This window comes from Arthrobacter sp. UYCu512, assembly GCF_040547075.1.
Classification (GTDB): Bacteria; Actinomycetota; Actinomycetes; order Actinomycetales; family Micrococcaceae; genus Arthrobacter.
Map to the genome: position 1 here is coordinate 56,740 of NZ_JBEPPA010000014.1, position 52,731 is coordinate 109,470.

The 52,731-nt window shown below is 64.4% G+C and carries 49 protein-coding genes, 1 pseudogene and 1 riboswitch; of the genes and pseudogenes, 27 read left to right on the forward strand and 23 right to left on the reverse strand.

What is annotated here, in order from left to right; translation table 11 throughout:
• Nucleotides 1–41 precede the first annotated feature (41 nt).
• The 11 genes and pseudogenes from ABIB49_RS15090 to ABIB49_RS15140 form a co-directional block, all read right to left on the reverse strand.
• Entirely contained in the window at nucleotides 42–950 is a 909-nt protein-coding gene (locus ABIB49_RS15090; protein ID WP_354157257.1) for a cytochrome c oxidase assembly protein, read from the reverse strand.
• 2 nt (nucleotides 951–952) lie between these two features.
• Entirely contained in the window at nucleotides 953–1,210 is a 258-nt protein-coding gene (locus tag ABIB49_RS15095; RefSeq protein WP_354157258.1) for a hypothetical protein, read from the reverse strand.
• A gap of 30 nt (nucleotides 1,211–1,240) precedes the next feature.
• Entirely contained in the window at nucleotides 1,241–1,876 is a 636-nt protein-coding gene (locus ABIB49_RS15100; protein ID WP_354157259.1) for a thioredoxin-like domain-containing protein, read from the reverse strand.
• The gene (lgt, locus tag ABIB49_RS15105; protein ID WP_354157260.1) at nucleotides 1,873–2,778 is read right to left on the reverse strand and encodes a prolipoprotein diacylglyceryl transferase; all 906 of its coding nucleotides are present in this window, start codon (nucleotides 2,776–2,778) and stop codon (nucleotides 1,873–1,875) included. Before lgt ends, ABIB49_RS15100 begins: the two co-directional genes overlap by 4 nt.
• Before the next feature lie 12 nt (nucleotides 2,779–2,790).
• A complete protein-coding gene (locus ABIB49_RS15110) occupies nucleotides 2,791–4,383 on the reverse strand; it encodes a multicopper oxidase family protein (protein ID WP_354157261.1) in 1,593 nt (530 codons plus the stop codon).
• A gap of 41 nt (nucleotides 4,384–4,424) precedes the next feature.
• Complete coding sequence (locus ABIB49_RS15115; protein WP_354157262.1) at nucleotides 4,425–5,174, reverse strand: cytochrome c biogenesis CcdA family protein; 750 nt, start codon at nucleotides 5,172–5,174, stop codon at nucleotides 4,425–4,427.
• A gap of 4 nt (nucleotides 5,175–5,178) precedes the next feature.
• Nucleotides 5,179–6,069, reverse strand: coding sequence for a F510_1955 family glycosylhydrolase (locus ABIB49_RS15120; protein WP_354157263.1), 891 nt, complete (start codon nucleotides 6,067–6,069; stop codon nucleotides 5,179–5,181).
• A gap of 67 nt (nucleotides 6,070–6,136) precedes the next feature.
• Nucleotides 6,137–6,733, reverse strand: a complete 597-nt coding sequence (locus ABIB49_RS15125; RefSeq protein ID WP_354157264.1) for a DUF305 domain-containing protein — start codon at nucleotides 6,731–6,733, stop codon at nucleotides 6,137–6,139.
• A 142-nt stretch (nucleotides 6,734–6,875) separates the two neighbouring features.
• Complete coding sequence (locus ABIB49_RS15130; protein ID WP_354157265.1) at nucleotides 6,876–7,340, reverse strand: hypothetical protein; 465 nt, start codon at nucleotides 7,338–7,340, stop codon at nucleotides 6,876–6,878.
• A gap of 74 nt (nucleotides 7,341–7,414) precedes the next feature.
• Nucleotides 7,415–7,643 (reverse strand): annotated as a pseudogene (locus tag ABIB49_RS15135) (heavy metal translocating P-type ATPase); the annotation flags it as partial.
• A gap of 138 nt (nucleotides 7,644–7,781) precedes the next feature.
• Nucleotides 7,782–8,099: a heavy-metal-associated domain-containing protein gene (locus ABIB49_RS15140; RefSeq protein ID WP_354157266.1), complete on the reverse strand. Its 318-nt coding sequence runs from the start codon at nucleotides 8,097–8,099 to the stop codon at nucleotides 7,782–7,784.
• Between the two features lie 369 nt (nucleotides 8,100–8,468).
• A riboswitch (cyclic di-AMP (ydaO/yuaA leader) is annotated at nucleotides 8,469–8,631 on the forward strand.
• 6 nt (nucleotides 8,632–8,637) lie between these two features.
• On the opposite strand from ABIB49_RS15140, the gene ABIB49_RS15145 reads away from it, so the two are divergent.
• Nucleotides 8,638–9,414 carry an NlpC/P60 family protein gene (locus ABIB49_RS15145; protein ID WP_354157267.1) on the forward strand — a complete coding sequence of 259 codons (777 nt, stop codon included), beginning with the start codon at nucleotides 8,638–8,640 and terminating at the stop codon, nucleotides 9,412–9,414.
• Between the two features lie 163 nt (nucleotides 9,415–9,577).
• Here the strand turns inward: ABIB49_RS15145 and ABIB49_RS15150 are convergent, their stop codons facing one another.
• The 3 genes from ABIB49_RS15150 to ABIB49_RS15160 are packed head-to-tail and all read right to left on the reverse strand — an operon-like array spanning nucleotide 9,578 to nucleotide 12,461.
• On the reverse strand, nucleotides 9,578–11,887 hold the full coding sequence (locus ABIB49_RS15150) for a heavy metal translocating P-type ATPase (protein WP_354157268.1): 2,310 nt from the start codon (nucleotides 11,885–11,887) through the stop codon (nucleotides 9,578–9,580).
• Nucleotides 11,888–11,889: 2 nt separating this feature from the next.
• Nucleotides 11,890–12,117, reverse strand: coding sequence for a heavy-metal-associated domain-containing protein (locus ABIB49_RS15155; RefSeq protein ID WP_354157269.1), 228 nt, complete (start codon nucleotides 12,115–12,117; stop codon nucleotides 11,890–11,892).
• Nucleotides 12,118–12,137: 20 nt separating this feature from the next.
• Complete coding sequence (locus tag ABIB49_RS15160; RefSeq protein ID WP_354157270.1) at nucleotides 12,138–12,461, reverse strand: metal-sensitive transcriptional regulator; 324 nt, start codon at nucleotides 12,459–12,461, stop codon at nucleotides 12,138–12,140.
• A 346-nt stretch (nucleotides 12,462–12,807) separates the two neighbouring features.
• Here ABIB49_RS15160 and ABIB49_RS15165 point away from each other — a divergent pair, with 346 nt between their 5' ends.
• Complete coding sequence (locus ABIB49_RS15165; protein ID WP_354157271.1) at nucleotides 12,808–13,260, forward strand: hypothetical protein; 453 nt, start codon at nucleotides 12,808–12,810, stop codon at nucleotides 13,258–13,260.
• Nucleotides 13,261–13,661: 401 nt separating this feature from the next.
• Here the strand turns inward: ABIB49_RS15165 and ABIB49_RS15170 are convergent, their stop codons facing one another.
• On the reverse strand, nucleotides 13,662–14,339 hold the full coding sequence (locus ABIB49_RS15170; RefSeq protein ID WP_354157272.1) for a class I SAM-dependent methyltransferase: 678 nt from the start codon (nucleotides 14,337–14,339) through the stop codon (nucleotides 13,662–13,664).
• 2,283 nt (nucleotides 14,340–16,622) lie between these two features.
• Here ABIB49_RS15170 and ABIB49_RS15175 point away from each other — a divergent pair.
• The 16 genes from ABIB49_RS15175 (at nucleotide 16,623) to ABIB49_RS15250 (ending at nucleotide 37,411) form a co-directional block, all read left to right on the forward strand.
• On the forward strand, nucleotides 16,623–19,130 hold the full coding sequence (locus ABIB49_RS15175) for a heavy metal translocating P-type ATPase (RefSeq protein ID WP_354157273.1): 2,508 nt from the start codon (nucleotides 16,623–16,625) through the stop codon (nucleotides 19,128–19,130).
• A 53-nt stretch (nucleotides 19,131–19,183) separates the two neighbouring features.
• Complete coding sequence (locus ABIB49_RS15180; protein ID WP_354157274.1) at nucleotides 19,184–21,613, forward strand: phosphoketolase family protein; 2,430 nt, start codon at nucleotides 19,184–19,186, stop codon at nucleotides 21,611–21,613.
• 61 nt (nucleotides 21,614–21,674) lie between these two features.
• Nucleotides 21,675–24,878 carry a beta-phosphoglucomutase family hydrolase gene (locus tag ABIB49_RS15185; RefSeq protein WP_354157275.1) on the forward strand — a complete coding sequence of 1,068 codons (3,204 nt, stop codon included), beginning with the start codon at nucleotides 21,675–21,677 and terminating at the stop codon, nucleotides 24,876–24,878.
• Nucleotides 24,871–25,935: a type II glyceraldehyde-3-phosphate dehydrogenase gene (locus ABIB49_RS15190; protein ID WP_354157276.1), complete on the forward strand. Its 1,065-nt coding sequence runs from the start codon at nucleotides 24,871–24,873 to the stop codon at nucleotides 25,933–25,935. The genes ABIB49_RS15185 and ABIB49_RS15190 overlap by 8 nt, the downstream gene beginning before the upstream one ends.
• The gene (locus ABIB49_RS15195) at nucleotides 25,932–26,216 is read left to right on the forward strand and encodes a DUF2933 domain-containing protein (protein ID WP_354157277.1); all 285 of its coding nucleotides are present in this window, start codon (nucleotides 25,932–25,934) and stop codon (nucleotides 26,214–26,216) included. Before ABIB49_RS15190 ends, ABIB49_RS15195 begins: the two co-directional genes overlap by 4 nt.
• A complete protein-coding gene (locus ABIB49_RS15200; protein ID WP_354157278.1) occupies nucleotides 26,206–26,883 on the forward strand; it encodes a methyltransferase family protein in 678 nt (225 codons plus the stop codon). The genes ABIB49_RS15195 and ABIB49_RS15200 overlap by 11 nt, the downstream gene beginning before the upstream one ends.
• A 289-nt stretch (nucleotides 26,884–27,172) precedes the next feature.
• A complete protein-coding gene (locus ABIB49_RS15205) occupies nucleotides 27,173–27,637 on the forward strand; it encodes a hypothetical protein (protein ID WP_354157279.1) in 465 nt (154 codons plus the stop codon).
• A gap of 1 nt (nucleotide 27,638) precedes the next feature.
• Nucleotides 27,639–28,748 carry a cytochrome b N-terminal domain-containing protein gene (locus ABIB49_RS15210; protein WP_354157280.1) on the forward strand — a complete coding sequence of 370 codons (1,110 nt, stop codon included), beginning with the start codon at nucleotides 27,639–27,641 and terminating at the stop codon, nucleotides 28,746–28,748.
• Between the two features lie 855 nt (nucleotides 28,749–29,603).
• Nucleotides 29,604–30,464 carry a DMT family transporter gene (locus tag ABIB49_RS15215; protein WP_354157281.1) on the forward strand — a complete coding sequence of 287 codons (861 nt, stop codon included), beginning with the start codon at nucleotides 29,604–29,606 and terminating at the stop codon, nucleotides 30,462–30,464.
• A gap of 78 nt (nucleotides 30,465–30,542) precedes the next feature.
• Complete coding sequence (locus ABIB49_RS15220; protein ID WP_354157282.1) at nucleotides 30,543–31,853, forward strand: ABC1 kinase family protein; 1,311 nt, start codon at nucleotides 30,543–30,545, stop codon at nucleotides 31,851–31,853.
• Nucleotides 31,853–32,227 carry a hypothetical protein gene (locus ABIB49_RS15225; protein WP_354157283.1) on the forward strand — a complete coding sequence of 125 codons (375 nt, stop codon included), beginning with the start codon at nucleotides 31,853–31,855 and terminating at the stop codon, nucleotides 32,225–32,227. The genes ABIB49_RS15220 and ABIB49_RS15225 overlap by 1 nt, the downstream gene beginning before the upstream one ends.
• A gap of 255 nt (nucleotides 32,228–32,482) precedes the next feature.
• The gene (locus ABIB49_RS15230) at nucleotides 32,483–34,480 is read left to right on the forward strand and encodes an NUDIX domain-containing protein (RefSeq protein ID WP_354157284.1); all 1,998 of its coding nucleotides are present in this window, start codon (nucleotides 32,483–32,485) and stop codon (nucleotides 34,478–34,480) included.
• Between the two features lie 160 nt (nucleotides 34,481–34,640).
• Nucleotides 34,641–34,862 carry a universal stress protein gene (locus ABIB49_RS15235; protein WP_354157285.1) on the forward strand — a complete coding sequence of 74 codons (222 nt, stop codon included), beginning with the start codon at nucleotides 34,641–34,643 and terminating at the stop codon, nucleotides 34,860–34,862.
• On the forward strand, nucleotides 34,844–35,113 hold the full coding sequence (locus tag ABIB49_RS15240; protein ID WP_354157286.1) for a universal stress protein: 270 nt from the start codon (nucleotides 34,844–34,846) through the stop codon (nucleotides 35,111–35,113). Before ABIB49_RS15235 ends, ABIB49_RS15240 begins: the two co-directional genes overlap by 19 nt.
• Nucleotides 35,103–35,549: a hypothetical protein gene (locus ABIB49_RS15245; RefSeq protein ID WP_354157287.1), complete on the forward strand. Its 447-nt coding sequence runs from the start codon at nucleotides 35,103–35,105 to the stop codon at nucleotides 35,547–35,549. Before ABIB49_RS15240 ends, ABIB49_RS15245 begins: the two co-directional genes overlap by 11 nt.
• 536 nt (nucleotides 35,550–36,085) lie before the next feature.
• Complete coding sequence (locus tag ABIB49_RS15250; RefSeq protein ID WP_354157288.1) at nucleotides 36,086–37,411, forward strand: APC family permease; 1,326 nt, start codon at nucleotides 36,086–36,088, stop codon at nucleotides 37,409–37,411.
• Between the two features lie 206 nt (nucleotides 37,412–37,617).
• On the opposite strand, the gene ABIB49_RS15255 is transcribed toward ABIB49_RS15250, so the two are convergent.
• The gene (locus ABIB49_RS15255; RefSeq protein WP_354157289.1) at nucleotides 37,618–37,911 is read right to left on the reverse strand and encodes a multicopper oxidase domain-containing protein; all 294 of its coding nucleotides are present in this window, start codon (nucleotides 37,909–37,911) and stop codon (nucleotides 37,618–37,620) included.
• 245 nt (nucleotides 37,912–38,156) lie between these two features.
• Nucleotides 38,157–39,059 (reverse strand): potassium channel family protein, encoded by a 903-nt coding sequence (locus ABIB49_RS15260; RefSeq protein ID WP_354157290.1) that lies wholly within the window; start codon nucleotides 39,057–39,059, stop codon nucleotides 38,157–38,159.
• A gap of 436 nt (nucleotides 39,060–39,495) precedes the next feature.
• On the opposite strand from ABIB49_RS15260, the gene ABIB49_RS15265 reads away from it, so the two are divergent.
• Complete coding sequence (locus ABIB49_RS15265) at nucleotides 39,496–39,888, forward strand: hypothetical protein (protein WP_354157291.1); 393 nt, start codon at nucleotides 39,496–39,498, stop codon at nucleotides 39,886–39,888.
• Nucleotides 39,889–39,891: 3 nt separating this feature from the next.
• Nucleotides 39,892–40,599 (forward strand): RES domain-containing protein, encoded by a 708-nt coding sequence (locus tag ABIB49_RS15270; RefSeq protein WP_354157292.1) that lies wholly within the window; start codon nucleotides 39,892–39,894, stop codon nucleotides 40,597–40,599.
• 203 nt (nucleotides 40,600–40,802) lie between these two features.
• On the opposite strand, the gene ABIB49_RS15275 is transcribed toward ABIB49_RS15270, so the two are convergent.
• Nucleotides 40,803–41,003, reverse strand: a complete 201-nt coding sequence (locus tag ABIB49_RS15275; protein WP_354157293.1) for a VOC family protein — start codon at nucleotides 41,001–41,003, stop codon at nucleotides 40,803–40,805.
• Nucleotides 41,004–41,368: 365 nt separating this feature from the next.
• The gene (locus ABIB49_RS15280; RefSeq protein WP_354157294.1) at nucleotides 41,369–42,454 is read right to left on the reverse strand and encodes an ATP-binding protein; all 1,086 of its coding nucleotides are present in this window, start codon (nucleotides 42,452–42,454) and stop codon (nucleotides 41,369–41,371) included.
• Nucleotides 42,455–42,951: 497 nt separating this feature from the next.
• On the opposite strand from ABIB49_RS15280, the gene ABIB49_RS15285 reads away from it, so the two are divergent.
• Both ABIB49_RS15285 and ABIB49_RS15290 read left to right on the forward strand, forming a co-directional pair.
• Complete coding sequence (locus ABIB49_RS15285; protein ID WP_354157295.1) at nucleotides 42,952–43,209, forward strand: hypothetical protein; 258 nt, start codon at nucleotides 42,952–42,954, stop codon at nucleotides 43,207–43,209.
• 273 nt (nucleotides 43,210–43,482) lie between these two features.
• Nucleotides 43,483–43,668 (forward strand): hypothetical protein, encoded by a 186-nt coding sequence (locus tag ABIB49_RS15290; protein WP_354157296.1) that lies wholly within the window; start codon nucleotides 43,483–43,485, stop codon nucleotides 43,666–43,668.
• A gap of 389 nt (nucleotides 43,669–44,057) precedes the next feature.
• Here the strand turns inward: ABIB49_RS15290 and ABIB49_RS15295 are convergent, their stop codons facing one another.
• A complete protein-coding gene (locus ABIB49_RS15295; RefSeq protein ID WP_354157297.1) occupies nucleotides 44,058–44,657 on the reverse strand; it encodes a TetR/AcrR family transcriptional regulator in 600 nt (199 codons plus the stop codon).
• Between the two features lie 147 nt (nucleotides 44,658–44,804).
• On the opposite strand from ABIB49_RS15295, the gene ABIB49_RS15300 reads away from it, so the two are divergent.
• The 3 genes from ABIB49_RS15300 (at nucleotide 44,805) to ABIB49_RS15310 (ending at nucleotide 46,564) form a co-directional block, all read left to right on the forward strand.
• On the forward strand, nucleotides 44,805–45,605 hold the full coding sequence (locus tag ABIB49_RS15300) for an SDR family NAD(P)-dependent oxidoreductase (protein WP_354157298.1): 801 nt from the start codon (nucleotides 44,805–44,807) through the stop codon (nucleotides 45,603–45,605).
• 82 nt (nucleotides 45,606–45,687) lie between these two features.
• Nucleotides 45,688–46,251, forward strand: a complete 564-nt coding sequence (locus tag ABIB49_RS15305) for a carboxymuconolactone decarboxylase family protein (protein ID WP_354157299.1) — start codon at nucleotides 45,688–45,690, stop codon at nucleotides 46,249–46,251.
• A gap of 163 nt (nucleotides 46,252–46,414) precedes the next feature.
• Nucleotides 46,415–46,564: an IS3 family transposase gene (locus ABIB49_RS15310; RefSeq protein WP_354157304.1), complete on the forward strand. Its 150-nt coding sequence runs from the start codon at nucleotides 46,415–46,417 to the stop codon at nucleotides 46,562–46,564.
• 153 nt (nucleotides 46,565–46,717) lie between these two features.
• Here ABIB49_RS15310 and ABIB49_RS15315 read toward each other — a convergent pair whose 3' ends face one another.
• The gene (locus ABIB49_RS15315; RefSeq protein ID WP_354157300.1) at nucleotides 46,718–47,950 is read right to left on the reverse strand and encodes a GGDEF domain-containing protein; all 1,233 of its coding nucleotides are present in this window, start codon (nucleotides 47,948–47,950) and stop codon (nucleotides 46,718–46,720) included.
• A gap of 1,188 nt (nucleotides 47,951–49,138) precedes the next feature.
• Between ABIB49_RS15315 and ABIB49_RS15320 the strand changes: the two genes are divergently transcribed.
• Both ABIB49_RS15320 and ABIB49_RS15325 read left to right on the forward strand, forming a co-directional pair.
• Nucleotides 49,139–50,335: a sensor domain-containing phosphodiesterase gene (locus ABIB49_RS15320; RefSeq protein ID WP_354157301.1), complete on the forward strand. Its 1,197-nt coding sequence runs from the start codon at nucleotides 49,139–49,141 to the stop codon at nucleotides 50,333–50,335.
• 248 nt (nucleotides 50,336–50,583) lie between these two features.
• Nucleotides 50,584–51,261: a hypothetical protein gene (locus ABIB49_RS15325; protein WP_354157302.1), complete on the forward strand. Its 678-nt coding sequence runs from the start codon at nucleotides 50,584–50,586 to the stop codon at nucleotides 51,259–51,261.
• Between the two features lie 402 nt (nucleotides 51,262–51,663).
• On the opposite strand, the gene ABIB49_RS15330 is transcribed toward ABIB49_RS15325, so the two are convergent.
• Together ABIB49_RS15330 and ABIB49_RS15335 are read right to left on the reverse strand one after the other, a co-directional pair.
• A complete protein-coding gene (locus ABIB49_RS15330; RefSeq protein WP_282360972.1) occupies nucleotides 51,664–51,840 on the reverse strand; it encodes a CsbD family protein in 177 nt (58 codons plus the stop codon).
• Nucleotides 51,841–51,923: 83 nt separating this feature from the next.
• Nucleotides 51,924–52,103 (reverse strand): YegP family protein, encoded by a 180-nt coding sequence (locus ABIB49_RS15335; RefSeq protein WP_354157303.1) that lies wholly within the window; start codon nucleotides 52,101–52,103, stop codon nucleotides 51,924–51,926.
• Nucleotides 52,104–52,731 lie beyond the last annotated feature (628 nt).

Below are 52,731 nucleotides of genomic sequence, written 5' to 3' on the forward strand. Positions count from 1 at the left end.
GGCTTTCCGCGGTTCCCCGGACAATCGGGGCGCAGAGGGCCCTACGCATCGCGCCAGCTGCGGGGTGCGTGCGGACCACTGAGGTGTTCGCGGTTCAGCGCCTCGAGTTGTTCGTTGGTGAGGCTGTCGAAGGAGGTCGCCTCGTTCCGGTCGCTGCGGGCGAACCTGACGAACATCAGGATGATCAGGGGCACATCGACGATTTCGGCCAGGAACCACAGCAGGTCTCCGGCGAGCTGCTGGTCCCGCAGCGGTCCGGGAAGCCAGCCCTGATGCCCGGTGAGGGCCTGGGTTGCCCCGTCCAGGATTTGTGGACTGATCCGCATCAGGATCCCGGGCACGGCATCGGCGACGAGTTCGATGAACACGTAGATGAATTCGACGATGATCAGCGCGCTGACGGCCTTGGCCGACTGGTCTTCGATGATCGGCACCACCATCAGCATCCCTGTTAGGGGCACCAGAACAGTCAGGACGAGGTCCCAGAGGGGTTCGGTTCTTAGGGGATGGAACAGGGGGGTCAGGAAGAGGGTGAACATTCCCAGACCCAGCAGCGCGGCCACGACGGTGTTGCTCAGCGAACGCATCACCGGGTGTCTCAGGAATATCCGAAGCCGTTGCGCCCCGGCCGGTCCCAGCGTTTCCCTGGCAAGGGTCAGTGGTTTGCCCGCGGTGACCAGGAGCGGGACGATGAACAGGTATGAGGTGATCTTAAGGGTGAAGACCCAGCGCAGGTCGTGGCTGTAGACGCCGGTGAACCCGAAACTGAGCGCCGCGAAGCTGCCCAGGCCCAGGACGTAGAAGGTCAGTGTCCGCCGCTTCGGCCAGTGGATCCCGCGGCGCCTGGCTGCGCGGAGGCCGCGGGCATACAGTCCGGCGGCGGGGACCAGGAGTGCCAGGGCCGGCCAGTTCAGGGTCCACGATGACAGGACAACGTCCCAGGGCGGCATGCTCAGCGCTTCTTGGGTTCGGTGCGTCCGGCGATGACGGCGCCGATGAGGATCAACACGCCGCCGGTGGGGTAGCCAATGAATATGTCCTCGGTGATGCCCGGTCCCTGCCCTGTGGGTGCGAGGTGGGCGATCCAGTGGCTGATGGCGACCAGTGCACCGGCGGCCATGAGGACCTGTCCGATCCGGACGAGCCGCCGGTGCCGGCGATAGCAGGACGCGGGGTCCGCCGCGGGTTTGGGCTTGTGGAATTTCTTCATGGAGATTCCTTTGCTTGAGACATGGTGTGCTTAGCCGTTGGTTCCGCCGGTACAGGCGGCGCCGGGTTCCGGTGCTTTCGGGGATTGGGCGTACGCGCCGATGAACGCGGGGATGCGCGGGTCCCCGGCGTCCTGGACCGCCACCTGGGTGCCCCAGGCGGTCGCGGTGACCGGGGCGCTCTGGGCTTTGTCCGGGCTGAGCAGGACATACGGCTTGGCCTTGGCAAGGTCGGTGAGTATCGCGACGTCGGCCGCCGGCAGCCCGGGCTTATAGGTGATCCAGACGGCCCCGTGTTCCAGGGAATGGACGGCGCGCTGTTCGTTGACCGGATTGGTGTAGATGCCGCAGTTCGTCCAGACGGAGGAGTGGTCTCCTCCGACGCCGGGCTGCTGCGGGTAGTCGACGGCCTCCTGGACGTGGTTACGGGACAGATCGGCGAACGTCTGGATCCCGTCGATGGGTCTTTTGGCCGCTTCGGCGGCCGCGTTCCGCTGCTGCACTGACCCGGCAACAACGAAGGCGACCGCGGTGATGATGGCGGCGAGGACCAGGCCGAAACCGAAGTAGACGAGGATATTGAACCGACGCTGTTTAGCCTGCTGCCGGCCGCGGATGGCCGCGACGATGGCCTGGTGTTCTGAGGGCCGTTTGCTGGCGTTACTCATGCAGGGATTCCTTTGCCGGGCGCCTCAGAGTCCTGCCTGAGGACGGGGACGGGTGGGACGGCGGAGCGGGGACGGGGCCTGAGCCTCTGGAAGAGCGCCACGCCGGCGAGGAAGAGCAGCCCGGAGACCCACGTGTTCACGCGCAGGCCCAGGATCAGATTGGCAGGGTCGGAGCGCATAAGTTCGAAGGCGAAACGACCGGCGGTGTAGAGCACGATGTAGAGAGCGAACACGGACCCGGCACCGAGTGTGTAGCGCCGGTCCAGGAACATCAGCAGCGACGCCGCGGCTAGGCACCACAGCGATTCGTAAAGAAACGTCGGCTCAAAAAATCCCAAGACCTGCGGAGCGCCGTCGGCGCCGGTCAGCGCCTGGCCGGTGGCCTGGTCCATGGCGTGGATCTGGAGTTTCCACGGCAGGTCCGTGGGCCCGCCGTAGAGTTCGTTGTTGAACCAATTGCCCCACCTGCCCAGACCCTGGGCCAGGAGCAGCCCCGGGGCGGCCGCGTCCGCGAACGCGGCGAATGGCACCCCGGCACGGCGGGCGCCTATCCCGGCGCCGACGAGCCCGAGGGCGACGGCTCCCCAGATCCCGAGGCCGCCTTCCCAGATCCGCAGCGCACCCCAGGGGTCTTTACCGGGCCCGAAGTAGAGCTGGTTGTCGGTGATGACGTGGTACAGCCTGCCGCCGACGATGCCGAAGGGCACCGCCCAGGCCACGATGTCCAGGGTCTGGGCGGTGGTGCCGCCCCGGGCCCGGAACCGGCGGGCGGTGAGCCAGACACCGGCCACGATGCCGGCCAGGATGGCGAGGGCGTAGAAGCGGATGGTCAGCGGCCCGAGCGCGAAGGCGCTCACGGTCGGGGAGGGGAAGAACAGTTCTGTCGCGGCAGGGGTGTTCATGGTCGGTGTCCCTTATTTGATGTACGAGAAGACGCCCATCATGCCGCGTTCGGCATGATAGGCGTTGTGGCAGTGGGTGAGCCACTGGCCGGGGTTGTCGGCGTCGAAGATCACTGTGACGCTCTGTTTGGCACGGACGATGACGGTGTCTTTTCGTGCCCCGCCGTCCCCGACTTGGAACGTGTGGCCGTGCAGGTGCATGGGGTGCCACATGTCGGTGTCGTTGATGAATTTCACCGCGACGCGTTCGCCGGCTTTGATCTCAAAAGCGTTCTCGAACGGCTTGTCCATGTTGAAGCGGGCCCCGTTGATGCCCCAGTCGTACTTGGCCATGCCGCCGGTGAGGTGTAGTTCGTGGGTGCGGTCCGGGGTTTTAGCCGCCAGGGTGACGGCGGGGTCAGCTTTGAGCTGCCCGCCGTCCACGACGGTGCCCTCCAACGTGCCCGGCAGGGTGGCGGGAAGTGGCTGTTTGCCGGTGCCGGTGCTGATGAAGCCCAGTCCCTGCCCGGCTTTGCCTTCGGGGAGCGCCATCACGGGGGTGAATCCTTCTTTGACGGTGAGGAGGGCGTCGATGCGTTCACCCATGCCGAGCACGACGGCGTCGACGTCCTGGTGTAGGACCGGGAACCCGTCGGTGTGGGTGAGGGTGATTTTCTGGCCGGGGATGCCGACGCGGTAGGCGGTGTCTCCTGCGGCGTTGATGATCCGCAGCCGGATGACCTGCCCCGCCGTGGCCGTCAGGATCTCCGCTTCGTCCGGGGCTTTTGCGTTGAAGAGGTGGTACGGGTAGCTGACGTCCCCGGCGTCGCCGCCGAGGAAGTCGCTGCGGGAGCCCATCAGCATGTGCTTCATCCCCGTCCCCATCGATCCGCCGGAGGGGGAGGGAGACGCTGAGCCCGCGGACCCGGACATGGACCCGTTGTCCATCCCTGGCATGGACGTCCCGGACATCGACATGCCGCCGGAGAGTTCCTTCAGGACTTCATCCGGGGTGCCGGTGATGCCGTCCATCCAGTCGTCGAGCACGATGACCCAGTCCCTGTCGTAGACGATTTTTTCTGCCGGGTCCTCGATGATCAGTGCCCCGTAGAGGGCACGTTCGCGCTGCATTTCCACGTGGGAGTGGTACCAGTAGGTGCCGGGGTGGGGGAGACGGAAATCGTAACTGAACCCGGCGCCGGCCGCGACGGCGTCCTGGGTAACGCCCGGGACGCCGTCCTGATCGTTGCGCAGCGCGAGTCCGTGCCAGTGGATACTCGTCGGGTCCTTGAGCTCGTTGGCCAGCGCAACCTGGAGCCGGTCACCTGCGGTGGCACGGATGGTGGGTGCGCTGATTCCTCCGTTGTAACCCCATGTGGAGACGGGCTTCCCGGCGACAGTTGCCTCCAAGGATCCGGCGGTCAGGGCCTGGGAGACGGTTTTTCCGGTGAACGCCCTGCCGGCTTCGTGCTCGGCGACGAGCGGGTCGGTGGGCATGATCCTGTCGGGCATGCCGGGGGCGCTCTGGGTGTTCGAACACGCGGCGAGGCCCGCAGCGGCGGCCGTGGCCAAGGACAGTCCTAAGAAGCTGCGACGGCCAAGGTGGTGGCGGGTGTAGGTGGTCATGTTGGATTCCTTAATGAGTGGCCGTGAGCCGGCTGAAGTTTTCAGATGGGGGTGAGGAAGGTGCCGGAGAGGTTCTGGAGCTGATAAATCCACTTCACCCAGAGCCCGGTCACCATGAGTACGCCCAGGATGATGAGCATGGTGGCACCGGCTATATTGACGACCCGGATGTGCCGGCGGACGAAGGCCAAGGCGGTACTGACCCAGTTCAGGCCCAGGGCGGCAAGTGCGAAAGGTATACCCAGGCCCAGGCAGTAGGCAAAGGCCAGCAGCGCCCCGCGGCCGGCGCTGGCGGTCGTGACGCTCAGGGACAGAACAGCACTAAGCGTTGGACCCATGCAGGGGGTCCAGCCGAGTCCGAAGACGACGCCCAACAGGGGGGCGCCGGCCAGCCCCGTCCTGCGGCCGAGGGTGAGCTTGCGGGTCTGCTGCAGCCAAGGGACCATACCCAAGAGAGCCAGTCCCATCACGATCACCACGACACCGAGGCCGCGCATCAGCACATCCTGGAAACGCAGCAGCCAAGAACCGATCGCGCCGAACGCGGCCCCGTAGAGGGTGAACACGACCGCGAAGCCGAGCACAAAGAGCCCGACCCCGGCCAGGACCCGCCGGCGGTTGCGCGGCTGGGTCGGGTCGGTCAGTCCGGACACGAAGCCCAGGTAGCCAGGCACCAGCGGCAGGATACAGGGCGAGAGGAATGACACCAGCCCTGCCGCCATGGCCAGCGGGATGGCGATGATCAGGGCCCCGGAGGTCACCGTGGATGCGAAGTACCCGCCGATATCCACCGGTTCAGTCCGCGTCGGAGGGTCGGAACGTGGTCCCGCCGTCGGTGGACACCATCAGCCCGGTGGCCGAGGCGGCCCAGATCCAGGGGTTCCCGTCCGTGCCTTCGGTGGCCGCGACGGCATGGATCTCGCCGGTCACTTTGCCGGTCTGTTTCCAGGTGGCGCCGGCGTCCGCGGAATAGTAGACGGTCCCGTCTGGTGCGATACCGACGGCTTCCCTGGCGCTGGCGAAGGCGGCGAACTGGATGAGCGGGGCGGATTTGTCCCGTACCCAGGTGGCTCCGCCGTCACTCGAGCGCTGCACGCCCTCCTGGGTGGTGGCGAGAACGGTATCGCTGTAGGGATTCCCGGCCAGGACGGCCGGCACGAAACCGGCGTCCACTGTTTTCCAGGTTTTCCCGTCGATACTGGTGCGCAGTGTCCCGTCAAAGGCCACAATCCCCGACTTGGTCGTCGTGAGCGCATGGAAGTCGGATTCGTTCTGCCGGGACAGCTGCTCCCAGGTCTTGCCGCCGTCGCTGGTCTTGATCAAACCCAGCAGGCCGGGCAGCGAAGAGCCTTGGCCCGGATGACCGGAAGCGTAGAACACGCCCTGGTCCATGGCGGGGGCGAACCCCATGAGGTCGTTTGCGGGGCCGATTTTGACGGCCGGCTTTTTGGACATGTCGTATAGGCCTTCGTGGGTGGCCAGGAGGACCCGACCGGTTTCGCCGTTGACGCTCAGACCGTGGATGTGGGCGCTCGGCATACCGGCTGCCGCGCCACTTGTCGAAGGGGAGGCCGGGGCAGATGCAGGGGTGGAGGAGCTCGGTGTGCAGGCTGACAGGGCCAGCATCAGGGCGGCCACGGTGGTGATTGCGGCAAGACGCGGACGCAGGATGGGGGGAAAGGGCATGGATGACTCCAGGTCAAGGGAGGAAGATGGGTCCGGGATCACGGCACCGGTGCCGTGGGAGTGCTGGCTAGAGGGTGGCCAGCAGGTTCTTCATTTCCTGGATTTCGGCTTCCTGGGATGTGACGATGTTTTTGCTCAGGGTGACCGCATCCGTGCTCTTACCGGTGGCTTCCTCGGTTTTGGCCATCGCTACTGCCCCCTGATGGTGGGTAGTCATCTGGCTCAGGTACAGCTTGGCCGCTTCGGCGCCCTGCGCGACGTCCAGTTTCGTCATGTCATCGCTGCTCATCGCCCCGGACATGCCGCCGCCGGACATTTGGCTTGGCTCGTTCCAGGTCTTTAGCCAGCCCGTCATGGTGGTGATCTCCGGGGCCTGTTCGGCTTTGATCTTGGTGGCCAGGGCAGTCACTTTCGGGTCGATGCCCTGCTTCTTGAGTATCAGGTCGCTCATTTCCACGGCCTGGGTGTGGTGCGGGATCATCATCTGAGCGAAGGTGGTGTCGGCGCCGTTGTGGTCCCCGACAGCTATCGGGGCGGAATCTGTGGACGTGCCGGAGCCGCCCATGTTCATGCCGGGCATGCTGCCACCAGATCCGGCAGAGCAGCCGGCCAGGGCAATCGCGGCTGCGATGGCTGCGGCGGAGAGGGTCAGAATCTTTTTCATGGAAATCGGGGTCCTTCAAGACATCAACCGGCCCATGGAGCCGGTGGCTGGTGACGCGCACGCCAAGGAGGCCGGAGTTCCCGGCGGCGGCACGTCAGGGAAAGGCTTATGCGCCGGGAAAGTCACGGCGCAGCTCAGCCGTCTACGTCCGGCTGATGCAGAGCTCGCCCGGGGAAGGACTCCCGGGCAGGTACGCGTAGGTGGCGAAACCGGCCGGCAACGTGGCCGGAACGGTAGCCGCAAACGGGGTGAGCCCCGGCGACGGGAGCGCCAGCGGCGGGTTGCCCGGGGAAAGGACACAGACCGCGCCCATGGCCGACATCGTCGCGCACACGCCCGCGCCGGCGCACGAACCCCCTGAGATGGACGCCGGACCCTGTGCGGCCGCGGCGCCCCGTACTGCGGCCCCACCCGGCGCGGGCGTGACCGCCACAGAAATCTGCGCAACCTGGGCTATCTCTGTGCCCGGGCCTGCGGCAAACGCCGGCATGGCGTGGGAACCGGTCATGATGTGCATCCCGAGAATCCCGGCGATGATGGCCAGCATTCCCGCCATTAGGGACGCACGGCGGAGGAACACCCTGGCTCCGCGCAGCACTGCGGTCACGGTGTTCCTCCTTTCCTGCGGATCATGTTTTGTTTAAGGGTACCGGCCCGGGATGCTCCCGGCGTCTGCCGGGTTCAGCGGACCGGCCCCGGGTTCAGTTTCAGCCGGCGGAGCGGCTGTGCGTTCAAGGCAACAACGATCGTGGAGACGGACATCAGCACGAAACCCGCCGCGGGGGACAGCACGACGCCGGCGAAGGCCAGCACACCGGCGGCCAACCGGCACGGAGATGACGTTGTAGCCCGTGGCCCAGATGAGGTTCCGCCACATTTTCCGGTAGCTGGCCCGGGAGAGAACCACCATGCGGCATTGCCTCCGGCCCGGGGCCGCCGGGGCTCTGATCGTGCTTGTGCTGGTCGTCCATTGGTGCGGTCATCAGGGAAGGTCCCTCCGGTGGCAGGCGGACCTCGGCGGGCCGGCCTGTCAGGGGAGGTCGCTGGATTACTTGCTCGCGGTCAGGCTGTATCCCGCGTCCGTGACTGCCTCTTCCACGGCGGAGCGGCCGGCTGTGCCGGCCACGGTCAGACGGGATGCGCCTCCGGAGACCAGCTCAACGGCTACGGACTCCACCCCGTGCAGCGCGGAAACGGCTTTCTCGACTGTCTGCACACAGTGCCCGCAGGTGAGCCCTTCGAGCAGGTACGCGGCACCTTCAGCTATCGGCGCCTGTGGCGTTGCAGCCGCTGGCGCGCAGCAACTGCAGCCCCCCTGTCCTGTCGCGGCCAAGGGCAATTCGGTCCGGGCTTCTGTTCCACACATGTCAGTTCCAATCCATCAAAAAGGGGTGATAGGCGCTGGGGTTGAACGGCTGTGACGGCGGGATCTTGCCCCCGCCTGGACATACCAGTTCACTGACAACACCCCCAGCATACCCCTCCGGGGTATGCGACTCAAGGCGAGAGGGAATGGGCGGCCAATGTGCGGGGCAATGCACGAAGGCTGCCCGGGGCGCACGAGGTGTCCGTGCGTGAGAGTTGATACGCATCCTCGCGGTTCTCCGAATGTGACTTTCCTCCCATGGCGTTACCAAAATGTGACACTTGGGTCTGAGTTGAAGTACGGTCGATCCCGTGCCGGTTTCTCCGAGAGCGGCACTCCCGAGCCGATTGCCTAACTCTGCCGCTGCCCGGGATCCGTTCGCAGAATTCGTCCGGCAGAGACGGGGAAACCACATGTTGGCCTGTTCCCAGGCCTTGGGGTGAAGCCGCACCACTGCATTTTGCAGGGACTGCGGCCGGGTGTCTCCCATCCGAATCCGACAGCTAACCCCGCAGGCATTGGGAGAGGCTACTTTTTTATGTCCACACGCAGAACTTCCGGCCGCCACCGCGCGGTCACTGTCCAGACGAGCACCCTCGCGACGCTCTCCAAGGCTGTTGCTGACAACGCCGGGGGAGTTGGCCGGCAGGCCGCCGTCATCGCCGCCGCGTCGGGGCTTGTCCTGACCAGCGGGATCGCCGCCCAAGCCGCCGATGCCCCGGCACAGCGGGATTCGGCCCCCGCCTCGAACCTTGAGGTGTCCAACCAGGCGCCGGCGCCGCTGAGTGCTGACTCCAGCGTCCGGATTTCCTTCGAGCGCCCCGCCGTCGAAACGACCCCGGCACCGGTGATCGAAGCGCCCAAACCTGCAGTCACAGCGCCGGTTCCTGCCGCCGTGGCGGCCGGGCCCGCCGCGGCCGTCAAGGCCCAGCCCCGCATCACCGTCCAGCCGCAGGCCGCCACGGCACCTGCTGCAGCTCCCCAGACGGCAGGCGGGGTCAACGCCACTATGGTGTCAGCCGCCTACGCGCAGCTGGGCCTCATCCAGGACTGCACGCGCCTGGTGGAAAAGGCTCTGGGAGCAGCCGGCATTCCTGTCGGCGACCCTGCCCCGATGCAGTTCATGAATTACGGGAAGGTCGTCGGTGCCCCCACGCCCGGGGACATGGTGGTCCAGTCCGGCCACGTAGGAATCTATGTCGGCAACGGCCAGGTCCTCAGCTCGGGCATGAACGGCAAAAACCAGACCGTGGTTCATCCTCTGTCGTGGTTGACCGCGACCGGCCCCGTCACGTTTGTGCGCGCCGGAGCCTAAGAGTCTGCCGAAGGGCCGGTGGTCCGCTGCCTTGGGGGCTGCGGACCGCCGGCCGTTGGCGTGTCTGCTCCTGGCTGGTCTGCTGAACGGAATCAGCCGTCCGTGCCGGGCTGCGGAGCCCCCGCGCCGCCTGCCACGGTGGGCGCCCGCGGGTGGTCCTGCATCACAGGCGTGCAGGCACGGGCAGCCGTGGAATGGAAGCCTCGTCCGTGGCGGGTCTGCCGAAGCCGCGCAGGCGGAGCGAGTTGCTCACCACAAGGACTGAGCTTGCGGCCATCGCAGCCCCGGCGATCATAGGGTTCAGCAGCCCCAAAGCGGCGACCGGGATGCCGATGGCGTTGTAGAAAAAGGCCCAGAACAGGTTGGTCTTGATCGTGGCCAGGGTTTTACGGGAGAGCTCGATGGCCTGGGCTACCTGGCCCAGGTCGTTGCCCATGACCGTCAGGTCGGCGGCGGCGATGGCCACGTCCGTGCCACTGCCCATCGCGATGCCCAGGTCTGCCTGTGCCAGGGCCGCGGCATCGTTGACGCCGTCCCCGGCCATCGCCACGGTGGCTCCGGAGGCCTGAAGCTTTCGTACCGCCTCGACTTTGCCTTCCGGCAGGACCCCCGCCATGACATCGTCGGCAGGGATACCCACCTCGGCGGCCACGGCGGCCGCGACCGCGGCGTTGTCTCCGGTCAGCAGGACCGGCCGCAGCCCGAGTTCCCTGAGCCTGGTGATGGCGGCCGCGGAACCGGCTTTGACCGTGTCGGTGAGGCTGATCGTACCGGCGGCCGCGCCGTCGATGCCCACCCAGATAACCGTGGAACCGGTATCCTCCTGCGCCTGCAGTGCGGTGTAGTGGACGGCCTCCGGTTCGATCCCGTTGGCCTGCAGCCAGCCGGCGCGTCCGGCGACAATCTGCCTGCCGTTGACGGTTCCGCGGACGCCCCCGCCGGGTGCGCTCTCAAAGCCGGAAACCTGCAGCAACGGGCCCATTCCCTTGGCTGCACGGGCAATGGCATGGGCGATGGGGTGTTCGCTGGCAGCTTCAACCGCGCCGGCGTAGGCCAGGATTTCATCCTGGCCGGCCGTCGTGAAGGTGTGGATGCCCGCTACGGAGAGTCGTCCAGTGGTCACCGTGCCGGTCTTGTCCAGCACGATCGTGTCGACGGTCCGGGTGTCTTCGAGAATCTGGGGGCCCTTGATCAGGATGCCCATCTGGGCACCGCGGCCGGTTCCGGTCAGCAGCGCTGTCGGTGTCGCCAGGCCAAGAGCACAAGGGCAGGCGATGACGAGGACCGCGACGGCGGCGGTAAAGGCGGCCTGCGGATCCCCGGTGGTGAGCATCCACACGGCGAACGTGGCCGCGGCGATGGCCAGGACGACCGGGACGAAGACGGCGCTGATCCGGTCCGCCAGCCGGGCGATCGGCGCCTTGCCGCTTTGGGCCTGGCTGACCAGCCGGCCCATCTGGGCCAGCGTTGTTTCGCTGCCGACACGGGTGGCCTTGACCAGCAGCCGGCCGTTGGTGTTGATCGTCGCACCGACCACGGTGTCATCGACGCCGACGTCCACCGGCAGCGACTCGCCCGTGACAAGGGAGGTGTCGACCGCGCTGGTCCCGTCCACGACGAACCCGTCGGTGGCAATTTTTTCGCCCGGGCGGACCACGAAGACGTCGCCAGGCTGGAGCCGGTCGGCCGGGATCAGGGACTCGACGCCGTCGCGGAGCACGGTGGCTTCCTTGGCCCCGAGATTCAACAGTGCTTTCAGCGCATTGCCCGCGCGTTGTTTAGCGTTGGCTTCCAGGTACCGGCCCAGCAGCAGGAAGGTCGTGACGACGGCGGCGACTTCGAAGTACAGGGTGTGGGCGCTCATCTTCATGCCGGGGTGTTCCGTCAGCGACGGGTCGGCAAACAGCTGCCAGCTGGAGTACAGAAAGGCCGCGCCCACGCCGATGGAGACCAGGGTGTCCATCGTGGAGGCCAGGTGCCGGGCGTTGATGGCCGCAGCGCGGTGGAAGGGCCACGCCGCCCAAGTGACCACGGGCAGGCTCAGGGCAAAGGTCCACCATCCCCAGTGCGGGAACTGGGCGGCCGGGATCATGGAAATGATGACCACCGGCACGGTGAGGGCACCAGCCAGGACAAGTCGAGGACGCAGCGACGCTGAGGCGGCCGGTACACCTGACTCGTCATCGGACAGGTCAGGAACAGCCTCATCATCGCCCCCCGCCGCACGGACTGCGTCGGGCACGGCCTTGAGCCGGGCCGTATATCCGGTCGCCGCAACGGTATCGAGGATCTGCTGGTCGGTAATGGCGTCCGGCACCGAGACCTGGGCGGATTCAAGGGGCAGGTTCACGCTCGCCTGGACTCCGTCGAGTTTTCCGAGTTTCCGTTCCACCCGGGCAACACACGAAGCGCAGGTCATCCCCTGGATGTCCAGTTCAATGATGCGCGTATTGGTCAGGGTGCCGGAGTCCATCCTCAGGCCTCGCTGGCCACGACAAGGTAGCCGGCTTCTGCGACGGCTTCGCCGATTTCCGCCGGGTCGAGCTCGCCCGCCGAGGTGATGGTGGCAATCGAGATGCCGTCCTTGTTCAGTTCCACGGCGACCTCCTGGACGCCCTCCAGTCCCTGCAGTTCCTCAGTGACAGAGGCGACGCAGTGGCTGCAGTCCATGCCGGAAATGTTGACGGTGGTGTTGACGCTCATGATGATTTTCTCCTTCGTTCCTAGCGCAACAGGCGCGCGATGGCGTCTGACGCTTCCCTGACTTTGGCGTCCCCGGCTTCGGGGGACTCGGCTGCGGCGCTGACGACGCAATGGCCGATGTGTTCTTCGAGCAGTCCGATGCTGACCGCGTGCAGGGCCTTATTGACGGCCGCGACCTGGGTCAGGATGTCGATGCAGTACGAGTCCTCGCTGACCATCCGGGCTATCCCGCGCACCTGACCCTCAATGCGTTTGAGCCTTCGCAGGTACGCGTCCTTGTCCGCGGTGTATCCGTGAGGCGGCGCAACGGGCGCACCGCCGGCATCATCGACAGTGTCGTTCATGACAGCTCCTTTGCAACGCTCATGAAACTAGTATACCCCCATGGGGTATACTACCAAGGGTCCAGGGGCGTCCTTTGCTGTACTTCTTCGGGCCAGCGGCGATGAGGGTCCTTCCATCCAAATGACCCACCTTCCACGCGCAGGGGCAGAGTCATGGGCCTTCCACCCGGTGCAGGCAGCACCGGCCGGGACGCGCTCATTGCCGTGGCCTCGATGCACGAGGGATGCTGCCACGTCTGTACTGTTTGAATGCCGGAACACCCCGTCCTGCCGGTCACGGCCCAGACCCTGGCCGCTGCATCCGCCCGGGGCCAGGAACCACCATTTCAGAGGATCACGGAACACAATGACAGACGACGACTCCACAACCGGCGGCCCCCAGTCCGCGGCAGCCATCGCTGTCGACCGCGCACGGATGCCGCTCGGCCCCCGGCGCCTTATCCTCATCGGAAGCCTCAGCGTCCTCGCAGGTGTTCTGGCAGGGCGCTATTACTTCGGCGGCCTTGTTCTCGCGTCCGCCGGAATCACCCTGCTGGCCCTGGCACTCTCGTATCAGGCAGGTACATCCTGGTTCTCCCGCTTGTCTTGGCTTGTCGTGGCCGCCGGCGCCCTATGGACGACGGCAACTGCAGGGTATTGGTGGTTGATCGACGCGGCTTCAAAGGCCTCGTCGGGGCCTTCCGAAAACGCGTCCCTAGTCTTCTATCTGGGGATCGGGGCACTCGTCGTCATGCTCGCCGCAGTGCTCACGGCCGTGATACTTAGGGTGACCCGGGGCCGTCAAACCACCCATCCATGATGTGACGCGGCCCCCGCATCGGGCCGATCATCCCTTGCCGGCTACGCTCCCCCGACGCCAGCGTCTGCGCCGCCGTGCGAATCAAAGGTGTGATGGATGGCACCGCTATTGCTGTGCGTGGCCCGCCTCTGGATGAAGAGGGCACGTCAGCGGCGGAGACTCCCGGGGCCTGGCCCTGGTTAGCCACGGTCGGCAGCTCTGTGCCCGGGTCCGGGCCGACACCGCCGAGCGCCCAGGAGGAACCCGCTGCACCGTGGACGAGTGCCGCCACGTCGTCTTCGAGGCCCAGCTTCCGGCTCCTGCCAAGGGATTTTCCTCCAGCATCCTTTCGGGGCCCGGGCGGCGGCCTGACACTCATCCGGGAATCCACTTCCCTACGAACCCTGAAGAGTCACTCAACTTCAACTCTTCGCTTGGCCAGATTGTCTCCCAGAAAGGATATAAGTAAATCCGAAGTATTGATTAGTCACTTCAACATTGGTCAATACTTCTTCTGCTGTTTTGCGGATCAGTTCCCAGGGGCGGCCCAAAGCCCATTCATCAGTCACGGCATAGGGCTTCATTAGAGCAACTGCAGCAGATGCCACCAGGGAAGGCCACGACGTGGGGATCTGGAGTTCCAAGAGCACCAGACGTCCGCCCGGGGCCAATGAATTGACAATATTCCTTAATGCTTGTTCGGTTTCAGGGAAAATTGAAAGTGCATAGCTGGAGAACCCTGCATTCGCCTCCGTTGGACTTTGAAAAGTTGCGGCGTCATGTTGTATTAAAGTGACGTTAGTCCATTTGTGATCGGTGACGCGCTTTTGAGCTTGTTGCAGCATGGCATCCGTAATATCCACGCCTATGATCTGGCCGGCGGCACCGATGTATTGCTGAAAGAACGAAAAGTTCAACCCCGTGCCGCAACCCAATTCCAAAACCTTGTCGCCCGGCTGGAGGTCCAACGGTTCCACGGCCAGCCGCCTGTATTTCCATTCACGATAGCCGAATAGATAATATAGGTTTGCTGTAAAATCGTATCTTGCAGCGCGCTTGCGATAGGTCCGGATAATGGACGTTATCCGCGAGTTTTCCATTTTTTTGCGCTCCTCTGATCAAGCCACGGTGACCCCGGGCATGGGTCCCCGACGATCATTCCGGTGCCGCTCCCCTGGGACAAAGCCGGCCCAGGCCTTCCCGGATCTTCCCTCTGCCGGATCCAGCAGGCGGGAATGGTGGATGCCGTTCACATCGCATGACTCCGATGCCGGTAACCAAGCCGGATCGGGTCCAGCCGGTTCACGTGACGGTGAGCCGCGTGTACATCCTGGCCTAGTAGTGGCCTGGCAGATTGCAGAACAGTTCACATCGTCCGGGCGCAAGGTCAGAGTGATCCATCCGGCCGCCGACGGGAGGACTCCGTTGCCTTCGCCTTCGGCGCAGGTGGCGGCGGCCTCCGCCAAACTGCCGCTCACATCGATTTTGCCGTCCCGGCCGACCGGGTGAGTTCCTGCGATCTGTGTACCTGCCAGCAGGACGATCATCATTTCGTCAGGGATGGTACCGACGTTGGTGACGAGAAAGGAACCCTCGCCGCTAGCCACGGCGGCCCTCTCCGCGGTCAAAAGCATGCTGCCGCGCATCATTCCGGAACCGCCCATCATGGTACATCCCATGTCGGAGGCCGTGACGTTGATGCCCGTGCCGGTGAGGCCGGGCGTCGTGCATCGGAAGGCTCCCGGAAACGCGTAGCCGCCTGGTTCGTCCCGCCGCTCATGAAGACCACAGCCAGCATGGACAGGGCAGTCAGGACAAGCGCTGCGATGGCACCGAACATGATCTGCGTTTTGCGGGTCAGGGTCTTCCCGGCTTGTTTCGAAGAACGGCGCGGCGTTCATTGAGCCCGTTCGCAGCGATCTCCCCGCGGGCGAAGGGTTCGTTGAGGATCCACTCCGTGTCATCGTGCGGGGACCCCTGGGGACCCCGCACGCCGGGCCGTCCGACGCGGATCAGGAAGAACCACGGCCGCCACCCCACCCCAGAACAGCAGCATCATCAGTGCCATGACCACCCACCCTACGATGCCCCCATCGCCATACCATCCGTACATCATGTCCGGATTTCCTTCTCCTCGTTGGTGACTGCTGCCCCGCATACACTATTGTCTGTTCCGGATCGGGAAAACAGGGTCCTTGGTCTAGGAGGCCAAGTGCCCGACGTTGTCCGGTTGAAGCCGGATGGCACGCCGATGGAACCTTCGGACTGGAACCAAGGGACGGACCCGGCGCGGGGGATGTACCTGAACGGCAGCGGCATCCGCTGCTTCGATCTCACCGGCAGCCCGATGACCGACTCAGATTCGTCCTCTGTTTCAATGCCAGTGCCGAGTCCCGGAAGTTCACCGTGCCGCCGGCCGTTTACGCAATCCACTGGGAGCTGGTTCTCGACACCTCCCTGGAGGTGGCAGGAACGGGCCTGATCCCCGGCCGGCCCTCGAGTTTCCTTCACACACTCTCCTTGTCCTCCGGGAACCGGGCACGGTGGTGCATGCAGCAGATCACAACGATCACCCGGCTTCGTTTGAACAAGGATTTTAAGTTCCCCCCCGCAACCGGCCCGGTATGATCGCTGCAGAGGGTGAAACCTACGAGCGCTATTCGCGATGAACACGGGGGTGGGGAAAGGTGCGTCATTCCATGCGATGGCACCATGATTTTTCCTACCTGGCCATAATCACCGCGGTCCTGTCGTTTCTCGTCGCCATAACGGGAATTCTTGACCTGCCTTTGACGTCTCCTCAAGAAACCGGACCGGGCGCTACATCGCACACCATCACGGCGTCCTACACGGAAGACTCGGAATCCGTGGGCATCCGGCTTGTCTTTTCAGGTAACACCGTTGTGGCTGCGGATCAGGACCCTGGGGAACAACCCGTCCCGTCCCGTCCCGAGGATTGCCCTATGAACCTGGGCTTGTCTGTAGCGTGCCCTGATGTGCTGTCGCCGGCCGTCCTTGCCTCATCACTCCCAGAACACCCCGGCAGCACCCCCGCCGCCGATGCAGCTGCACAGCCGGCCGGGGCGCTGCCCGAGGCCCCGGGAGCACCCCTCCACCCTGTGTCTCTCATCCGGCTTTCCATCAGCCGCGTATAGGAGAGCTCTGCCCTCCGGACCCTGATCCGGCGGGGCATCGACGTCCCTTCCCTGCATCCAGGCGCCTGAAGAGTACGTACCCCGGCAACAACCAGGCCGTCGGGCTCGGCAATCTCATTTCCAGGCTCCCAACCGCTGTACTGCCCAGGCTTCGCGCCAGGAGCGACCGCTGACACTTCTTGAGCAACTAGCTTCAACTTCTAACGAGTCCTGAGAGGAATTTTCGGCATGAGTAATAGGACACAAACCGCGGTCATGGAGGTGTCGGGTGTCCACTGGGCCTCGTCCAAAAGCGTCGCCGAAGCCACGCTCTCCCGTCGGCCCGGCGTGCTCAGCGTGGAAGCGAATCCGGTCTCGCAGACCGCGAACGTCACTTTCGACCCGGAGAAGACCTCCATCGCCGATCTCGCGAGCTGGGTGCGAGACTGCGGCTACCACTGTTCCGGCCAGTCCGTGCCTGACCATATCTGTGATCCGATGCACGAAAGCGGTTCAGCGCCGTCGGCACGTGCTGGCCACGGTACCGCCGGGCACCATCCGTCTGCCCATGAAGGCCACACCGCCCCCGCCCCCGAAAGCCACGAAGGCCACGAAGGCCACGCAGGTCATGAGGGTCATGAGGGCGGGGTTGACGCCCATACCGGTCACCCTCAGCGCGTCCCCCGGGATGCCCAGGAGGTCATGGGGCACGGGGGCCACGGCATGTCGATGGAATCAATGGTCCGTGACATGCGGAACCGGTTCGTTGTGGCAGCCACCCTGTCGGTGCCGATCACCCTTTGGTCCCCGATCGGCAGGGATGTCTTCGGGTTCACGGTCCCGGCGCCCTTCGGGCTGCGGGACGACGTCTTTGCACTGGTTCTGTCCCTGCCTGTCATTTTCTATGCGGGCTGGATCTTCTTCGACGGCGCCTACCGGGCGCTGCGTGCCCGGACACTGGACATGATGGTGCTCGTCGCCGTGGGTGTCGGGGCCGGCTGGGTCTACAGCCTGGTCGTAACCCTTACCGGGGGCGGCGACGTCTTCTACGAGGCGGCCACCGTTCTGGCCAGCTTCGTCCTGCTGGGGCACTGGTTTGAAATGCGCGCACGGGGCGGGGCGAACGACGCCATACGGACGCTGCTGGAACTGGCCCCGGCCAAGGCGCTGGTGGTCCGTGACGGTGAACCGGTGGAAGTCCCCACCTCCGATGTCCTGCCCGGGGACCTGATGCTAATTCGGCCGGGGTCCAAAATTCCCACGGACGGAACCGTCGAAGACGGAGAATCCGACATCGATGAATCCATGGTCACCGGAGAAAGCCTGCCGGTGGCCAAGACCGTTGGCTCCAAAGTCATCGGTGCCACCGTCAACACCACCGGAACACTGAGGGTCCGCGCCACCAAGGTCGGCGCGGACACAGCCTTGGCCCAGATCGTCGCGCTGGTCCAGGAGGCCCAGAACTCCAAAGCCCCCGGCCAGCGCCTCGCTGACCGGGCAGCGTTCTGGCTGGTCCTTGTCGCACTCATCGGCGGCAGTGCCACCTTCGCCGTGTGGTTGCTGACCGGGGCAAGCCTCCAGACGGCCCTGCTCTTTGGCATCACGGTTGTCGTCATCACCTGCCCCGACGCACTGGGCCTGGCCACTCCCACCGCGATCATGGTCGGCACCGGCCTGGGCGCCAAGCGGGGCGTTTTGTTCAAGAACGCCACCGCCCTGGAAACAGCTGCCCGTATCGAGGCCGTTGTTATGGACAAGACCGGCACCCTGACCCAGGGCAAGCCGGAAGTCACCGACTTCATCGCCGTCGGCATCGACGATGACGAACTGCTTGCCCTTGTGGCAGCCGTGGAACGGGAATCCGAGCACCCCCTCGCCGCCGCCGTCGTCAACTATGCCGCGGGCAGGGGTGTGCCCTCCCTGGATGCGACGGAGTTCCGGAATGTTCCCGGACACGGTGCGGGCGCGATGGTCCGGGGACGCCAGGTGTTTGTGGGAAATCGCAAGCTCATGGCGGCCCAGGGCATTGACATCGGCCCGGTGGCCGACCAGCGGCAGGAACTGGCATCGACGGGGCGTACGGCGGTCCTGGTTGCCGTGGACGGCCGGGCGGCAGGGGTCATCGCCCTTGCCGACGCCGTCCGCCCGACTGCAGCTGCGGCTGTCGCGGCGATGCACGAAGCCGGTATCGAAGTCATCATGCTCACCGGGGACAATGAGGCAACCGCCAAGCGCATCGCCTCGCAACTGAACATCGACACCGTTATCGCCGAAGTGCTGCCCGGGGATAAGACAGCAAAGATCGCAGAACTGCAGAAAGCCGGCAAGCGGGTCGCCATGGTCGGGGACGGCGTCAACGACGCCCCTGCCCTGGCACAGGCTGACCTGGGCATCGCGATCGGTGCGGGGACGGATGTGGCCATCGAAACCGCCGACGTTGTCCTGATGCGTTCGGACCCCCTGGACGTCCCCGTGGCCCTGCGCATCGGCAAGGGAACCCTGCGCAAAATGCGCCAGAACCTGGGCTGGGCCATCGGCTACAACGTCATCGCCCTGCCCATCGCCGCCGGCGTCTTCTTCACCTCCCTGGGCATCAGGCTCAGCCCGGAGATCGCTGCGATCTCGATGTCCGGTTCCAGCGTCATTGTCGCCGTGAACGCCTTGCTGCTCAAGCGCCTGCGCCTGCCGGAGCCGGGAGAGGCCACCGGCCGCACGATAAAGACCGAACCTGCCCCGGAGCCAAGCGGCGTCCGCTAAACGCCGCCCCCGCGGCCCGTCCCCGTTACTTTCACCGAGAGGCAGGACTTCCCATGAATGACCATCAACTTCCGCGGACCGGGGAACCTATCCTCAGCCCAGACCAGCTGGACCGCATTCATGCCTGGTGGCGGGCGGCGAATTATCTGTCCGTCGGCCAGATCTACCTCATGGACAACCCGCTACTGCGCGAGCCGCTCCTGCCCGAGCACATCAAGCCGCGGCTGCTGGGGCACTGGGGGACCACTCCGGGTCTGAATTTTATTTACGCCCATCTGAACCGGGCCATCATGCACCGGGACCTGGACCTGATCTACATCATGGGCCCCGGGCACGGCGGGCCGGGGCCGGTGGCGTCGGCCTGGCTGGAAGGTACCTACAGCGAGACGTACCCGGATATTTCCCTGGACCTCGCCGGGATGAAGCGGCTGTTCCGCCAGTTCTCTTTTCCCGGCGGCATCCCCAGCCATGTGGCCCCGGAGACACCGGGATCCATCCATGAGGGCGGGGAGCTCGGATACGCGCTCTCGCACGCCTACGGCGCAGCGTTCGATAACCCGGACCTCATCGTGGCGGCTGTCATCGGTGACGGGGAAGCAGAGACCGGCCCGCTGGCCGCGAGCTGGCACTCCAACAAGTTCGTGAACCCAGGCCGGGACGGCACCGTCCTGCCGATCCTGCACCTGAACGGCTACAAAATCGCCAACCCCACGGTCCTGGACCGGATCAGCCATGAGGAACTGGACTCGCTGTTGCGCGGGTACGGCCACACCCCGTATTACGTGGAAGGTTCCGACCCTGAACAGATGCATCAGGACTTCGCCCGGACCCTGGATGCCTGCCTGGACGAGATCCGTGAGATTAAGCGCGGCGCGCGTGAGGACGGCCGGACGGAACGGCCCCGCTGGCCCATGATCGTCCTGCGCTCTCCCAAGGGCTGGACGGGACCGGCTGAAGTGGACGGGCTGAAGGTGGAGGGAAGCTGGCGTTCGCACCAGGTGCCCTTCACCCAGGCCCGCGAAAACGACAGCCACCGTGCCGTCCTGGAACGGTGGCTGCGCAGCTACCGCCCCGAGGAACTCTTCGACGATACCGGGGCTCCGGTGGCGGCGGTCGGCGGGTTGCATCCGGTGGGGGAGCGGCGCATGAGCGCGAACCCGCACGCGAACGGAGGGCTGTTGCTGCGCGACCTGCGCATGCCCGACTTCGCCGACTATGCCGTGCCAGTGGCGGATCCCGGCACCGGGGCCGTGGAATCCACCCGGGTCCTGGGCACGTTCCTCCGGGACATCATGGCTGCGAACATGGACAATTTCCGGGTCTTCGCCCCGGACGAAAACAACTCCAACCGGCTGGGGGCCGTTCTCGACGCGACCGACCGGGCCTGGAATGCCCGGACCGTTCCAGAGGATGACCATCTCGCCCGCGACGGCCGGGTCATGGAAATCCTCTCCGAACACACCTGCCAGGGCTGGCTGGAAGGCTACCTGCTCTCCGGCCGGCATGGATTCTTTTCCTGCTACGAGGCGTTCATCCACATCGTCGACTCGATGTTCAACCAGCACGCCAAGTGGCTGACCACGACCAACGACATCCCGTGGCGCCGGCCGGTCGCTTCCCTGAACTACCTGCTGACCTCCCATGTGTGGCGGCAGGACAACAACGGGTTCTCGCACCAGGACCCCGGATTCATCGACCATGTGATCAACAAGAAGACCGACGTCATCCGCGTCTACCTGCCACCGGACGCCAACACCCTCCTGTCCGTGGCCGACCACTGCCTGCGCAGCCGCCAGTACGTCAACGTCATTGTCGCCGGCAAGCAGCCGCAACTGCAGTACCTGGACATGCAGCAGGCGATCGTGCACTGCACCAAAGGCATCGGCATCTGGGACTGGGCCAGTTCGGATGCGGACGGGGAACCCGACGTGGTCATGGGCTGCGCCGGAGATGTGCCCACAATGGAGACCCTGGCCGCCGTCGACATCCTCCGCGGGCGGTTCCCGGATCTGAAGATCCGGGTGGTCAACATTGTTGACCTCATGCGCCTGCAGGATGACACGGAACACCCCCATGGCCTCTCCGGGCGGGACTTCGATGCCCTGTTCACCACGGACAAACCGGTGATCTTCGCGTACCACGGCTACCCGTGGCTGATCCACCGGCTCACGTACCGCCGGACGAACCACGGCAACATCCATGTCCGCGGCTACAAGGAAGAAGGCACCACCACGACCCCGTTCGATATGTGCGTGCTCAACCAGCTCGACCGGTTCAACCTGGCCATCGACGTCATCGACCGGGTGCCCAGGCTGAAGGACGTTTCGGCGCATGTGCGCGAGGAGCTCAAGAACAAGCTCATCGAGCACCGGCAGTACATCCGCGCCTATGGCGAAGACATGCCGGAAATCCGGAACTGGGAGTGGACGTCCGCACCGGGTCCCGCCAACAAACCGGCTGATGAAGTAGCGGAACCGGCGTAGCATGGCGCAGGTCCATGCGGGCGGCAGCCGCCCATCCAGTGATTCCCGGCATGGCGCAGCATTGCCTTATCAGGCGGTGCTGTTCGATATGGACGGAGTTGTCACACAGACCGCCGCCGTGCACGCGGCAGCCTGGAAGCAACTCTTCGACTCCGTCCTTCAGGACCCCCGGCTCGCCGGGCGCCCAAGGCGGGATCCGTTCGACGAGGACGCGGACTACCGGCGGTACGTCGACGGCCGGCAGCGCGAGGACGGCGTCACCGCCTTCCTGGCCTCCCGCGGCGCCCAGCTTCCCGCCGGCAGCCCGGAAGACGGGCCGGACATCTGGTCCGTCCACGGACTCGGCGCCCGCAAGAACGCCCTGTTCCTGCAAGCCGTGACCCGCAATGGCATCCAGGCCTACCCCGGGACCACCGCCCTGCTGGCCCGCCTGCGTGCCGCAGGAATCCCCGTGGGCCTGGTCACCGCGAGCCGCAACGCCCGAGCCCTGCTGACGGCTGCCGGCCTTGACCCCGGATTCGACGTCATCATTGACGGGCAGACCGTCGCCGAACAGAGCCTGCCAGGCAAGCCCGACCCGGCCATGTTCCTCGAGGCAGCGCGCCGGCTCGGCGTGGCACCCCGGCATGCCGCGGTTGTCGAGGACGCCGCCGCCGGTGTCCAGGCAGGACGCCGCGGCGGATTCGGTCTGGTCGTCGGCATCGACCGTGCCGGGCACCGGGAACAGCTGGAGGAGGCCGGCGCCGACATTGTCCTCGGCGACGTCGCGGAGCTGGACCTGGGGGTTTCACGCACCGATCCGTGGACGCTGGCCTACGAAGGGTTCGATCCTGCTCACGAAGGCCACCGGGAGGTGCTGACCGCCCTGGGCAACGGGTACATGGCAACACGCGGCACCCGGCCCGAGCACAGTGACGACGGCGTCCATTATCCCGGCACCTATCTGGCCGGTGTCTACAACCGGACAACGAGCACCATTCACGGCCGCGACCTGGAAGAAGAGCATCTGGTCAACGTCCCCAACTGGCTGCCGGTGGATGTGCGCATCGGCGCCGGGCCGTGGTGGTCAACGGCGGACATCCCTGTCGCCGAAGAGCGAAGCGAGCTCGATCTGCGCCGGGGCCTGTTGACTCGCCGCGCAACCCTGACCGGACCGGACGGGGAACAGCTCACCGTCGTGCAGCGGCGGCTGGTCTCCATGCACAATCCCCACCTGGCCGCGCTGGAGACGACCCTGACGGCCCGCGGCTTCAGCGGGACCGTGGGTATCCGGGAGGGCATCGATGCCCGGGTGGCCAACACCAACGTCCGCGACTATGCCGGCACCGGGCAGCGGCACCTGACCGATCCTGAATTCACGGAAGTGGACAGCGGCACCGTCCTGTGCGCCGTCCAGACCAGCCAGAGCAGGATACGCATCGCCCTGGCCGTCCGGACGGTGTTCGACGGCGCCCCGGCGGCAACGACCCGGGACGCCGGGAGCGACGGCGGACGGTACCAGCGGCAGTTCGACCTCCGGCTGACCGACGGACAGCCGGCCACCATCACCAGGACCGCGTCGCTGGCAACCTCCCGCGACGGCGCCATCTCCTCGCCTGAGGCCGCAGCCCTGGCCGGGCTTTCCCGCGTTGACACGGGCTTCACCGCACTGCTCAAGGAGCACGAGGCGGTCTGGCGGCGCCTGTGGGAGCGGTTCGGGATCAGCCTCGACGGCGACCGGCAGTCCCGGCTGGTACTCAACCTGCATGTGTTCCACCTGCTGCAGACAATCTCCGTGCATACCGCCGCCCTGGATGCCGGCGTACCGGCCCGGGGCCTGCACGGGGAAGGCTACCGCGGTCACGTCTTCTGGGACGAACTGTTCGTCTTCCCCGTGATCGGGCTCCGCCTCCCTGATGTCAGCCGGGCCCTCCTGGAGTACCGCTGGCGCAGGCTGGATGCTGCGCGGGGCGCCGCACGCGTGCAGGGACTCCAGGGGGCGCTCTTCCCCTGGCAGAGTGGCAGCGACGGACGGGAGGAGACGCCCCGCCAGCTCTACAACGCCCGGTCCGCCCGCTGGATGCCGGACAACTCCAGCCGCCAGCGGCACGTCGGACTCGCCGTCGCCTACAACGCCTGGCAGCACTTCCAGGCCACGGGGGACCGGGACTGGCTGACGGCCCGCGGCGGGGAAATGATCATCGAAGTGACCCGGATGTTCGCCTCGATGGCCACCTATGATCCGGTAAAGGACAGGTTCCACATGTCAGGGGTGATGGGGCCCGACGAATACCACGACGGGTACCCGGACACTCCCGGGACCGGACTGCGCGATAACGCCTACACCAACGTGCTTGTCTCCTGGCTGTGCGAACGCGCCGCCGATGTGCTGGACGAACTCGCGGGCCATCCCGGCGATGACCTCACCGACCGGCTGCAGGTCACCGAGGATGAAATCAGCCACTGGGCCAGGATCAGCCGCAGGCTCGCCGTGCCGTTCCATGCCGACGGAGTCCTCAGCCAGTTCGATGGTTACGAAGACCTGGCAGAACTGGACTGGCCGGGCTACCGTGCCACGTACGGCAACATCGGGCGGCTCGATCTGATCCTCGAAGCCGAAAACGACGCCACCAACCGGTACAAACTCGCCAAGCAGGCTGACGTCCTGATGCTGATCTACCTGCTGGGGCCCGCAGGCGTGATCAGGCAGCTGCACCGGCTCGGCTATCCGTTCGCGGAGCCCGACCTGGAGCGCACCGTGGAGTACTACCTGGCCCGGACCGCCAACGGATCGACGCTCAGCCGGGTGGTGCATGCCTCGGTACTCGCCCGGATTGACGAATCCCGGGCCTGGCAGGTCTTCCGTGAGGCCCTGGTCTCCGACCTGGACGACACCCAGGGCGGCACCACCCGGGAAGGTATCCATCTGGGCGCCATGTCCGGGACGGTCGATGTCGTCGTCCGGGCTTTCGCCGGTCTGCAGACAGAGGCCGACGCGCTGACCTTTTCTCCCCGGCTCCCGGACCGGCTGGGCAGTGCCGGGTTTCAGATCCGGTACCGGGGCCACCGCATCGATGTGTCCCTGACGGCGGAAGCCCTCCGGATCCGGCTGCAGCCCTGCAGTGCACCCGCTGTCCGCATCGGTGTCGAGGGAATCTATGCGCAGCTCGCCGGCGGGGCAGACATGGACTTCCCCCTGGTACCGAAGACCGCAAAAACCATCGGGGCTGAGAACCGCCATCGACGAAACAACGCAACCGCAAGCGGGAGGCAAACCAATGAGTAAGACCAGAGTGGCCGTCAACGGATACGGAGTCATCGGCAAGCGGGTAGCCGACGCAGTCCTGTTGCAGCCGGACATGGAACTGATCGGCGTCGCCGATATCATCACCGACTGGCGGATCCGCTCCACGGCGGGACGTTTTCCCCTGTTCGCATCCACCGTCGAAGCGCTGGACGCCATGGGCCAGGCAGGCCTGACCATCTCCGGAGACCTGGATGACCTGCTGGCCCGGACGGACGTCGTCGTGGATGCGACACCCAAACATGTGGCGGCAGGCAATCTGCCCCGCTACCGGGCGGCAGGTGTGAAAGTCGTCCTGCAAGGCGGTGAATCCCATGACACCACCGGGCATTCATTCGTGGCCCAGGCCAACTACGACAGCGCACTGGGCCGGGTCATGACCCGTGTCGTCTCATGCAACACGACCAGCATCGTCAGGGTACTCGGTGCCCTGCAGGACGCGGGCCTGCTGGCCAAGGCCCGCGGAGTCCTCATCCGCCGCGCCACCGACCCCTGGGAATCCCACCTCGGAGGGATCATGAACACGATGGTCCCGGAACCAAAAATACCCTCCCACCAGGGCCCGGACGCCCGGACCGTCCTGCCCGGTCTCGACGTTGTCACCATCGCGGCCAAGGGCGCGCACACCCAGACCCACAACCATTACTGGACGCTCCAGCTCACCCGGGCCGCCAGCCGGGAGGAGGTCCTCGCAGCACTGCGGGCCGCACCGCGGATAGCCTTCATACGGATGGCTGACGGACTCGTCGCGCTGAACTCGACCATTGAACTAATGAAGGATCTCGGCCGGCCCCGCGGGGACATGTGGGAAGTCGCCGTCTGGGAGGAACTGGTCACCGTTGACGGAGACGAGGCCTACCTGACGTACCAGGTCTATAACGAGGCCATCGTCGTGCCCGAAACCATCGACGCCATCCGCGCCCTGACAGGATCCGCCCCGGACGCCGTGACATCGATGACGATGACCGACTCAACGCTCGGTATGAGGCAGGACTTCCTCGCCGGCCATCTGCCCGTCCGTCCGGGAGACCAGCCATGAACCACGACCACGAGCACCCCGACCAGCCGGCCGGCACTCCCGTCCCCGGGGGCCAGCCATTGGACCGGCGATCCCCGCTGAACTTCGGACCCGGCCCGGGGGGCAGCACTCTGACCGTTCTCACCGTGGCCGCGGCCGTCATCTACCTGCTGGCCAACCATTGGGTGCATGTGCTCGATGCGCTGCCCTACATCTTTGTCGTGGGGATGCTGGGAATGCACCTGTTCGGCCACGGCGGCCACGGCGGGCACGGCGGCGGGGGTGGAAATCATGACAAGTGATGATTCCGGGTACAACCTGTGGTTCCTGGTGATCCTGAACTCCGCCATATTCATTGTTTTCGCGTTCAGCTTCGTCAAACCGAAAACGAAACTCGACTGGCGGGCCTTCGGCGCGTTCGCCGCGTTCATCGTCGCGTTGTTCACGGAGATGTACGGTTTTCCGCTGACCATCTACTTCCTCTCCGGCTGGCTGGGCAGCCAGTTCCCGAACCTGAGCCTTCTGACACACAATTCAGGGCACCTGTGGCAGGACCTGATGGGCTGGCAGTGGGACCCCCATCTGAACCCCCTGCACCTGCTGAGCAACGTGCTCATAGCTGCCGGCTTCGTCCTGCTGTATCAGGCATGGCGCGTTTTGTATGCGGCACAGACGGAGCACCGGCTGGCGGTCACCGGTATCTACGCCCGGCTCCGCCACCCGCAGTACCTGGGGTTCCTGACCATCATGGTCGGTTTCCTGCTGCAGTGGCCCACCCTCCTGACCCTGATCATGTTCCCGATCCTGGTCGTGGTTTACCACCGCCTTGCCGGACACGAAGAGAAGAACATGGCGGCCGAATTCGGAGAGGAGTACCTCGCCTATGCCCGCAACGTTCCGGCCTTCATCCCCCGGTTCGGCAAAAACAAAGGTGTACCGCGCGTTCACGGCCCTGACCAGCCCCGGTAGCCATGCTTCGGCCTGCGGAACGCCGCCGGCCAGGCACTCCATGCAGCAGTCATCCATGTTGGGAACCATCCATGTTGGGAACCATCCATGTAAGGAGCCATCCATGCCAACGACACCTGGATCGGGAAGATCCGGCCAACACGACACGAGACATCCAGAGCCGGGGCGGTTCTGTGCCGGAAGAACATGCGCGGCGGTCCTGCTGGCCTGTCTCTTCCTCGTCGGAGGAGTTATATCAGCCCCACTGGCATCCGCCCATGAGGGAGATCCTTCGTCAGAGGGGTATCTGTTGGTTCAACAGGCGCTGGGGCACCTCGTCCACGATCCGGGCAAAGTTGGGGCGGCCCTGGAGAAAATCGACGCGGCCCTCGCCGCGCCGGACCAGGACGGGGTATCCGTGGCTGAGGTTCAACAGGCCAAGGCTGCGCTCCAGGCCGGAAATGCAGCCCAGGGACGTGCCTTGCTGCAGGAGTCCATCACGGTGGCCCTGAGCACGTTGAAGCCCGCGACCGGCGATGGGACCGGAACAACAGTCGTCCTGGACCCGCTCCCGCCCCGCGGGTGGCTAACGGGAGCGGACTGGGGGTTTTTGACAGTATCCATGCTGGCGGTTCTCACGGGATTGTTGCTGGCCTATGTGTTCCGTCCCCATAAAAATCTCCGGGAGTTGCGGTGGCTGCTGGCCTGGAAGCACAGACGCCAGAATCTGCCATCGAAACATGAGCGGTCCGACCGAAAGGATCAGGGTATCTGAGATGAACGATGAACCGGCAACCATCAGCGGTCGGCCCCCGGCTCCGGCGCCGCGCCGCGGTCGCGCCCGGCGCCTACTGGATGTGATCGATGAGCGGCTGGGCATCGGCGCCTTGGGGTACGCCGTCCCGGAACACGCAAACTCCCTGGCCTGGAGCCTGGGGGGCGTCACGGCGGCAGCCTTCGGAATCCTGGTGGTGAGCGGCATTGTGCTGGTCCAGTTCTACAGCCCCACACCGGAAACAGCTAACCAGTCGGTGCGCGGCATCGTCACGGACGTCTGGGGCGGAAGCGTTCTGCGTGGCGTGCACTTTTGGGCGTCCCAGGCAATGTATGTCACCGCCGCCCTGCACCTGATCAGGGTTTTCGTTACCGGCTCATTCAAACGCCCGCGCGAAGGAAACTGGCTCATCGGCGTGGCACTGTTCGCACTGATCACCCTCGCCCTGTTCACCGGAACAGTCCTGAAGTGGGATCAGGAGGGCTTTGAGGCGCTGGGGCACAATGTGGAGGTCGGGGCTCTGCTCGGCGGGACCGGGTTCTGGTTTTCCGCCGCGTTCGCGAATCAAGTGTCAATCCTCGTGCGAGTCTACGGCGCGCATGTGGTGATCCTTCCGGGAACCATCCTCGTCCTCGTGACTCTGCACGGGCTTCTGGTAAAACGCCACAAAATCTCTCCCCACCCTTCACTGCCGGCCGATACCTCAGGGGAACAGGCTGCGGCTGCGGAACCAACCGAACCGTTCACCCATCACCTGCGCCGCATCGGCGCGTTCGGCCTGGTGCTGGCCGGCGTGCTCGGGATCCTGGCGGTGTTCCTTCCACCCCCGGTAGGTGCGACGCCGGTCGCCGGAATCGAAGTGACCCGGCCCCCCTGGAATTTTTGGTGGCTATACACATTGGAAGACTGGTTTGGTCTGCCCGCCATCCTTTTTGGCGAGGTCGCGTTTTTCATCATCCTGGCCGCGGTTCCCTTTGCGGACCGAAGCCGGAACCGGCTGTGGCGGCGGCGCCCCGTTTCGATCGCCGCCGGCCTTGTGCTGTTGCTGAGCATCCTGACGCTCACACTTCTGATGTTCGTCATTCCGGTCAAAGAACATCTGGGGGCATGAGCATGCCCACGTCACAAACATTTCCTCCCCGCGGCCGACGGGCACGACGGGCATTTTGGGTGCTCGTCGCGGCTGCAGTGCTGGCGGCAGGTTCACTGACGGGCGCCCTCGGCGCGGCCGCTGCACCTGTCACTGGCTTATGGACCGCCGTCAGCGGAGCGGTCCTGGCCGTTTCGCTGAGCCTCGCTGTACGTATTCTCAACTTCCAGGACCGGGCACGCAGGGCACCGGACCAACCACCCGGGAGGCCTCCTGCCGGTGCCGTTCAGGACAACTTATGACGGCCGGCAGCTATAGCCGCCGCATGCTCAGCCCGCGAACGACGACGTGCACCCGCAATTGCCCGGCCGATCCAGCTGCCCGGATCACCGGGTCAGATGGGCCCCGTCTCCAAGTGCGGGCACAACAAGTTGGCACCCGTACCGGTCGTGGCGGGGTTGAAATTTCGGCGCCGCCGGCCTCCCCTCAGCAGGGAAAGGCCCCTAAGGAAGGATTTCTGATGGGTCATCAGCGCTTGGCGTATCTGGTTTGTGGGCCGCCCGACTGCGGGAAAACGGTATTGGAGGCAGCGGGCGCCGTCATCGCGGCTCCGGATCGGGAAGGCATGGCCTTCAGCGAATGCTTTCCGGGCCATGTTCGTGGGCATACGGCGCGATCGTTCACGTTGGCCGGTGAAGGACCGAAGCCGCCGGTGGGTGCCCGTTCCCTCATAATCAAGAAGATGGCTAAGCCGTTAGCTGTGCAAGCCGAAAGACTCTCCGGGACCCCGCCGACGAAGGAGCTGCTGTGCGCGTACCCTCAACAGTAATCAGTTCCGAAGAGGTCGGAGGCCTCCGTCGGCCGAAGCCGTTGCGGATGCTGTGGATAACCTTTGCCTGGGGCTCGTGCTTTCTAGCGATCAGCATCGGTCTGAAGGATGCCCCGCTGCTGTGGTTCGCCGCGTTGCGCGCTCTCATCGCCGGCGGGGTGCTTCTAGCAGTTGCGGGATTCCGTCGGGAACCGACGCCACGCGGGGCACGGACCTGGACTTTGATAACGGTGATGGGAATTGTCAATGTCACACTGGCATTCAGTGCCATGTTTGGCGGTCTGGCCGGTCTATCGACTGGAGCTGCCTCCGTCCTGGCCAATGCACAGCCCTTGCTCATAGTGCTTCCGGCCTGGTGGATATACAAGGAGCGCGTGTCGGGCCGCACGCTGGCGGCGATGGGGACAGGCTTCGCAGGGCTATTGGCAGTCGCCTTACCCAGCGGGACTGGCACCGGTGCGTGGCTGTCAATCACCGCAGCTCTCGCGGTTACCGCCGGAACATTGATTTCGAGGCAGATAAAGGCCGATATCCTGCAGGTGATTGCATGGCATTTCCTGGTCGGGGGCGCAATTCTTGCCGTCATCGCCGGGCTCACCGAAGGGGCGCCGGCCATCAACTGGGGCGTGCGTTTCATCGGCATTCTCCTTTATGTTTCCCTCGTGGGCACCGCTGCGGCCTTTCTCGGCTGGTTTACAGAAGTCCAGCACTGCCGCCTGGACGCGGTCTCGGCTTGGACCTTCCTGGTGCCGGTGTTCGGCATCCTGTTGTCCATGGTCGTCCTGGGGGAACGCCAGAATGCGTGGAGCTTGGCCGGCATGGTCCTGGTTCTGGCGTCCATGGTTGTCCTTGTGCTGCCGCGAAGACAGCCCGCCCTGCAAAGGCCTGAAGGCCTCCGTGGAAAGTAGTCCGCGGACACGCTGCATGGAATGCCAAGCCGTGCAGGAGCGTGCGGCCCGCCGTTCCACTTCGAAGACTCCGGCACCGTGCAGAAATCAGAACCGGAAATGACAACGAACTTACGTGTACACCGCTATCAGGAAATCAGCGAGGTTCTGGCCCGGCACGGGCTGGGCTTCCTCGTGGGTATCTCTGGCCTCGAGCGGTGGGTCCCGTTCCATCAGGGGCTCATGGGCCACGAACGAAGGGCCGAGCCTTACACGAATCCGGACCACTTGCGGTTGGCCTTCGAGGAGCTGGGGCCGACGTTCATCAAGCTCGGCCAGCTCCTCTCCACCCGGCCTGACCTGTTGCCGCCCCAGTATCAGACGGAGTTGGCTAAACTCCAGGACGGTGCCCCGCCTGTGCCAGGGGCAACGATCCGTCAGCTTATTCGCGAAGAGCTGGGGTCCGAGCCGGACGAGGTGTTTGCGGATTTCACCCTGGACCCCCTGGCGAGTGCCTCTATCGGCCAGGCCCATGCTGCAACTCTCCACGACGGGACACCCGTCGTGGTAAAAGTCCGGCGGCCCAACGTCATTCCCACGATCGAGGCAGATCTGGATATTCTGCAGAACCTCGCGGTCCAGATCAGCCACCGGTGGGAGGCGGCGGCTGACTATAATCTCCCCGGCATAGCCGCGGATTTTGCACAGACTTTGCGGGCAGAACTCGACTATCTGCAGGAAGGGCTGAACGCGGAGCGATTCGCCGAGAACTTTGCCGCCGATCCCGGCGTACACATTCCCCGCGTCTTTTGGGAGACGACTACATCCCGGGTGCTGACGCTGGAGCGGATCGTGGGGATGAAAGTCAATGACCTCACGGCGCTGGACCGCGCAGGGATCGACCGTGCGGCGCTGGCCCTCCGGTCCGCAGGCACAGCAGTTAAAATGGTCTTCGAAGACGGGTTTTTTCATGCCGATCCGCATCCAGGCAACCTGTTCATCGAATCCGACGGTCGCATAGGTCTCATCGACTTCGGCATGGTTGGCGAAGTGAACGACAAGCTGCGCGGCCAACTCGGCGTCCTGCTGACTGCATTGGCCCGCAGCGACCCCGGCCGTGTCGGCTCCGCTTTGCTGGACCTTTCCGTAACCCGGCAGCCTGTGGACCGCAGCCGGCTGCGCGCGGACGTCACCCGGTTTATTGCCCTCTACGAAGGCCGCCAACTCAATCAGATCGAAATCGGGCCGCTGATCACCCAAGCCGTCGCGCTGATGCGCACTTACCACCTGCAGATGCCTCAGGAAATGGCGAAGCTCCTGAAGATGATGATCATGGCCGAAGGCATTGGAGTTGACTTGGATCCCGGCTTTAATCTGGGCGTGGTGCTGGCCCCTACGCGAAGAAGCTGATGTTCAGCCGCTTTGCGCCGCAGGCGTTGGCCACGCGCATGGCCGCCGCCGGTACTGACGCAGCGGAACTGGCCGCGGACCTGCCGGACATACTCCGTCGAGTCGTGGATACCCTCGACACGGGCTTGGAAGTCCATTCACGGGCCGCGGAGCTCGAACCCCTGGTCGGGCGGGTGGAACGCATCGGCAACCGTCTGATAGCAGGCATGATCGCTGCGGCGCTGATCGGAGGTGTCGGAGCTCTAACGGCGGGGGACAAGGAACGGTGGGGCAAGTGGGAGAAACCACTGATGCGCGCCGGCCTGGGCGCGGGCGGTGCGCTTGGCGCATATCTGGCCTGGACTTCACGGCGCCCGGGGGGCTCACACCGATGAGGAGTTAAGATTCCCCCTGCCGGACCGGATCCCGCTGCGCCCCCATGCCGCCGGCTGTCCCGGCCAGGATGCCTCCACCGTCAGTCCGACCCTGTCGGGCTCAGCGAGATGCTACTGCAACCGCGAAGGATGCATTGTGAACGATCCAGACAGCGATGCGGAAGCGAAGGACAGCGGCGGCCCCACCATTGCCCGGCACGGCGATCCCGTGACGGTCAACGTCAGCGGGCGTGCCACGCCAGCATCCATGACGGAATGTGCCCCCTGCGTTGCCCGGCCATCACCGCTGCCACAGCGAGTCGCGTCGATCCAGGCGGCCATCGCCGCGCCAAAGCGGAACTGGTCACCTCCGGCGTCAGGGCCCTGCTGCCCGCCCCATCGACCGGACTTATGCTGGGCGCTGAGGTGGCCAGCGCACTGGCGGCGGCACTGACCGCAGACGATGGCCTTCCCGCCGTAGCGGTCGCGCGGCTACTGGCCGAACTGCTGGACGAACGGTACTGCCAGAACTTCCGCGAGTCCTTCCGACGCCGCAGCCCATACCAGCCGGGTGTGGGCGATCCTATCCCGCTGGACAGTCCGGACCTCCGGCAGGTGACCGCAATGCCGGCGACCTCCCCGCCGTGGCGGCTGGCCAACCGCCTGGACGAGACGCGTCACGTCCGGCTTGCCGGGGAATGGGTTACTCAGTTCCAGGTCATCTTCGACTACAGCCTTGCCCGCGAGCTCGCTGGGATCATAGATCGTGACACCGTCGTGGCGACCTGCCATCCCAACCGCACCCTGACTGAGTTCCACTTCCCGGCTGACGCCAGCGGGCGGACCTTCCCGGTCCGCCCGAAGGATGAAGACAAACAGCATCAGGAGATAGACCGGCTGATCAGCGCGGCCGTCGCAAACGGCGCGAGCATTGTTGTGCTGCCCGAGTTGTGCGTCACCGAGTCGCTGGCCGCCCAACTGCAGGGCTGGACCTGCCGGGCCGGTGGGCCCAGGATGCTCGTCGCCGGCAGCTACCATCACGAGGACGAGCACGAGCACGACGGGTCCCCGCGGCGCCGTAACACGGCCGTCGCGTATTTGCGCGGCGTGGCGGCTCCGTTGACCCAGGACAAGCATTCCCCGGCCGACCGGCCGGTCAACGAAGACATCCATCCCCAGGGCTGGCCCGAGCTGCGGGTCCATGTCAGCGATGACGGATGGCATCTGGTGCTGGCGATCTGCCGGGACCTGCTTAACCCTCACGCCGTGCACGCCTTGGCAGAGGCCGGCGCCAACCTTCTGCTGGTACCGGCGATGAGCGAGACCCTCGTTGCCTTTGGCGGCCCGGTGGCGAACCTCGTGGGATCCGGCCAGGCCTTGGTGGCGGTCGCGAACAACCCCGCTGATTTCTCAGGGCCGACTGACCTGACGGTCCGCCGTCCCGCGCGTGCGTTGTTCGGTCATCCGGGTTTTGGGCAGTTGACCCGGCTGGTGCAGCCGGCCAACTCCGCTCCCGGGGTGGGGCTGCTGCGTGTACAAACCGGACAACTGCAATGGCTGGACTCCGATGCCGGCCCGACCAGGCTGAGCCGTGGAACGTCCGTGCGGCCGCCATGGGCCGACACCTTGGCCCGACTGACCGGGCGGACCCCCCTCGGATTGGACCGGCAGCCGACACACGTGACCCTGAGGGCGGCGGCGCTGCTTGTGCTGCTCACAGACAGCCCTCACGGCCCGTCAGCGCTCCTTACTGAACGTGCACCCGATCTGACCAACTACCCCGGGCAGCTGGTCTTTCCCGGTGGCGCTGCTGAAGCCGGCGACCACGGGCCGGCAGCTACGGCACTGCGCGAGGCCTCTGAGGAAACGGCATTGGACCCGGGCAGCGTGCGCATTCTGGGGACTCTGCCAGCCATCGCCCTTCCCGAAAGCGGCTTCCTGCTCACGCCCGTACTCGCATGGTCCGCGGGGCCCGTGTTCACCGGAACGCCCAACATCGCGGAGGTCAGCCGTATCACCACCATTTCGTTGTATCGGCGGACAGGTGCAGGACAACCGGGGCCGGATCCTGCACCCGACGAAGGAGCCTTGGCAGACCAGCAGCCTGCAGCGCTTGGATCTGTCAGCGGTATGATACTTGACCTGCTCCGAGGCATGCTATGCGGGCACCGTGAGTCGACAGGGATCGACGGAGAATGGGGCAGAACCGAAGAGACACACACCGCAGCCGTGAAAGCTGTTTCCAATCGCCAAAGGTATCCCCGTCTGCCTTGACAAGGATTCCTCAGACACTGCAGCCCCGCCGACAGCCTCTTCCACTAGCGCCCTGACATCTTCATTGAAGGGTCATCTTCATCACGTAACCTTGCGGCTGAAGTCGAGCATGGGAGACTGAGGGCAACCAGCAGGCAGGACCTCTAGGACGGCGGAACCCATGAGCGGGGAAGACAGGTTCAGGATCGCGGTCGGAGTGGACGGCTCGGCGGAATCGCAGATAGCTCTCGAGTGGGCTGTCACAGAAGCCCGTCTCCGTCACGGACAGGTACGTGCCGTGACGGCCTGGGAGTATCCGCCCCAGACGGCCGGCATGGAAGCGATGATCTGGGATCCTCAGTCTTCGAGCCGGCCGCGCGAAAAATGCAGACGGCCGCCTTGAAGAGTGTGGACACCGAGAGTGTGTCTGTCATCGGTGACGTCGTGCAAGGACCTGCCGTCACGGTCCTTCTGAGAGCTTCCAAGGATGCGGACCTTCTAGTAGTCGGCTCCCGCGGATATGGAGGATTCACTGGGCTGCTCCTCGGGTCTGTGTCCACACAGGCCGTCCATCACGCCGACTGCCCCGTGCTCGTCGTCAGGCCCAGGCCGAAAGCGCACGCGCATGAGACGGACGGCCACCATGACCGATGATCACTCCCACCAACTTCACCGGCCCACGGTATCGCCTTCCGGCGCAGAGGCTGACCAGGAAGAGCAACAGACCTGGCGGGGCCGGTTGCATAGCCTGTGGCACTCGGTCGTCGCCGTTCTAGGTTTCGTCGTGGGTCTCCTGCCCCACATCCTGCATCACATCGGACTCCTCGCCGGCACTGCGCTCGTTGCCGGCTCGGGGGGCACCGCATTGTTCGGTGCGTTGGGACTACTCGCTTCCATTCCGCTGCTCTTGCGCCTGTACCGCCGGTTTGGGACGTGGGTCGCTCCCGCCATAGGACTGCTGATCTTCGCCGCGATGTTCTCACTCTCGGCTTTTGTCATCGGCCCGGCGATCAGTGGCACCGGAGGAGACATAAACCCCGCACCGGGGCCGGGGATTGAACACCCCACGGACCATCCTTCGGGTCACTGACCCGGCCCCGTTCAGAGCCAGGTTCACTGCTCTCGGTAGGCGAATCTTCCTTCGGTTTCTCAGTGGTGTCCGCAGTCTTCACGGCATCCAGTGTCACCGGCATATCCAGCTCATTCCTGCCAAGCAGCCCGCCTGGCATGTCGAGCCGGATACACCGTTAATTCCACAGTCCCCGAAGACCAGGACGAGGAGCCATAAAGGCAAAGATTCCACGATGTCCTCCGTTTCCGAAGGGTGGTGTTAGGGCAAATCTGTCGATCCTGAGGAGCCTGGAGCCGCCGGTAGCACCAACGAAGCATCAGTCTACTTACCCCCGGGTTTAGGGTCCTCGTGTAAGGTCCGATTCGCGTGGGCGGCCACCTCATTTGAACGGGCTCACGTGTGGCGGTTTCGTGCTCGGAGGGTTGAGGCAAATCAGTCCGGGTGATTGGGGCGATGCCGTGCTCACCCACTGAGGTTCGCTGGGCGCCGGTCACCTCGGCGGTCGGGAGCTGTCACGGGGGAGTGGCGTCGGCGTCGCGGTTAGACTCGTTGTCATGGTCGATGATTCCGCGAAGTTGTCCCTTGCCGGTTCTGTCTCGCTTGGGACGGGGGTCATGGTCGGGGCCGGGATTTTTGCCTTGGTCGGCCAGGTTGCCGGGCTCGCGGGCGGGTTGGTTCCCGCGGCGTTTCTTGCCGGGGCAGTGGTCGTTGCCTTCAGTTCGTACTCGTATGTGAAGTATTCCGGGGCCAATCCATCCTCCGGAGGCATCGCTATGCTGCTCAAGGATGCCTACGGCCCAGGCGTGGTTGCAGGGTCGTTCTCGCTCTTTATGTACGTTTCCATGGTGGTCGCGGAAAGTCTGCTGGCACGGACCTTCGGCACCTACATGCTTCGTCCCTTCGGACTCCAGGGATCGGCTTTCTTGGTGCCAGCGCTGGGTGTGGCTGCGATAGCTCTGGCCGCTGTGGTAAATATTTTCGGCAATACGCTGGTGGAGCGCTCCGCTGCCGTCACGGCTGTAGCCAAGATCGTCGGCATCGCGGCGCTGGCGATCGCTGGGCTTCTGGCCGCAGGGTGGTCTTCGCTGGGGACCACCCTCAGCGGCGGTTCGGGTGAACCGCCGCCGCAGGGCATCATCGGGTTCCTGGCAGGCACAACGCTGTGCATTTTGGCCTACAAGGGGTTTACCACCATCACCAATCAGGGCGGTGACATCAGGGAGCCGAAGAAAAACATCGGCCGGTCCATCATCATTTCACTCGCCGTTTGCACGGTGATTTATCTACTGCTGACGGTATCTGTTGTCGGAAGCCTGAGCGTCCCGCAGATCATCGAGTCCAGGGACTATGCCTTGGCACGGGCCGCCGAGCCACTGTTCGGTGCGTGGGGCGTGGGGCTGACGATCGCCCTCGCAGTTGTGGCGACGTTATCGGGTCTTCTGGCCAGTATCTACTCGGTGTCCAGGCTCTACTCAATGCTGCAGGACATGAAGCAGGCGCCCGGGCTCCCCGATAAAATCAAGCACCAGCCTTTGCTGATCACGGCCGGTCTGGCGATCCTCGTCACCGTCTTCTTTGACCTCACCCAGATCGCGTCCCTCGGTGCGCTGTTGTATCTCAGCATGGACATCGCCGTCCACCTTGGCATCATCCGCCGCTTGCACCAGGACATCGGCGCAAAGAGGTGGGTTCCCGTGGCAGCAATCGTCCTCGACGTTGCGGTGATGACCGCTTTCATTATCGTCAAAGCAGGACAGGATCTGCTCATGCTGGCCGTGGCCGCCGCAGTGTCCCTGGCAATCTTTGGTGCACAATGGTGGGCCGTCCGTCGCAGGGATCAGGACGAAGAGGTCAACGACGGGCAACACTCCCGCACCTGAGTTACCGGCGCCGGCGCGATCGAGGACGACCACCGACCTCGCCGGCGCTGATGGTGGAACTCTGCACTGCGATGGAAGCACTCACGGTCGGCGACACTCGTGTTCTGCCTGCATCAGAGCCGATGCCCGATCCCTTGAACCGGCGACGACCGGGTAAGGCAGATCAGGGCGTTCATATCCGCCGACCGTAGATGGTTCCTGTGCGCTCAGCTGGTGGCTGGCGCGAAGTACTGCCGGGGGACAGGCGCTGCCCCGTTGTAGTGGAAGATCCGGAGCATACCGACCGGCGCTCCCTGATAGCCCGAAGCGCCGGCATTGGCTTGGTGTCCGGGAAAACTGCAGTGGAACATCCAGTTACCGGGATTATCGGCCCGGAATTCGAGCGTGAAGAACTCGCCCGGGGCTATTGCCCGGGTTGTCACGAGTGTCGGATTGGTCGGGTGGCCGTTGATGTCCACGAGAGTCATGTCCATTCCGTGAAGATGCATCGAATGGGACATGCCTGAGGCGCTGGGTGTGACGGGTGTACCGTGGCTGTATCCGGTCGGGCGTTTTCCTGGTTTTGCTGGCTGTTGGTGGCGCTTGCGGCTTGGCAGCCGGTCAGGACGGCTGTGAGCGTGAGAGCCATTCCGGCCATCCTTGCTCGGTGACGCAGGTGCATCCTATTCGTCGCCTTAGATTTCTTTCCTGCCGGCGACTGATTATCCGGGTCATCAGTAGACTTACTACATCCCGCAGCGCAGTTTTACGGCTGCTGACGGCCGCGGGTATCGGGCCAAGTGTAGTCGTAGTTGTGATCGGCCGCATAGGCACGGAAAATTGCTTCCGGCGTGGACCCGGAGAGCCGGAAGCCGGTGCGTAGAAGCTCGGCGAGGTCTTCGAGTGCTTCGCGGAGCACGCTGCCGCTCAACCGGACACTGGGGCCCACGGCCCCTCCGGCCTCCTCGCTCAAGGCCACGGCCTGGGCGATGCAGGCGCCAAGCGATGTCACGGGTGTGGTTTCGCGGAAATAATACGACTCGGGCGTCTGCAACAGGTCGACCCGGACCTGAACAAGGTCGACCGCCAGCGACTCCAGCGCCCATGCAATGGCGCCCGGGTCAGCGTCGCCGATGCTTCTGGCGTAACCGGCCCGGTCCAGAAGCGTCAGACGGATAGCCAACGCCCGACGGCGCCCGAGGGCCGGATAAATCTGCATGAACCACGTCACGGCCGCCGTCAGCAGGCCAAAGCCAATGAGTGATTCAAGCGGAGACGCCATCCGGATCCACGGATCTATAGCGACCACGTCGCCAAAACCAACGGTGCTAAGCGTAACCACCGAAAGATACAGGGCCTCCAGGAAGTTCCCGTAGCGGGACTGGTCCACCCCTGCGGCATAGACAAATCCCCCTGGAACATGCGGGAAGTAGATCAAAGCCCAACCCAGCGCCTGCAAAGCCGCCCAAAGCACAATCACAGCGACGACCGCCACGGGCCCCGCCACAGAAAGGGCCCTGCTGCCCAGAGCGTGAGCGACGCCCCAAGTCGAATCAATACACAGGCGGCTGACCCGGCCCTGGCCACTGGGATGCAAAAGGGTGTGGAACACGTCGTTCGCACCCATCACAATGAGGGCGATCCCGAGAACGGTGAACATCCAGTCCATGGCCTGCAACTCCTGATTCAGCTAGAGAATATGTGAGGCGAAGACGGATAAGACGCTACCAAAAAGTCACCGAAGAAACGTCAAACGTGCCGACTGAAACGGGCCCGGGCGTCTCCGCAGATGATTCGCAAGGGGTGCAGCGCCCACACCATTCTCGACTTGCGTACGACTGCAAACATTCTCGCTTCCCGAGCAGGGACGCACGGTGTATCCCATAAGGCCGGCCCTTACCGGAACATCGAGGTAGTTCCATCCCGTCCGGTCAAGCCGCGATCTCAAATCCATGAAGTTTCCCGGAAGACCGCCCCCTCTGCTTCGCCAATCAGCCCCTTCCGGACGCCAGCTTGTCATAATCACGGTTATCGGTGTGTCTGGGTGTGATCTGGCGTGTGTTTGACCCCTTGATTCAGCTAGCCTTTTCGTGGGACCATGAACTATGACTGCAGTGACAGGCGCCCGCGGCGGGCTGAAGGCGCACCAGGATTCCATCCGGCTGGCCGATGACGTGCTGGTCCGGGATTTGCGGGACCTGCTGGGGGCGAAACTGGTCGCCTACATCGGGTCCGTGAAGGAGACCCGAGCCGTCCGGCTGTGGGCCGACGGGGAACGGAAACCCTCCGCCGAGGTGATGCAGCGGCTAAGGACTGCCTACCATGTGGCCGCCCTGCTCGCGGAGCGTGATTCCCGGGCGGTGGTGCAGGCCTGGTTCCAGGGCATGAATCCGCAGCTGGATGATGTCCCGCCGGCGCGCCTGCTCCGCGAAGGCCAGCTGGACGACGCCGGCCCGCAGGTGCTGGCCGCTGCACGGGCGTTCGCGGCCGCAGGCTGACCGGTGGTTTTTGCGCACCCGACCGCGGCCGAGGCCTCCGGTAGGGTCTGGCGTGTCGGCTTCCGCCCGGAACCGTGGGCCTGGAGCGGCTGGGAATGGGCCACCGACGGGCGGTTCCCGGGACGGTGGGATGACCTTCACGGCAACTTCCGCACCATCTATGCCGGCTCGTCCCTGCTGGCGTGCCTGCTGGAGGTCCTGGCGCATTTTCGCAAGGATGCCCGGTTGAGCATGGAGCTGGACGAGATCGTTGAGGATGACGAAGATAAGGTCCTGCATCCCACCATTGCCCCGGGGCAAGTCCCCAGGGAGTGGCTTGAAGTGCGCGCTGCCGCGTCGGCGGAGCTGCCCGGGCGGTACTGTGCTGTGACCGCCTCGGGCAGCGTCGCGGCCCTGTACCCGCACTTCATCGGCCTGGCCCTGAGCCTGGGTCTGGCTGACTTTGACGTTGCGGCCCTGAAGGACGCCCGGCCCCGGCGCCTGACACAGGCTGTAGCCTCCTGGATCTACGAGATGACAGACCTCGATGGCGTCACTTTTGCCTCCCGCCACGGTGACGATCTGCAGCTCTGGGCCATTTTCGAGCGCCCCGGCGATCCAACGATCACGCCGAACATCCAGGAAGTGACGGACGAAGGACCACTGCAGCACGACAGCCCGGAAATCAGCAAGGCCTTCAACTTCCTCGGGCTGCAATGGGAGAACGGCTAGGTACCTTTTTAAACGGGGTCTACTTCCCAAAGCAATCATCACGCGGGCCCTCCCGCGGCTGAGTCGGCAAGGCTCACATTGCTTCAGTCGGGTCGAATGTTGTGAATCCACCTTGTAGTTCGATGCCGCTGAACAAGGCCATGTTCTCCAAGCTCTTGCGGGAAGTGGGAGTCTGTCACCACCGGAGCCTGCAAGTCGTCGATTCAGCGGTCGCGATGCTGGGCGATGTTCAGTACCGTCCCATCGGGAGCACGGACCAAGAACCGGCGAACACCCCACGTCTCCGTCGTCAGCGGATGAACAATCTGGTAGCTGCGACGACGGGCATTCGCATAGGCGTCGTCGACGTCGACGACCTTGACAGTAAGCAGCGGGTTCTCCGGCGCCGTCGCGTCCCGCGACATGAGATGAAGGTGTTCCCCTGAACCCGGTACGACGAATCGGGTACCCCGTTCCGACCAAGTTCCTCCGCTTGGAGCCCGAAGTACTCCGGTAGAAGACCCGGGTATCCTCGATATCGGGCACCGTGAGATCAAGCGTTATGCGGTTCACGTGCATGGGCTTCTCCAGTCGCTAATCGTTAGCTACTCGAGAGCAGGAGCTGGCAGTAATTCCGGGACCTTCAAGGCGCTTGGAGCTCCCAGGAGGCGAGCAATTTGAGCCGTTCGGGACGTGTGGATCATGGCAAGCCATCTCGACTAAGCCTCGCTATACAAAGAGCCACTGCCCCATAATCTGGCACCCAGCCGGCAGCCGACGTTCCGTCAATCTACCCCCGGAGGTATTGACGGAGTCCTGGAATTGCGAAGCCGACTTTGCCGTAGCCCGCGGACACGATCAGGCCCGCAGCGATGAGCCTGTTCCGGTACTTGGACACGACATTGGGCTTGGCCCTGAGGATGGCGCCGATCCGGCCGGCTGCGGAGGGTCCGTCCTGAGAGGCCATAGCGCCGAGGAACTTGCGGTCTTTGTCCGAGATGTCTGAGAGCGCCGACTCAACGACCACCAAGGTGTTCCGTCGTTGGGCGGCTGCGATCGCACGCTGAACACAACTTCGGTCGAGTTTCCATCCTGCCTTGTCGGCTTCGAGCCAGAGGTAGTAGCCGACCAGTTGGATCAGGAAGGGATATCCCTCGGTGGCCTCGGCTGCTTCGGTAATAAGGTCAGGGGAGATACTGATGTCTCCCTGACTAAAGAGCTCGCTGTACGATGCGGTGACTTCGGTGATGGCTGCTTCGTGGAGATTGATCTTGTCAGCGCGCCGCAGGAAGGTGGCGACGCCTTCGTTGAGGAGGTCGGACACCGCTGATGGCAGACCCGCGAAGATCAGGCCGATGGGCAGACCCTCGCGGATGAAGTGCTGGACATCGGCGGCCAGCTGGGAGATCTCGGTCCTGTCGACGGCGTGGATTTCGTCGATAGTGATGACCAGTCCCGTGCCGCGTGTGTCCATCAGGCGCAGAAGTTCGTTCCCGGTCCGGCGCCAGTCGGCCGCCCGTTCCGGGGGAAGCTGGGTTGTCAGTCCGAACCCTGCCGCCGAAAAGGCGGTAATTTTCCTGACAGGAGGCCCGTCCCCAAGCTCCTCGACGAGAGCGAGCATGTCGTCGCCAACTCCGGCCAGGAACCCGGGTGTGGCGGTCCGGGAGATGACGGCCCACCCGTGAGCCCGGGCGATCCCTTCGGCCGCGCTCAACATGACGGTCTTGCCAATGCCCCTGGACCCCGTGATGATGGTCAAAAGCCCTGGGGCTCCGGAGCCCTGCTGCAGGCCGTACTCGAACTCGTCCAAGAGCCCGGTCCGGCCCACCAGTACCGGGGGTGTTGCCCCGGCCGTTGGCTTGAAAGGGTTCTGCACCGGACCTCCCAGGAAAACTTAGGTGAAACTAGGTGAAAGTGGTGAAACTGGTGAAACTTTAACCAAAGTTTCGGCAGTCGCGCCGTCCCGGCAAGACCCGGCGCCGGAGTGTCGAGGGGCAAGTCGGTAGCGTCGGGGCCACGACCCGGAACGAGAGCTACGTCGCCCACACGCTGCAGGTTGGGGAGGGAACTACGGGCCTGAACCTGGAGCATCTAGGTTTCAAACCGCGGTGGATTCAGGGAGTCAACAAAATCCGGGGAAGTCTCGGATCGATGTCTCAACAGACAACAGATTTCAGAGGTACCCAGAGACCCCTATCTGCAGGTCGGAGACCCCTTATACCCCCGGGACATGGCATGCTAGCAGGGTTGGTCTGCTATAGCCAACACGCACAGGTACATCGAGTGCCCCCGGAGAAAACCCGGGGGCACTGCTGCGCGCCGGCGCCGCATGCTGCTTGATAAGCAGCAGCGGCATAACATGAGGAGTTTTCCATGATCACGACTATCGATCCGGGCCGGTACTTCCACGTCACCGGCGCGACCGCTGCAACGGTTCAGGACGGCATCACCCACGCAGTCCAGACAGCACAAGAGCACTCCATGAGGGAAGGCTGGCAGGGCATTCTGGTTACCCGTCATCATCCGGGCCTGTACACGGTAGCACTCAGCGCCGAGGTACCCTACGGCCTCATCATCGAACGGGACGGGGCTGCCGGGTCGATTCCCGCCCACAGCCAACAGGAAGATTAAACAACGACGAAGACCACGCCCAAAAGATTCACCGCGACACCATCCACACGCCGCCCCTCCGGACCTGATCGACAACCGGATGGTTGTCTGCGATCGTCGCTTGTGCCGTGACGAGCGCGTCGCCGGCGACGCGTAATTGCTCCATCTGGCAAGCACCACCGAAACCCCACACCCCGCCTGCCGTTAGGGCGTCGCCCGGCTTCCCGCTGGGACACGAGCCCCCGACACGCCGCGGATGAACCTCGTTGGCCGGACCGCCCCTCCCAACTCGAAGTGATTCGGGCCGAAGGGAACGACCGGCCGAGGCACGACGACTACGTCTACGACTACGACTGCTCGGAGCGTGAGCACGCCCTTGCGGTGTGGATCCACACTCAGCACTACAGCCACCGGGGCGGCGACCTTGTCCCCACCAAACCCAGACTCCCAAACCAGGCCGTACCAGGCTGGCAGACCTGAAGAACCCGGGTCCCCACTTCCTCTCCGCGCCTGTCAGGTCGCCAAACCTCGGGTCTGCCGTCGCCTGCGCGAACCCCATCCTCGCTCTTCACGACGTCGGACCGGGGGAACTATTCTTCTTTGGCTAACGGTCGCCACGACCCAAAGTGCTGTACTGCTTGTTGGAAGGCCCGGATGACACACTTCGCCTGAGAAAGAGGACCCACGCGAGGCCCGTGAGGTTATTGCGCCGGAGGCCGATCTTTTGAGTGGCCGGTTGCGGTCGTTTTGCCCGCTGCGGTGCGGGTCCGCATGCCCGAGCGCCCCACTGGTGTACCGGCCGTCCTGGAACCTGCTGTCACCACCCCGGCGCGGCAGTCTGGTGAACCGCAGGCTGCGGCCCGCGGGTTTCACCAGGTGTCGGCGGTGACGTGCATGGCATGGAGGTACTGGTGGATTTCCGCTGCGTCGGCACCGGAACGCAGGATGACCTGTAGCCCAAGCAGATAAGTCGTGAGCAGGTCGGTCCGGGCCTGGACGAGCTCCGGGCCGCCGGCCGGCACCGCCCGGGCGATGAGCGTCCCGATCTGCCCGCGCATCGCCCGACGATACTCCGCGGAGAAGTCGTAGCCGGGCAGGGTGCCGCGAAGTTCGTTCGAGGCCATCACCATCAAGCAGCCGTCCCGGCCGTGTTCGGAAACGGCGTCCGCCTCGAACAGGTGCAGGAACGTATGGACACCCTTGATGCCCGGGCCCGCTTGCTCGATCAGGGCGGCGAACATCCCGATCCTCTCGGCGAGGTAACGCCGCAGCACGGTCGCGAACAGTTCTTCTTTAGTGCCGAAGGTCCGGTAAAGACTGGGTTTGTGGACCCCGCTGGCTTCCACGATGTCCGTCATCGACGTCTGGGTGTAGCCCCGCCGCCAAAACAGTGCCGTCAGGCGGGCGAGGACCGCTTCCTCATCGAAGAGCCTGGGACGGCCGATGGTGGCATTAACAGTAGTGCTCATAACGTCATTCTACGTCGCCCCGGAGGGGTTTGTAACCTTTCGGTATCAAAGACTCGAACCATATGGTACCGTTTGGTACAGAATTAAAACTTGTTCTTTCGGGGCCGTCACTGCGGCCCGTTACCTCAACCCGGAAGGATCCCTATCGTGGATCTCAGAAACCGTCGCGGCATCATTACCGGCGCAGGTCAGGGAATCGGCCAGGCGCTTGCTTTGGAGTTCGCCGCCAAGGGCGCCCATCTGCTGCTCGTGGGCCGCAAGGAAGAACCATTGAAGAAGACTGCGCAGCTGGTGCAGGCAGCGGGCGGCAGTGCCGAAATCCTGGTACAGGACTTGACCCAGCCGGGTGCTGTGGACCTGGTGGCTGAGTCCGTGCAGTCCTGGGACACCGTGGATTTGCTGGTCAATAACGCCGGCAACGTCCGGGCTGGCCGGCTGGAGCAGTCCAATGGGGCAGATATCCGTTCGATGATCGATCTGAACCTCACTGCGCCGCTGTTGCTGACCCGGGCCCTCCTGCCGAAGCTGCGCACTTCCGGAGCCGGCACCGGCAGTCTTTTGCTGAACATTTCCAGCGAAATCGCACTGGTGGGTGTGCCGTTCTACGCCGTGTACGCAGCCACGAAGTCCGGCCTGGCCGCCTTCGGAGAATCTTTGCGGCGCGAACTGCACGGCACCGGCGTGCACGTCACCACCGTCTACCCGGGCGCCACTGACACCGCCATGATGAGCACCCAAAACGCGGACTGGACGCGCCGGCCAGTGGCCGACGTCGTGGCCGATGTGATGACCGGACTCGCAGCCGACAATCACGAAATCAACGCCACACCCCGGGACGGCCGTGCGATGCAGCAGCTCAACGCCGCCGACCCGCTGGCAGTCGATGCCGCCATCGCCCCGGGACTGCGCCAGCTTGAAAGCGCGGTCAAGGACCACAACAGCATCTGAGCGGCACTTCACTAGAGACTCTTCGGAAATTTACTCAACCAACGGCCGGTAATTACCGGCCACGACTTAACTGGAGACACCCATGATTGACTTCACACGGCACGACGAAGACACAGCACCCGAAGCCAGCAAAGCGCTGCTCGCCAAGTCCAAGAAACAGAACGGAAGGATCCCGGGGCTGCACGCGACCATGGCCGAAGCGCCCGGCCTGCTGGAGGGCTACCAGCTGGTGCACCAGCTGTTCCTGAACTCAAGCTTCGACAAGGACGAACTGACTGTCGTCTGGCAGACGGTTAACGTCGAACACGCCTGCACCTACTGTGTTCCGGCCCACACCGGCATCGCAAAATCCATGAAGGTCGACGACGCCATCACCGAAGCGCTGCGCAATGAAACGCCTTTGCCCAATGCCCGCCTGGAAGCCCTGCGCACTTTCACCCTGGACATGGTGCGTGAGCGCGGCAACGTGGACGACGCCGCCGTGCAGACCTTCCTCGACGCTGGATACACCAAGCGCCAGGTCCTCGAAGTTGTTCTTGGCGTCTCACAGAAAGTGATGTCGAACTACACCAACCACCTAGCACAAACTCCGGTGGATGCACCATTTCGCAAGTTCGAATGGCCCGAAGCAGCCGCAACGGCATAACGTCGACGCAACGCCTCTGCCAAGAGAGGCGGTCCGCAACGAATCAGACGTTCAGTTACCGGAGCAGGCACCCGGCGCAGGCAAAGGCCCGCTTGAGAGATCAAGCGGGCCTTTGCCGTCGACGGCACGGACCCTTCCCCGCAATAAGTGTCCCTGACGGGACATCAACCACCTTGAGGTCGCCGTGGCTAAGTACGTAGATTGGTTCAACCACCGGCATCTTCACGGCGAGATCGGCCACGTCCCGCCAGTCGAATACGAGCAGCTCCACGCCGGCCTCCCGGCCCCGGAACTTCTCTCTATTTCCAACTAAAAACGCCTCCACAAAACCCGGGGCTTGACAGGCTGCCCCTGGATCACCCTGTGCCGTGACGAGTACTGCTTCAAATGTCTGTTGCGCGTCGGGGGAAACCCCGCAACGTGCGTCCAGGTTTTTGTGCGGGCGCGGGAAAGGGCGGTGGCCCCTTTATTCCGTGGCGTACACGGCTTGGTTCCGTCCCCGGGCTTTGGCCCTATAAAGGGCGGCGTCGGCGCCCTCGATCATCCGGGGCAGGGACGGCCCAAAGTCAGTGGACGCGATGCCATAGCTCACCGTGGGGAACGCCATCCCTGACGGTGGCGTAGCAGAAGCGAATCGGCAGCTGATGTCTTTTGTGATGGTGAGGGCACGAGCGGGATCGGCGCCGGACAGCAAGATGATAAATTCTTCTCCGCCGTACCGCCCAACAATGTCCGTGCGGCGCACTGAACGCAGGCATGCATCCGCGAACGCCTGGATCGCCGCGTCGCCGCCTGCATGACCGTGAGTGTCGTTGATGGCTTTGAAGTGGTCCAGATCTGCCAGGACCACCGTGGAAACGGAACCATCGCCCTCCAGGCGCAGAAGTGTCGATTGAGCCCGTTCGAAGAACGTCTCACGGTTCAACAAACCCGTCATCCCATCCCGGGCCGCCCGCTCGCTGAGTGCGTTGACTAAGTGGTCGTTGCTCAACGCCGTCATGCTGAAGGAGACGGTGACAAGGAGGACAATCAGCAGAATACAGGTAACAGCGGGACCGAAGTAGCTACGGAAAATCTCGTCGTCCGGTCCGAAGTGGACATAGAAAACTCCCCTGCACGCGAAGAACGCAACCAAGGTACCGGCGGCAAAGAGCAGCGGCCGATGAGCCTGCGAGCCTCCAAGATTCAGCAGCGCCAGCTCCCGGGCCGCCAGCGCCATGCCCACCCCCATCAGGCCGAAATAGACCACCCCGCCGGACCAGACGTTCACGGCCGGGTTCCCCAGCACCGAGGCCGCTAAGGTAACCGCAGGTGCGAGAAGCAACAGCCATCGCTTCGGTGCAAAGCCCCGAAGGCTGCGGCATCCGGCCCAGGCAGCGAACGCCCCGGCAACTAACAGCGCATTGCCAACAGGGTTCGCCCACCACTGTTGGTCCGTCCCGTTTAACACGTACGACGCGTTCCCGGCCAGCCACGCAGCCAAGGCAAAACACCACCAAGCGCTGTAGGGCGACCGTGTCCGGCGAAACGAGCCGAAGAACAGCACACACAATGTCAACGTGACAACCCCAAGCGCCAACTTCAAACTGAACGTATCAAGCACCAATTCCCCTATCCAGATGACAATCCAGCCTAAGACATTGTCCTCGTGGCAAGAACCGATCAGCTCCAGCGGTAGGCACGGGTTCCCTGCAGCCACGGCCCCGCTAAATCCACCCCTCGGCCCGGCGGCCCGATGACGGTCAGCCGCCCGTCGACCGTCCCACGGCTGGACATTTGACGTTGGGGTGTCTTCAAATGTGTCGCGGACCTGCCACGGGACAGAGTGCGAGCCGGAAGTTATGGTGAAAGAAGTCACACCTTCAGGTGTCCTGGTAACCGTTGGTAACCGTGGAGCGGCCGTGACCTGAAAGGGTTGAACCCGCGCTTGAAGGACACTGCCATGAATGGCTGCGACACAGGACCCGAACCCTCGTCGGACGGTTCCGCCCCGGACACGCTGCTTCGCCCGCAACGATCCGGGCAACATGCGCTGGACGACTCAGAGCGGCGGAACGGGATGGCGAAACAGGAACCGCACCCGAGGGCATCCCTGTCCTCCCGGTGCGGGGATTCGGATTCCGGGTCCCGGCACTGATTCTGCCGCTGTTGCTATTGGGGGCAGCGGCGGGCGTGTTCCTGCTGGGATCCGGTGCGGTCGCTGTCATTCTTGGCAGCGCACTGCTCTTGGGAGCGGTCTCATCGCTGATCTTCTATTCCGCAGGGATCCGCCGGCGGCGCAACGACCCTCACTAAGGCGGCGGCCCGCACACCCAGCCAGCTTCAAGGTCCAGCCCGAACAGCACGGAGCGATTCAAAGCCGGAATTTCCCCATTTGCGGCAGGTGCCCTCCCACCCAGGGAGCGTCATTGAAGGCAGGACGGCACCGCCGTTGCCGGTGAGTGCCGCCAAATGGTGCTGACTGACGGTACCGGCGTGTCACCATGGAGAACATGTGTGTGCTGAGTGCGGGATCCGCAGTGAGGGCTGTTCCTCATACTCGGGCGGCGCACGTGCCCATGTACCCTGCCGGAAAACCGGTCTTGGTTATGCGCCGGAGACAAAATTGATGATGGGGCGCGACTCCCGCCGGAGGAAGACCCTCTCACACCGGGCACAGGCTCCGGACCGGCGCGGAAGGAATAACCGGCGTGGTTCAGGGCAGCTGTCAGGAGCCGGCCAATGGTTGCTGGTGGTCGTCGGTGTCGATGCCGCTGTGGCGATATCCATCCGCGTTCCATTGCTTTTCGGCCAGCAACCATGGACCGGTTTTGGCGGGGACTCTTGGGTTCCGGGGCTTGCGGCATTACTTGTGGTCCCGGTTGTCGTCTATGCCGCGTATCAGTTGGTGAGCCAGCAGCGCAGGGAGCGGGCTGAAACAATCTCGACTGCGGGGCTGATGGACACGGTACTGGCCACGAGCCGGGAATGGTTGTGGGCCACCGGTCCGGACGGGCGCTTTACCTTCTGCGGTCCGGCCTGCCGTGATCTGGTCGGCTATGAACCGTCCGAACTGCTGGGCCGGCAGTTCGGTCTCGTGATCGACTCGGAAGAGCTCGCGGCCGCACTCCAGGACAGGGCAAGCAGGGAAGACGCGGACGCGGCCTGGTTCGGCCTGGCCACCATCTGCCGGCACCGGGACGGGCGCCGGATCCTGGTCGAGGTCTCCGGCCGGACGCTGCGTGATGCGTCCGGCCGGACTGTCGGATTCGAGGGAACTGCCCGCGCCCTGACTACCGGGCCAGCCGATACTCTTGCATTCTACGAAGCCCGGGCCCGGGTCCAGTCCGTCCTCGCCGGCCGGACATTGCTGACGGCGTTCCAGCCCATCCTGTCTCTGAGCACCGGTACCGTGATCGGCGCCGAAGCGTTAACCCGCTTTCCCGGTACGCCCGGGGTGTCGCCGGAAGTATGGTTTGCGGAGGCGGCCGCGGCCGGGCTCGGGGTGGAGTTGGAGATCCTTGCGCTCGAAACCGCGTTGAGGAACGCCACCGGGGTGCCGGCACCGCTGTACGTCGCGGTGAATCTTTCACCCGAGGCCTGCATGGACCCGGGCGTGGCCGGGCTGATTCAGGGATCGGGTATCCCGGCCCGTCGCATCGTGCTGGAGGTCACCGAACGCCATGAGGTGGTCGATTACGCGCCGCTCGCCGCGGCGCTGGCTCCTTTTCGGGCCGCGGGCCTGCGGATCGCCGTAGATGATGCCGGCGCCGGCTTCGCGTCGATGCGACACGTTCTTCAGCTCAAACCGGACCTGATCAAACTCGACCGGGGCATCATCGCCGGAATCGATACCGACCCGGGGCAGCGGGCACTGGGAGCGGCCATGACAGGTTTCGCCGGCGAGATCGGCGCCGTTCTGGTCGCCGAAGGGATCGAGACCGAGGCGGAACTGGCCGCCGTCACCGCCCTGGGCATGGGCGCAGGACAAGGCTATCTACTTGGTCGCCCTACCACCACGCCCGAAGAATGGGCCCGATGGGCACACCGGAGCCCCATCGGCCACCACTCCCAGAAGCCGACGAGCGCCGCAGTCATCGATTGATACCACCCTGAAGAATCCAGGGCCCCAGCTGACGTTGCCGCAGTCTTCGGAGCACGGTCAGCGCTGATCGCTGCTCTTCGGCCGGAACCCGACACGACGACGAATGGCCGCGGAACTGGGGTGACCCATCCAATGCCGGACTGGTCTCGAAGTACTCCTGACAGACAAGCAACGGGCCCGCCCGAGTCACCCGGTAAGTACCGGCTACGGGAACGGCCCACACCCCAGTGATTTCAAGGAGTATCCCCATGCGCACATCGATCAAGACTTTCGCCGGTATCGCAGCGGCCGGTTCGCTGATGTTCTCCCTGGCTGCCTGCAGTCCCTCGGACAACGCTTCCGCCGCCCCGGCGTCCTCCTCGGCCTCGATGTCCGCTGAGGCGCCCAAGGCGCTGGCCTCCATCCCGGCCCTGACCGGGACCTCCACCGCCGTGAAGCTCGATGCCTCCTTCGCCAAGGCCCTTGAGACCCTGAAGCTGACCCCGGGCACCGTCGGGACCGCGGCACTGACCGATGGTTCGCTGATCTTCCCGATCACCGGCGGCAAGGTCGATTACTACGACCCGGCCAAGGACTACCGCCCCTACGTGCAGGGCCTGATCAGCCACGCCGGTTCCGGGTTCTCCCTGACCGCCGGAGACACCAAGGTTGACCTGACCAACTTCACCATCGACCCGGGCACCTCCAAGCTCTACGGCGACGTCGCGGTCAACGGCACCACCGCCGCGAAGCAGGCCTACATCTTCAACCTCGACGGCTCCACCCTCAAGCCCCTCGCCAAGGCCGGCGACACCGCCGTCCTGGAAGGCACCCGGGTGCTGATCTCCGACACCGCCGCCGGCCTGCTGAACAAAACCTTCAAGACCGACGCCGTGAAAGCCGACATGCTCGTCGGCATCGCCAAAATCACCGTCAACACCAAGTAACACCCACCCGAAAAACCTGCCGGATGCATGGTTCGGCGGGAAGTGCCATGGATCCTCACCAGGGGGTCCGTGGCACTTTTCCGTGGCCCCGGCGTTGCCAGGCGTGCATGTAAAACCCGTTGGTGGCCGAAACGGTGTCAAACATGGGAAATGACAAACTTCCGGCAGTATCGGCCAAGACGTGGGCGGTCAAGGAAACCGGCCTTCCTCTGCTGGGGACCAGTTGGGGGGTGGGCCGGGGGTTGTAGGGGGTGCCGATTTTTTTGTGTGGGCAAGACTGCAGGAGTCAGCTTTTACTCGTACGAGACCTATTACAGGTAGGAGCGGGTTTCCTTGCCGCCGCGCGGACAAGCGAAGGGGCACACCCTCAAAAAGGAGTACGCCCCTTCGCTTGGATCCGGTTCAGTCTTTCTTGAAGGCGTCTTTGACCTTCTCGCCGGCCTGCTTCAAATCGCCCTTGGCCTGGTCGGTCTGACCCTCAGCCTTCAGGCTGTCATCGCCTGTGGCTTCGCCGGCAGCTTCCTTGCCCTTGCCGCCGGCCTTCTCAGCGGCGTTTTGAATCTTGTCGCCCAGTCCCATCGTGGTTCCTCCTTTGTTGGTGACCGTTGGTACGGCCGAACCAACATAGTAAGCATGCTTAAGAACATCGCACCAGTACCGGCCTACTGCGTGAGATCAGTGACCTGCGAGTCACCGTTCTTCTGGACGGAATCGATGCCGCCCAGTGCCGCGGCCTTCGTTGTGTAGCTCTCGGACGAGGCAATGGTTTCGCCGTTGGCGGCCCCGAGCCGGAATCGGTAACCACCGGATCTGTCCTGGTATACCGCATATTTAACAGCCATCGGGTGGCCCTATCCGTCATATCGGGCCGGCCGGCCCAACCTCAGATTACCCGGCGACGCGCTTCCTGACCGGGAACCGAACGGGTCTGCTTCCGCAGTGAAGCCAAAGCAAGACCGGGTGTGCACTTGGCTGGAGCGCCCCAAAAAAATGCGCTCCGGACGGAGCAGGGAGGTCGGGTGCTATCGCCGAAATATCCGGACAAGCCAGTTCCGTCAGGCCAGAAGGCCCGGTAGCAGGCTGCCATCCTCCCCGTGTCTTTCACCTCTTCGGTGGTACCGGGCGAAGGTCAGCTGATACCAGCATCGACTTCTCAGCCCTGCCCGGAGCCTGGCCCTGTCCGGGCGGATATTTCCTGTCCGATGAGCTCGTTAGGTGCGGTCAGTAGCGGGTGGTGCCGCCGGCGGGCCCGGGACCGTTCTTTTTCGCGCGCCGGGCGCGCAAAACCCTCCCGATAAGGGCCGGAAGGAGAGCGAAGATGATCTTTTTCATGACGTTCCTGATCTGTGAATTCCGTGGGGGAGCCGGGCCGGAAGGTTACGTCCCGTGGAGTGGTGTAGATCTCCGCAGTTGCGCGTTGCTCCGGCGACGTAGTGAGCCATCGTGCGATGGTCAGTGAGTACCGATCAA

Coding starts and splice junctions, on each gene's coding strand:
- ABIB49_RS15235 (WP_354157285.1), top strand. CDS start 34,641: ATGAGCGGGGAAGACAGGTTCAGGATCGCGGTCGGAGTGGACGGCTCG.
- ABIB49_RS15275 (WP_354157293.1), bottom strand. CDS start 41,003: ATGTCGCGGGACGCGACGGCGCCGGAGAACCCGCTGCTTACTGTCAAG.
- ABIB49_RS15110 (WP_354157261.1), bottom strand. CDS start 4,383: ATGACCACCTACACCCGCCACCACCTTGGCCGTCGCAGCTTCTTAGGA.
- ABIB49_RS15100 (WP_354157259.1), bottom strand. CDS start 1,876: ATGAGTAACGCCAGCAAACGGCCCTCAGAACACCAGGCCATCGTCGCG.
- ABIB49_RS15160 (WP_354157270.1), bottom strand. CDS start 12,461: ATGAACGACACTGTCGATGATGCCGGCGGTGCGCCCGTTGCGCCGCCT.
- ABIB49_RS15180 (WP_354157274.1), top strand. CDS start 19,184: ATGAATGACCATCAACTTCCGCGGACCGGGGAACCTATCCTCAGCCCA.
- ABIB49_RS15265 (WP_354157291.1), top strand. CDS start 39,496: ATGACTGCAGTGACAGGCGCCCGCGGCGGGCTGAAGGCGCACCAGGAT.
- ABIB49_RS15245 (WP_354157287.1), top strand. CDS start 35,103: ATGACCGATGATCACTCCCACCAACTTCACCGGCCCACGGTATCGCCT.
- ABIB49_RS15190 (WP_354157276.1), top strand. CDS start 24,871: ATGAGTAAGACCAGAGTGGCCGTCAACGGATACGGAGTCATCGGCAAG.
- ABIB49_RS15155 (WP_354157269.1), bottom strand. CDS start 12,117: ATGAGCGTCAACACCACCGTCAACATTTCCGGCATGGACTGCAGCCAC.
- ABIB49_RS15230 (WP_354157284.1), top strand. CDS start 32,483: ATGTGCCCCCTGCGTTGCCCGGCCATCACCGCTGCCACAGCGAGTCGC.
- ABIB49_RS15210 (WP_354157280.1), top strand. CDS start 27,639: ATGAACGATGAACCGGCAACCATCAGCGGTCGGCCCCCGGCTCCGGCG.
- ABIB49_RS15145 (WP_354157267.1), top strand. CDS start 8,638: ATGTCCACACGCAGAACTTCCGGCCGCCACCGCGCGGTCACTGTCCAG.
- ABIB49_RS15140 (WP_354157266.1), bottom strand. CDS start 8,099: ATGTGTGGAACAGAAGCCCGGACCGAATTGCCCTTGGCCGCGACAGGA.
- lgt (WP_354157260.1), bottom strand. CDS start 2,778: ATGAACACCCCTGCCGCGACAGAACTGTTCTTCCCCTCCCCGACCGTG.
- ABIB49_RS15170 (WP_354157272.1), bottom strand. CDS start 14,339: ATGGAAAACTCGCGGATAACGTCCATTATCCGGACCTATCGCAAGCGC.
- ABIB49_RS15250 (WP_354157288.1), top strand. CDS start 36,086: ATGGTCGATGATTCCGCGAAGTTGTCCCTTGCCGGTTCTGTCTCGCTT.
- ABIB49_RS15225 (WP_354157283.1), top strand. CDS start 31,853: ATGTTCAGCCGCTTTGCGCCGCAGGCGTTGGCCACGCGCATGGCCGCC.
- ABIB49_RS15120 (WP_354157263.1), bottom strand. CDS start 6,069: ATGCCCTTTCCCCCCATCCTGCGTCCGCGTCTTGCCGCAATCACCACC.
- ABIB49_RS15095 (WP_354157258.1), bottom strand. CDS start 1,210: ATGAAGAAATTCCACAAGCCCAAACCCGCGGCGGACCCCGCGTCCTGC.
- ABIB49_RS15090 (WP_354157257.1), bottom strand. CDS start 950: ATGCCGCCCTGGGACGTTGTCCTGTCATCGTGGACCCTGAACTGGCCG.
- ABIB49_RS15330 (WP_282360972.1), bottom strand. CDS start 51,840: ATGGGACTGGGCGACAAGATTCAAAACGCCGCTGAGAAGGCCGGCGGC.
- ABIB49_RS15325 (WP_354157302.1), top strand. CDS start 50,584: ATGCGCACATCGATCAAGACTTTCGCCGGTATCGCAGCGGCCGGTTCG.
- ABIB49_RS15150 (WP_354157268.1), bottom strand. CDS start 11,887: ATGGACTCCGGCACCCTGACCAATACGCGCATCATTGAACTGGACATC.
- ABIB49_RS15175 (WP_354157273.1), top strand. CDS start 16,623: ATGAGTAATAGGACACAAACCGCGGTCATGGAGGTGTCGGGTGTCCAC.
- ABIB49_RS15260 (WP_354157290.1), bottom strand. CDS start 39,059: ATGGACTGGATGTTCACCGTTCTCGGGATCGCCCTCATTGTGATGGGT.
- ABIB49_RS15305 (WP_354157299.1), top strand. CDS start 45,688: ATGATTGACTTCACACGGCACGACGAAGACACAGCACCCGAAGCCAGC.
- ABIB49_RS15200 (WP_354157278.1), top strand. CDS start 26,206: ATGACAAGTGATGATTCCGGGTACAACCTGTGGTTCCTGGTGATCCTG.
- ABIB49_RS15240 (WP_354157286.1), top strand. CDS start 34,844: ATGCAGACGGCCGCCTTGAAGAGTGTGGACACCGAGAGTGTGTCTGTC.
- ABIB49_RS15285 (WP_354157295.1), top strand. CDS start 42,952: ATGATCACGACTATCGATCCGGGCCGGTACTTCCACGTCACCGGCGCG.
- ABIB49_RS15215 (WP_354157281.1), top strand. CDS start 29,604: ATGCTGTGGATAACCTTTGCCTGGGGCTCGTGCTTTCTAGCGATCAGC.
- ABIB49_RS15335 (WP_354157303.1), bottom strand. CDS start 52,103: ATGGCTGTTAAATATGCGGTATACCAGGACAGATCCGGTGGTTACCGA.
- ABIB49_RS15125 (WP_354157264.1), bottom strand. CDS start 6,733: ATGAAAAAGATTCTGACCCTCTCCGCCGCAGCCATCGCAGCCGCGATT.
- ABIB49_RS15195 (WP_354157277.1), top strand. CDS start 25,932: ATGAACCACGACCACGAGCACCCCGACCAGCCGGCCGGCACTCCCGTC.
- ABIB49_RS15255 (WP_354157289.1), bottom strand. CDS start 37,911: ATGTCCCATTCGATGCATCTTCACGGAATGGACATGACTCTCGTGGAC.
- ABIB49_RS15295 (WP_354157297.1), bottom strand. CDS start 44,657: ATGAGCACTACTGTTAATGCCACCATCGGCCGTCCCAGGCTCTTCGAT.
- ABIB49_RS15165 (WP_354157271.1), top strand. CDS start 12,808: ATGACAGACGACGACTCCACAACCGGCGGCCCCCAGTCCGCGGCAGCC.